Genomic DNA, 57,671 nt, shown 5'->3' with positions numbered 1-57,671 from the left:
CGGACGGTGCGCTGAAGTACTGCGTGAAGATGGACACGCCGACATTGTGCCCGAAGCGGGGCGCCGAACCTCGGTAGGCCGCGAGTACATTCGCGTCGGGCTTAGGTCGTCTCCCCTGGAATCAGTTCCACCAATTCGCTGAGGTCCAGCTCAGCCGACGTGGGCTCCGGCAGCGGGCGGCGCGACGACAGCGATGCGAGGTCCCGGACAAGGGCGTCCATGATCTTCGGCTGGTCGACGAAGACCGTAGTCAGTCGGGGAGTGATCAGCTGGCCGACAGCCGTTCTGTCGACTCCGACGAGGGCGAGGTCTTCTGCCACGCGAAGGCCGAGGCGCCGGGCGGCGGAGAGGACAGCGATCGCGACGTCGTCGTTGTAGCAGCAGACGCCGATCGGAGTGGAATCGGCCCCCGAGAGCACCGCCCTGAGCGCTGTCGTCGCCCCGTGCGCGTCGAGCGGAATGCGCGCAATGAGGGGTTTCGCGAGGCCTCGCTCGCGGGCCTCCCGCTCGATGCCGTCGAGTCGTGGAGGTCCGAAAGGATCGAGCCGCTTGTCATCGAGTGCGGCGTACACCAGCCGCCGGGGCCCTGCGCGCAGCAGCTCACGAACTTGCATCCGACCGATGTGAATATCGATCGGGTCAGGGTCGGCCCGGTCAGCGAGGGGGGTTCGGCGGGGAACGACGCGAGTTCCGAACGCTTCGATACGCTCGCGTTGCTCGTTGCTGAACACTCCAAAGTCGACGACCGCCGTCGGCCGCAGATCGAGCACGGACGTCAGCGTCGATTCGTCCTGCATACTGGCGAATCGCACCACCACGCTCATTCCCTCTCCCGAGGTGGCGTTGGTCAATCGGTCGACGGAGTCTTGCAGGTGGGGCCCGAAGGTCGCGTTGGGTACGACGACGACGATGATGTCGCTCAGGCCGGTGACCAGTGCCCGACCTGCGCGAGATGGTCGGTAGTGGAGGGCCTTCGCTGCCGCGAGGACGCGTGCGCGGGTCTCTTCGGGGAACCGATCATCGCCGTTGAGTATTTGGCTGACGGTCGAACGCGAGACGCCGGCGGTCGCCGCGACATCCTTGCTCGTCGCTCGCCGGGCGGGCCGCACATCCACCGTCATCCGACCAGTCTGCCACATCGGAGTTGACACGTGACACCGACTCGCTTTACGGTGGTGTCGCGTGTCACTGACACGTGACACCGATCGGTGATGTGACCGGTCCCAAATCTGACGAGGGAGTCAACAATGGCGAAGGATTCCACCCGGACTTCGGCAGAGCAGCAAAGAGCAGCGGTCGCCGTGAGCGCGGAGGAGTCGCTGACCGCCTCCCTGGCTGCCAACGCGGTCGGCGAGGCGGTTGAGGACACGACCGGTCAGAAGCTCAAGATCCGCGAGCGGCTCGCCTACGGCGTCGGCGACATCGGCGGGAACTTGATCTTCGCGCCGATCTCGGCCTTCCTGCTCTTCTACTTCACCGACACTGTGGGGATCGGCGCTGCGATCGCCGGCACACTGCTGCTGTTCGGCCGCGTGCTGGACGGCACGATGGACCTGGTCCTCGGCGCACTGATCGACCGCACGAACACCCGCTGGGGCAAGGCCCGGCCCTGGATCCTGTTCGCGACCCCGGTCGTGGTGATCTCGTTCATCCTGCTGTTCAACATTCCCGCAGGGCTCGGGACCGGGGCCAAAGAGGTCTACGCGTTCGTCATGTACTTCATCTGCCTCGGCGTCGGCTTCGTCGGGTCGAACCTGGCGTACCACACGCTGCTCTCTGTGATCACGAGCAATTCGAAGATGCGGGTCTCGCTCACCGTCATCCGCACCTTCTTCGCTCTGGTGACCACGCTGGTCGTGAACTTCGTCACGATCCCGGTGATCACCGCGAACGGGGGCGGGCAGAACGGATGGACGATCATCTCGATCGTCTACGGTGTGATCTCCGCCCTCACATTCTTGATCGTGTTCTTCGGCACCAAGGAGAGGATCAAGGGGACGATCAAGCAGGACGACGGCAGCAAGCTGCCGCTGGGCAAGTCGCTCGGAATCCTGTTCCGCAACCCGTACTTCTTCCTCGCCTTCGGCTTCTTCCTGCTGAACTACGTTCTCACCGGCACCGCCGGTGTCGGCGTGTACTACGCGAAGGATGTCCTCGGTGACCCGAACATCTACAGCTTCCTCGGACTGGTTCAGCTCCTCCCGCTGATCATCGGCCTCTGGTTCATGCCGGCCATCATCGCTCGGGTCGGCAAGCGCAAGCTCATCCTGGTGGGTGTCGTGATCACCGTCCTCGGCTGCGTCATCTCGCTCATCGACCCGAGCAGCATCACCCTCGTCATCGTGGGCGGCCTGGTCCGATCCGTCGGAGGCATCCCTGCCGCGGCAGGACTGTTCGCGCTCGTGGCAGACGTCGTGGACTACGGGGAGTGGAAGAGCGGCGTTCGCCTGGACGGCATGACGTACTCGGCCGCGACCGCCGGCCAGAACTTCGGTGCCGGCCTCGGCGTGGCCCTTGTCGGCTGGCTCCTCGCCGCCGGCAACTACAACGGCCAGGCCTCCAGCCAGCCCGCGTCGGCGGTCAACATGGAGATCCTCCTCTACCTCTGGCTTCCGCTGATCATCTCCGTGCTCATGGGTGTCATCATCTGGTTCTTGAACATCGACAAGAACCTCTCCCAGATCCAGCGGGACCTGGCTGCCCGGCGAGCTGCGAAGGCTGCAACGGTGCAGGGATGACGTCACCGTCGGCAGGAGGAGGACTGAGCTGGGCTGTCATCGGCACCGGTCTCATCTCCCAGCTCATTGCGAACGACCTCGCCGTGACCCCGGGGGCCGACTGCTACGCGGTTGTCTCCCGAGATCAGGCGAAGGCGAACGCGTTCGCGGACGAACATGGGTTCTCCGTCGCGTACTCAGACCTGCACCGGATGCTCGCAGACCCCGATGTGGACATCGCCTACGTCGGGACCCCGCACGCGACCCACGCGGGAATCGCAGTGGCGGCCTTGGAGGCAGGCAAGCATGTCCTGATCGAGAAGCCGATCGCCGTCGACGCGGGCGAGGCGCAGCGCATCGCCGACGCGGCGGCGGCAAGCGGCCGATTCGCGATGGAAGCAATGTGGATGCGGTTCCTTCCCGCATATCGCGGGGCGGTGGTCGCAGCACTCTCCGGCGCGATCGGCGACGTCCGCAGTGTGCGCGCATCCTTCGGCTTGCCTTTCGATGCGCCGGACTCGCCACGATGGAGCGCCGAACGGGCCAGCAGCACACTGTTGGACCAGGCGATCTACCCGGTCACCCTCGCGCTCGACGTCCTCGGCGCACCCGATCGCGTCTGTGGGTCCGGTTGCATCCGACCGGACGGGGTGGACCTCGCCGAGCACATGACCTTCGACTACGCGGATGGCCGATTCGCCCAGCTGGCGGCTTCGATGGTCGATTACGCGGAACCGACAGCGACCATTAGTGGAACCGAAGGCTGGATCACCATCCCGGCGCCCTTCTGGTCCGCATCCGAGTACCAGAAACGCAGCGGGCCGATCCCGGATGCACTCGCACGGGTCGACACGACCGCGTTCACGCGCGACGGGTACGGCTACGTGCCGATGCTCGCCGCGGTCACCGAGGTGATCGTGGCCGGCCTCACCGAGCATCCCCTCCACCCATTGGCCGACAGCGTCGCAACGCTGTCAATGCTGGACGCCATCCGACGAAGCATCACCGAGACATCGCACGACCAGAGGAGCACCCATGAAGCGCACATCGTTCAATGACGGCTGGCAGTACCGCGAGAAGGTGAATCCGTTCGCGGAGCTCGCCGGGATCAGCGCACTGTACAACGACATCACCCTCCCGCACGATGCCCAGATCGGCCGCGACCGCGACCCGGAGGGTGATCGAGCGGTCGCCTTCTTCCCAGCCGGTGCCTATCAGTACCGCAAGAGCTTCCTGGTGCCGAGCGAGTTCGAAGGGAAGCGGATCGTTGTGGAGTTCGAGGGGGTCTACCGCGACGCGACGGTGCACATCAACGGGAGCTTCGCCGGTCAGCGACCCTACGGCTACTCCGGGTTCACCATCGACGCCGACACATTCCTGCGCCCAGGCGAGGAAAACACCATCGAGGTCGAAGCGCGCAACGGGGAAGACTCTCGCTGGTATACAGGCGCCGGAATCTACCGCAACGTCTGGCTCCATGTCGGCCCCGAGGTGCACATCCCCGCTGACGGCCTGAGGGTGACGACGCCCGACGTCGAGGCGGACGCCGCCATCGTCGAGGTGGACGTGACCGTCTCGAACACCCGCAACCGCCGCGCAACCGTATCTGTAAGCGTCAACATCACCGATCCATCCGGTGCGACGGTGGCCACCGGAACGGTGCCAGTGACCGTGGAAGCCAACGGTTCGGCGTTGAGCCGGCAGCGGCTTCGAGTGGGAGCGCCGGCCCTGTGGAGCGCCGAGGCTCCCGCGTTGTACACCGCGCATGCCGAGCTGTCGGATGACGCGGTCATCGACCAAGCCAGTAGTTCGTTCGGGATCCGCAAGCTGCAGGTGGACCCGGTTCGAGGCCTGCGGGTCAACGGCCAGACGGTCAAACTGCGTGGAGCGTGCATCCATCACGACAACGGCATCCTCGGCGCGGCGACCTTCGATGCTGCGGAAGAGCGCCGCGTACGGTTGCTGAAAGAGGCCGGCTTCAACGCCATCCGATCCGCTCACAACCCGATCAGCGCAGGGCTGCTCGAAGCGTGCGACCGGCTCGGGATGTACGTCATGGACGAGACGTTCGACATGTGGACATCGGGAAAGATGTCGCACGACTACTCGCTCCGGTTCGCGGAGTGGTGGGAGCGCGACGTGGAGGCGATGGTCGCCAAGGACTTCAACCACCCGAGCGTCATCCTCTACTCGATCGGCAATGAGATCCCGGAGACCGGTTCGGCGGCCGGCGGGATCACCGGCCGCGCACTAGCGGAGAAGGTCCGAGCGCTCGATTCCACCCGATTCGTGACCAACGCCGTCAACGGCATGTTGGCAGTCATGGACGATCTGAAGGCGATGGGCGCCCAGCGCGGCAGCAGCGCGGACGAAGGCGCCGGCATCAATACGATGATGGCGAGCGGGCCGGGGGACTTCATGAACCAGATCGGATCCTCCCCGCTGGTCACGGAGAAGACCGCCGAGTCGTTCGGGCTGCTGGACATCGCCGGAATGAACTACCTGGATGCACGGTACGTGATGGACAAGGAACTCTTCCCCAATCGTGTGATCGTCGGGACGGAGACCTTCCCTACCCACATCGACCACAACTGGGGACTCGTCACCGACAACGCTCATGTCATCGGCGACTTCACCTGGACGGGCTTCGACTACCTCGGCGAGGTCGGCATCGGCGCGCCACAGTATCTGGCCGAGGGGGAGCAGCCGACTCTCAGTGCCGGCTTTCCGTGGATCGCCGCGTGGTGCGGTGACCTCGATTTGATCGGAGGCCGTCGCCCGGCGTCCTTCTACCGCGAGATCGTCTTCGGTCTCAGGCCGGAACCGTACATCGCGGTGAACCGCCCGGGTCGTGATGGCACGTTCTACGCGGGGCCGTGGACCTGGAGCGACAGCATCGCCAGCTGGACCTGGTCGGGCCATGAGGGCGCCACGCTGACGGTCGAGGTCTACAGCGACGCAGACGAGGTCGAGCTTGCGCTGAACGGTGCTGTGATCGGGAGGGCGGCCGCCGGTCGCGAGCACGCTTACCGAGCGGAGTTCCCTGTTGCGTACACACCCGGGACGCTGGTGGCCACTGCCATTCGAAACGGCATCCGGGCGGAGTCCTATACCCTCACGACGGCAGGGCCGGCGGTTCAGCTTCTGGCAGAAGTGGACGCCGAGACCGCCGACGGTATCCGATTCGTCCGCATCGGATTAGCGGACGGCGACGGGAGGATCGTCTCAGACGCCGACCGGCCGGTCACCGTCGAGCTGGAGGGTGAGGCGAAGCTCCTCGCGGTGGGGTCCGGGAACCCCGCACCGGCAGACTCGTACGTGAGCCGGCAGCACACCAGCTTCGATGGTCATGCGCTCGCGGTCGTGCAGCTGGCCGGTGACGAGCACGTCGATGTGACGATCACCGCGTACGGGCTTACGGCGGCGCGGTTGTCGTTGAGTGCTGATGGCGTCGAGTTCCTCGACCGCGAGAGGTCGCTCAGCGCAGCGGGATGACGATGGCGAGTGGATGGACGTGAAGCGTGAATCGGATCACCAGGTCTGCTCGGCCGCCCGCACCAGCAGCTCGTTCACCGCGACCCGCCGGGGGCGGGTGACCATGTAGGCGACGGCGTCCGCGACGTCGGCCGGCTGCAGCGCCTCGTCGAGACCTGACGTTCCGCCGCCTCGCGCACTGCTGAGGAGTTGTGACTGACGAGCTCTGTGTCCACCGTCCCCGGTTCGATCACACCGACCCGCACTTTCTGGGGCACGAGTTCTTGGCGGAGCGCTTCGGAGAACGCGTTCACGCCGAACTTGGTCAGGTTGTAGACGCTGCTGCCTGGCCGAGCGACTCGTCCGGCCGTCGAGCTGATCGTGACGATGTCGGCGATGCCTCGTGCGGAGTCCTGTCCGGCGTGGATCAGGTGGGGGAGGGCCGCATGGGTGATCGCGAGAACGCCGTTGACGTTGATGGCGAGCATCCGCTCCCAATCGTCGACACTGGCCTGCTGGGCCGGGCCCAAGAGCATGACGCCCGCGTTGTTGACAAGAATGTCGAGCCGGCCGGTCCGATCGACCGCGGCCTCCACAGCGGCCTCCGCCGATCCTCGATCAGCCACGTCGCCTTCGATCACGATCGCCCGTCTGCCGGCTTCCGTGATTCCCGCCGCGACGTCGTCGAGGCGGTCTCGTCGCCGCGCGACCAGCGCCACCGTCGCCCCCTCCGACGCAAGCCTTCGTGCCGTCTCGGCGCCGATCCCGCTACTCGCTCCGGTCACCAATGCCGTCGCGCCGTCCAATGCTCCCGCCATGATCTCTCTCCCGTGTATTCCCTCTACCCGCTCGACTCGAGCACATTCAGCAGCATCGATGCCGCATGGTGCAAGCCTTACCTCACAGGAGTGGAATCGGGAGGCCCTTCGGCCACAGCGCAGTCCATCGTCGGCAGCGTCGGATTGGTCGGGGCCAAGCACAAGAGAATCGTCCATGTTCTGCGTGGGAACGCATATGTTGTAGGGGTCAGGGCGGCCCGTAGGGTCGCATTTATGTCTGCTGTTCCCCCCTCGTTCCCCCTCCCTCCCGTGCCGGAGAGCCAGCGCGACGCCGCCGTCGCGGCGTGGGGGGAGCCCGTTGATGTTCGCACCTATGAGCCGGGGGAGCCGGGGCGTCTCCCTGCTTTCCTGGAGTCGCGGGTCTATCAAGGTTCGTCCGGTCGGGTGTACCCGTTGCCCTTCATCGAGTCGGTCAGTCATGAGGCGACGACCCGCACGTGGCAGGCGGTGCATCTCGAGAACGAATACCTTCGGCTGGTGATCCTTCCCGAGCTGGGTGGACGCGTTCACATCGCGATCGACAAGACCACCGGCCAGGACTTCTTCTACCGGAACGACGTGATCAAACCGGCCCTGGTCGGTCTCGCCGGGCCGTGGATCTCGGGAGGGATCGAGTTCAACTGGCCGCAGCACCACCGTCCCGCCACCTTCCTGCCGATGGACTGGACGATCGAACGCGAGCCCGACGGTTCGGTCACCGTGTGGTGCAGCGACCATGACCCGTTCGCCAGGATGAAGGGCATGCACGGTATCCGTGTGCGACCGGGCAGCGCTGTTCTGGAGGCCAGAGTGCGGCTGTTCAACCGCACGGAGACCACGCAGACCTTCCTCTGGTGGGCGAACGTCGCCGTCCGTGTGCATGACGAGTACCAGTCGTTCTTTCCAGGGGACGTCCACGTGGTCGCCGACCACGCCAAACGCGCCGCGACCGCGTTTCCCGCCGCCGACCAGCCGTATTACGGCATCGACTACGCGGCTCGCGCCGACCGGAACAGCCCCGCGTACGTCGCGGACGATGCCGACCGGATCGACTGGTACCGCAACATCCCCGTGCCCACGTCGTACATGTGCGTCGCCAGCGAAGACGACTTCTTCGGCGGCTACGACCACTCCACGGCGCTGGGCTTCGCGCACGTCGCCGACCACCACATCGCTCCGGGCAAGAAGCAATGGACGTGGGGCAACTCCCCGTTCGGCTGGGCGTGGGATGCGAACCTCAGTGACGACCGCAGCGCTTACGTCGAACTGATGGCCGGGGTCTACACGGACAACCAGCCGGACTTCTCCTACCTCGCCCCGGGCGAGACGAAGTCGTTCAGCCAGTTCTGGTTCCCCTATCACGGCATCGGCCCGCTCACGCAGGCGTCGACCGACCTGGCGATGAGCCTCGTGGTCAGCGGAGACGGCGCAGAGCGGATCGCGGACATCGGCCTGGCAGCCACCCGCGTGTTCGAGGGTGTCGAGCTGCGGCTGATCGACAGCTCGGGTGCACTCGTCTGGGAGGAGCGGGCGTCGGTCCGACCTGGTCGTCCGTTCGTCGTCAGGGTGCCTGCTGCGATCGCCGGTGATCTCGACCTGGTCGCCGAGGTCGACGACGTCGAAGTGCTCCGATCGACCACCCGCTACCGGGACGCGGCCGCCGACGGCTTCGAGACGGCGACCGAGCCTCCCGCCCCAGCCGAGATCGACTCGATCGACGAGCTCTACCTCACCGGCGTCCACCTCGCCCAGTACCGGCACGCCACCAGGTCGCCCGAGCCGTATTGGCAGGAGGCCTTGAGGCGCGATCCGGGCGACTCCCGCTCGCACGTCGCCATCGCCTCGGCCCGGCTCGGAGCCGGCCGCCTGACGGAGGCCGAAGAACACCTCCGCTCGGCTCTTCGCCGCCAGACGCGGCGCAACCCGAACCCGGCCGACGGCGAAGCCTCGTACCTCCTCGGCGTCGTGCTGTCGGAGACCGGTCGCGATCAGGAGGCCGACGGCGCGTTCGCGAAGGCGGCGTGGACGTACGCCTGGCGGGCGCCGTCAGCGCTGGCCCGCGCCCGCATCGCCGCCCGCGCCGGTCGCTGGAGCGACGCGCTCGAACAGGCCGAGCTCGCCGCCCGCCTCGACGCGGACCAGCTGCAGGCCGCGGCGGTCCGTGTGATCGCACTGCGCACGCTGGGTCGTGCAGCGGAGGCGGAGGAGGTCCTGGCCGCAGCGCGCGCGCTCGACCCGCTCGACGCCTGGTTGAGGGACCTCGCCGGCACGCCGGCGAACACCGACGCCGGAACGCTGCGCGACCTCGCGGGGGAGTACCGATCGCTCGGGATGTCCGCGGAGACGCTCCGCGTCCTGGAGGCAGCAGCGCTCGCCGCTGTCACCCTGCCGGTGCCCGGAGCGGGCGACCCGCTCGCCCTCATCCACTACGCCAGGGCGGAGCTGCTCGAAGAGCTCGGCCGCGTCGATGAGGCGACCGCTGCCCTCCGGGATGCGCGCACCGTCTCCGTCGACCGGTGCTTCGCCGGCGGCCGCGAGGATGCGCGCGTGCTCGAACGCCGGGTCCAGCGCACGGGCGACGCCCGCGCGCACGCACTGCTGGGCCACTGGCTCTACTTCCACCGCCGCTACGACGAAGCGATCGCGCACCTCGAACGCGCAGTCGAGCAGGCGCCCGACGACGCGGTGTCGCTCCGCGGCCTCGGCCTCGCCGCCTACAACGTCCAGGGCCGACCCGAGGAGGCTGTGCGCCGGTACCGGCAGGCGGTGGACGCCGCACCGCGCGACGCGAAGCTGCGATACGAGGCCGACCAGCTCGCCCGCCGCGTGGGCGCCGCTCCGCAGGAACGACTTGACGCCCTCGCCGATGCCGGCGAGCTGATCGTCGAGCGGGACGACCTCGCCCTCGCCTACGCGGAGCTGCTCGTCCTCGTCGGACGTCACGCCGAGGCGATCCGTCTGCTGTCCGGTCGCCGGTTCAGCCCCTGGGAGGGCGGCGAGGGCGAGACCATCCGGGTGTGGACGCTGGCCCAGCGCGCCGCGGCGAACGAGGCTCTTCTCCTCGGCGAGCCCGACCGCGCGGTGGCCGCGCTCGCGAGCGCGGTCGACGTTCCCGACACCCTCGGCGAAGCACCGCACCCCCTGGCCAACCGGTCCGACCTCCTGCTCGCATTCGGCGACGCCAATCAGGCTGCCGGGCTGACGGTGGCCGCCGAGGAGGCGTGGCGCGCGGCGGCGACGAGTGCGGGGGACTTCACCACGATGTCAGCGGTTCCGCACTCCCCGATGACGTACTATTCGGTGCTCGCGGCACGACGGCTCGGCGACCAGGACCGCGCGGACCGGCTGACCGCCGAGCTCGCGGACTACGTGGAGGTCGAGCGGCGAGAGCGTGCGAAGATCGACTACTTCGCCACGTCCCTGCCGACGATGCTGATCTTCCGGGCCGACATCGAGCAGGTCCACCGTGACCTGGTCGCGGTCATGGACGCCGAACTGGCGCTGCTGACGGGTGATCCGTCCCGCGCGGCGACGATCTTGGCCCCGGTCCTCGACCGCGACCCCGCCGCCACACTCGTGCGGGAGCTGCTGGGCGAAGCGGAGACCGCGTACGTCAACTGAGCCGCGCCGGCGACGACCGGGATCAGCCCTTGTGCTGGTCCCGGTACTCGCGCGCCGTCATGCCGTGCACCTTCTTGAACTGGCGGGCGAAGTAGAACGAGTCGGGGTAGCCGACCTCCGCCGCGATCGCCGCCACGGTCGCGGAGGTCGTGTCGAGAAGCTCGCGGGCTCGCGACATGCGCAGCATCGTCTGGTACTGCAGCACCGGATAGCCGACATGCCGTTTGAAGAGGGCGCTGAAGTGGGATGTGCTCAACGACGCCATCGATGCGAGTTCCGGAACCGTCACCCGGTCTGCGATGTGCGCCCGCAGGTACTCGGTGGCGTGGTCGATCACATCGCCCGCGTCATCGGCGCGGGAGCGTTCGGAGGCCAGCAGGGTCAAGGTGTGCCACGCCGCGCCGGCAGCCGCATTGAGGCTGGACGTCGTGCTGTCGCGTTCGGTCCACGCCAGCACCTCCGACATCAGCGACACGATCGGGTACAGGTCTCGAGGCCGGCGGACCGGGTTCTCCACCGTCATCCCGGACGCCGCGAGAAAGGGCTCCACGTCGGGCCCCGCAGCGTGGAACCACCACAGCGTCCACGGGTTGTCCACATCGGCGCCGTACGCGTGCGGCTGACGGGGTGGAAGGACGACGACCTGCCCCTGGTGCACGGGGAATCGTCCAGCTTCCGTTTCGCACCAGCCGGATCCGTCGACGCAGGCGATCACGATTGCTTGCGCGATCGGCGTGGTCCGGCGGCGTCCGTGGGAGTCGGCTTTCGGGAAATAGCCGCTATCCGTCACGACCAGACGCGTTGTTCCGGGCTGCTGGAGAAACTCGCGGACGCGTGGCCGGGGGAGAACCAGCATGCGCTGGCCCGGGAATCCATCAGGGATGAGCACCGGATGATTCTGCGTCATCGCCATCGAAATGTCCAGATACACCAACGGTTTCTGCTACGGCGACGCTCCGTGTCGACCTAGCGTGGATGTCAGCCGGACGTAGGATCTTCCTTCGGCCGACCCCTTGCAATCACCCCCACGGAATGGAGTCGATGATGACCCGAAAGACCACCCGATGGTTGACGGCGCTCGGCAGCGCCGTCGCCGCGACGGCGCTGCTCGCAGGCTGCGTCTCCACGTCGGGCGAAGCGCAGCAGGCCAAGAGCGGGCCGGACGCCTCCGGACCCCTCATCCTGCAGTCCCGCTTCACCGATGCGGAGAAGGGCGGCCTCGACAAGCTGGTGAAGGAGTTCAACGCCAAGGGCGAAGGCCAGGTCAAGGTCAACACCATCCCGACCAACACCTTCAACCAGCAGCTTCCGTCGTACCTCACCTCCAAGAACCCGCCGGACGTCTACACCTGGTACGCAGGCCAGGCCACGCGCGACTTCGCCGACCAGAACCTCCTGCTCGACCTGTCCAGCGTCTGGAAGGACCACGGCAGCGACTTCCCGGCCTCCCTCAAGTCGCTGAGCCAGGACTCGTCCGGCAAGGAGGTGTTCGTCCCGACCGGGTACTACTGGTGGGGCGTCTACTACTTCAAGAGCGACTTCGAGAAGCTCGGCATCACCCCGCCGAAGACCTGGGACGAGTTCCTCGCCGACTCCGCCAAGATCAAGGGCCAGGGCGTGACGCCGTTCACCGCCGGCCTCAGCGACAACGCCTGGCTGGCCTCCGCCTGGTTCGACTACCTGGACCTGCGCATCAACGGCGCCGACTTCCACCTGAAGCTGCTTTCGGGCAAGGAGAAGTACGACAGCCCTCAGGTGCGCAAGGTGTTCGCCGCCTTCAAGCAGGTGCTCCCGTACTTCGACCCGGCGGTGCTCGGCACCACGCAGAACCAGGCGATGAGCGACTTCTCGCAGGGCAAGGTCGCCATGTACCTCCTGGGCGCGTGGGCGCAGCCGTCGGTCCCGGCCGACAAGCAGAGCGACCTGGCGTTCTTCCAGTTCCCGACGATCGACCCCTCGGTGCCGGTCGCCGAGGAGGGGCCGACGGACGGTTTCATCGCCAGCGTGAAGACGGACAAGCCGAACCTCACGAAGAAGTTCCTCGACTACGTCGCCAGCCCGCAAGCGCAGACGGACCTGGCGGCGAGCCAGCAGGGCACCTACCTGCCGGCGAACTCGAAGGCGAAGCTGAACCTCGACGCGCTCTCCAAGCAGGGCAAGGACATGCTGGAGTCGGCCAAAGCGGTCACGCAGTTCTACAACCGGGATGCGGGTGACCCCCAGCAGACGCCGGCAGACACCGCGCTGACCAGCTTCATCGCCCACCCGGAGAACCTCGACCAGATCCTGAAGGACTGGGACGCGGCGTCGGCGAAGATCCGGGCGACTTCGTGACCTCTCTCACCTCTGTTCGCGGTCGGCGGCGGATCTCCATTCCGCCGCCGATCGTGTTCGCCCTCGTCCTCATCCCGTTCCTCGTGGAGGCGGTCGGCGTCTTCTGGCCTGCATTCCAAGGCGTCAGCCTCTCGTTCCTGCACTGGAACGGGATCGGGCCGGCGACCCCGGTCGGCGTGCAGAACTACGTCGACCTGTTCGCGGACCCGATCTTCCTCACCGCCCTCAAGAACACCGCGATCTGGATCGTGCTGTTCGGCGGCATCTCCTTCGCCGCCGGGCTCGGCGTCGCTCTGCTGTTCCAGTCGGAGCGCCGAGGCGTCGGCATCTACCGCACGGCGCTCTTCCTGCCGATCGTCTTCTCGCTCGTCGTCACCGCCCTGATCTGGGGCGCGTTCTTCCAGCCCAACGGCGTCCTGAACAACGTCCTCGACGCCGTCGGTCTGCACAGCTGGACCCACGTCTGGCTCGGCGACTCGAGCACCGCGCTCTACGCCGTGATCGTCGCCGCGCTGTGGCGCGAGATCGGCTACGTGATGGTGCTGTTCATCGCCGGGCTCAAGGCCCTCGACCCCGCTGTGCAGGAGGCCGCCCGCGTCGATGGCGCCACCGGCTGGCAGCGGTTCTGGCACGTGACGATGCCGCAGCTGCGCAGTGTCAACCTCGTGGTGCTGTCGGTGCTCATCATCGACTCGCTGCGCTCCTTCGACATCGTCTGGGCGATGACCCGAGGCGGCCCCTATCACTCCACCGAGCTGCTGAGCACGTACATGTTCTCCACCGCCTTCGGCTCGCACGCCCTGGGCTATGCCTCCGCGATCGCCGTCGTGATCTTCATCCTGGCGATCGCCGTCATCGTCTCGTACCTCGTCCGCGCGCTCTCCGAGGAGAAGGAGTCATGACCGCCACCGCCGCCCAGACCCGCACCGCCGGCGCGCGCCCCGCGACCACTGTCCGCCGGCGCAGCCGCCGCAGGACCGCCGTGACCGTCGGCTTCCACACCAGCGGCATCCTGATCTCGCTGGCGTGGTTCGCGCCGATCCTGGTCGTGCTGATCACCTCGTTCCGCACCTTCGACGACATCTCCGCGAACGGCATCGCCAGCCTCCCGCACACCTTCACGCTCAGCACGTACGTGCAGGCGTGGAACCAGGGCGGCCTCTTCCAGGCGCTCGTGAACAGCATGATCGTGACCATCCCGACCGTGATCCTGACCCTGCTGTTCTCGGCCGCGGCCGCGTTCGGACTCAGCAGGTACCGTGTGCCGTTCCGCCGCACCCTCCTGCTCGTGATGCTCGCGGGCAACCTCCTGCCGGTGCAGATGCTGCTCATCCCGGTGGCGCGCCTCACCCAGCAGCTCAACGTCTACGACACCCTCGGCGCCTTGATCGCCGTGCAGGTCGCGTTCGGAATCGGGTTCTACACCTTCGTGCTCTACGGCTTCATGCGCACCATCCCGCACGAGCTGCAGGAGGCCGCCACGCTCGACGGCGCGAGCACGGTCCGCATCTTCCTGCAGGTCATCCTCCCGCTGACCCGCCCGGCGCTCGCCGCGCTCGGTGCGCTGTCGTTCACGTGGGTGTTCAACGACCTGCTCTGGTCGATCACGCTGCTGCAGACGTCCGAGAAGCTCCCGATCACGGCGGCCGTGCTGTCGCTGCAGGGCGAGTACGTCTCCAGCTGGTCGGTCATCGCGGCGGCGACCGTCGTCGCGGCCATACCCTCCACCATCGTCTTCCTGCTCTTCCAGCGCAGCTTCATCGGGGGCCTCGCCCTCGGATCGGTGAAATAGAACACATGCACGTCGACACGGACCTGGTCCACCTGCGCGCGGGAGGCACGAGCGTCGTGGTCCTCCTCGATGACGCCCGCCTGCCGCGGATCCTGCACTGGGGCGACGACCTCGGCGACCTGAGCGCGGAGGAGCTCGACGCGATCGCGCGCACGGCCCGGCCGGCGATCGGCGACAGCGTCGTGACCTACCCGCAGCCGGTCCCGGTGCTCGCGCAGCTCCCGGAGGGCTGGCTCGGCCGGCCCGGGCTGGTCGGCGACTCGGCCGGGCGCCGCTGGGCGCCGGTGTTCCGGGTCGTGTCTGCGGAGGTCGACACGGCGGCCGAGGGGACGACCGTGACCGTGTCGGCCACGGACGACGCCTTCGGACTCTCGCTCACCCTCGAGCTCGCCGTCTTGGAGGCGAGCGGGCTCATCCGCCAGCGTGCGCGACTCCGGAACGATGCCACCGATGCGTTCCGCGTCGACGGTCTCGAGCTGGCCCTGCCCGTTCCCGCGGAGGCGGACGAGGTGCTCGACCTCACCGGCCGTTGGGCGCTGGAGCGCGTTCCTCAGCGCCGCGCCTTCGACGTCGGCGAGTGGGTCCGCACCTCCCGCGGTGGCAAGCCCGGTCTGGAGCACACCCTCCTGCTCGCGGCGGGCGAGCGCGGCTTCGGCTTCCGCTCCGGCAGGGTGTGGGCGACGCACCTCGGCTGGAGCGGCAACCAGACCCTCGCCGCCGAGCGCACCCCGGCGAACACGCGCCGGCTCTCGGCCGTGGAGGGCCTCGCGGCCGCCGAGGTCGAACTCGCGCAGGGCGACGAATACGTCACTCCCTGGCAGTACGGCTCTTGGGGCGACGGACTCGACGAGCTGGCCGCGCGGTTCCATCGGCACCTGCGCACCTCTGCCGCGTACCCGGCGGGTCCGCGACCCGTTCTGGTCAACACCTGGGAGGCGGTCTACTTCGACCACGACCCAGCGGCGCTGACCCGGTTCGCCGAGGAGGCTGCAGCCATCGGCGCCGAGCGCTTCGTGATCGACGACGGCTGGTTCACCGGTCGCCGCGACGACACGACGTCCCTCGGCGACTGGGAGGTCGACCCCGAGCGCTGGCCGGAGGGGCTCGGCCCGATCGCCTCCCGGGTCCGCGAACTCGGGATGGACTTCGGTCTCTGGTTCGAGCCGGAGATGATCAACCTCGACTCGCGGCTCGCCGCCGAGCATCCCGACTGGATCTTCGACGCCGGCCACGGTCCCGGCCTCCCGTCGCGGCAGCAGCACGTGCTCGACCTCGGGCATCCCGAGGCGTACGCCTCCGTACTCGAGCGCATGAGCTCCCTCATCGGCGAGCTCGGGATCGCCTACGTGAAGTGGGATCACAACCGCTACCTGCTCGACGCCGGCCACACCCCGACCGGGCGGCCGGGCCTTCGCGCGCAGACCCTCGCCGCCTACCGGCTCATGGACGAGCTGCACCGTCGCCACCCCGGGCTCGAGATCGAGTCGTGCGCGAGCGGCGGCGGCCGCATCGACCTCGGAGTGCTGGAGCGCACCCAGCGCGTCTGGCCGAGCGACTGCAACGACCCGCACGAGCGTCTGGAGATTCAGCGCTGGACCGCCCTGCTCGTGCCGCCGGAGCTGCAGGGCACCCACATCGGCGCGGAGGAGTCGCACACCACGCACCGCAGCCATCCGCTGTCGTACCGGGGCGAGAAGGCGATCTGGGGTCACCTCGGCGTCGAGACCGACCTGCTGACCGCCTCCGAGGAGACGAAGCAGGCGCTCGCGGCGTGGATCGCCTTCCACAAGGAGCACCGGACGCTGCTGCACGCGGGCGTCGCCGTGCACGCCGATCTGTCCGAGGCCGCCGCCCGCTTGGAGGGAGTGGTCGCCGCCGACTCGTCGGAGGCGCTCTACGCCTACTCGCTGACCGAGCGGCCGCGCACCTGGCCGGTCGGCCGCGCGGGCCTTCCCGGTCTGGACGATTCGCTGATCTACGAGGTGAGAGCCGTGTACCCCGCCGGCGAGCGCCCGGGAGGTGACCAGCCGCCGTGGCTGGCCGACGGAGTCGTCCTCAGCGGGCGCGTCCTGCGGCTGGTCGGGATCGAGCTGCCGTCGCTGGACCCGGACCGGTCCGTGCTGCTGCATGTACGCGCGGTCTGAACCGCTCGTCCTCTCGCGCACCGTCGCCGGCCGCTCGGTCGGCGCGACCGTCTCGCCGGTCGGAGCGAGCCTCCAGAGGCTCGGCGTGGACGGCATGGAGCTGGTCTACGGTGACGACGCCGGCCCGGTGGCGTCGTCGGGTGCCGTGCTCGTGCCGTGGCCGAACCGCGTCCGCGGAGGCCGGTGGCTGCTCGACGGGACGCCCCAGCAGCTGGAGGTCACCGAGCCGGGCGCGGGCAACGCCCTCCACGGACTGGTCGCGACGACGTCGTTCGCGGTGACCGCGCGCGACGAATCCTCGGTGAGCCTGGAGGCGGGGGTGCGTCATCCGCTCGGATACCCGTTCGATCTCGGTGTCGTCGTCTCGTATCGGTTGGAGGCGACCGGGGTCCGTTCGTCGATCACAGTCGTGAACCGCAGTGCGGTGGCGGCGCCGGTCGCGGTCGGCGTCCATCCGTATGTGCGCGTCGGCGAGGCTCCCGCAGCGCACCTGCTCCTGGAGGTGGACGCGGAGCGCACCCTGCTGCTCGGCGACGACGACCTGCCGCTCCGCCTGGCGCGGGTCGGCGGGACCCGGTTCGACCTCCGCGAGCCGACCGCCCTGGTGGAGGCGCCGTCGCACGCGGCCTACACCGGCCTGAGGCCAGTGGACGGCCGCGTCGGTCTGCGGTTGATCGACCGGCGTTCGTCGGACGCCGTCGAGGTGTGGGCGGACGATCGGTTCGGCTGGGCGCAGGTCTACGTGACGCGCGAGCTGCCCGGTCTGCCGGCCGGCGGTCTGGCGGTGGCGCTGGAGCCGATGACCGCGCCGCCCGACGCGTTCAACTCGGGGACCGACCTCCACTGGCTGCCGCCGTCGTCGCGCTGGGTGCGGAACTGGGGCATCGACCTCGGGAGGGCATGACTCGGGAGGGCATGAAGAAGGGGGCGTGCGACTCGCACGCCCCCTTCTCGATCTGCGTCAGCTGCAGCTGATCAGCGGCGCCGCCCAGTCGGCGCGGTCGTTGTACCCGCCGTCGCCGGCGTCGCCGACGTGGAGGACGAGTTCGCGCGCACCGGAGAGGTCCACGTCGAAGCTCACCGCGGTTCCCCGGGCGACGACTCCGCTGTCCCAGACCGTCTTGCCGTCGGCGACCAGCGAGAAGGTCGCCGTGCCGCCCTCCGGGCCGACGTTGTCGACGACGTCGTCGATGCCGACTGCTCCGGTCACGCGCGTGCACACGCCGCCGACGTAGTACCGGATGTCCGACGGGCTCGCCACCCCGAGTCCGGTCGGGTAGGTGACCCCGGCGACCCGGATCGGGTTGCCGCCGCCGACGCTCTGGTCGACAGCCGGCGTCATCCACCCGCTCGTCGCGGAGATCCAGGGCTGGTGCGACAGCGGCTGGTCGGCGCCCGACGGGGGTGCCGGTGCGACGGTGACCGTGGCGGCCGGAGACGCGACGGTGACTGCGCCGCGGATTCCGGAGAACGATACGGTCGCGCCGATCGTCGAAGCACCGACCGGTGCCCCGGTCGGCACGGTCACCGTGAAGCTCGCCGTCGCCGTCCCTCCCGGGACGATCAGCTGCGGCTGCGTGCCGGTCGCCGTGCTCGTCCATCCCGCCGGCGTCGTCAGCGAGACCTTCGGCCGCAGGGCCGGGGTGGTGCCGTCGTTGCGCAGGCCCACCGTCACAGCGAGCTTCGCGCCCGCCGAGGCGAGGAGGTCGCCCGTCGGGGTGATCGCGGTGCCGTTCACGGCGGTGAACGACGGTGCGCTCACCAGCACCCGTGGGCTCTGCGGCTGACCGGTGCCCTTGCGGACGATCAGCACGGAGACGCCGTGCGCCGGAACACTGGAGCGGATGCTGTCCTTCGCTTCGCTGAGGGCGTGCGTCCAGGCGTCCTTGACAGTCACCCGGGTCGCGTCGATCCCGACGGCGGACGGGGTGGTGGCGATGTCGGCCGCGGAGTCACCGCGATTGACGAGAGCGACCGCGACGGAGCCGTCAGAGAGCGGCTTCGTCCAGGTCTCCGTAGCGCCGGCGGGTCCGACCCGCACGGCCTGCTTGCCGAGCGCGTCCCGGTCGATGGCGAGCAGGTCGGGGTTGGTGAGCGTCGCGACCGTCGCCGGGCTGAACGTGCGGGGGTCGCTTCCGACGACCAGCGGAGCTGCCGACATCGACCAGAGCGCCATCTGCGAGCGGAACTCTTCATCCGTCATACCGAGCTGCGGCCCGAGGTAGTCCGGGTCGTTCCAGTGACCGGGACCCGCGGCCTCCGGGTGCCGGGCGTTCGCGTCGAAGTTGCGGAGCACGTCGGTGTATTTGATCGAGTTCACGAAGCCGACGTCGGTGTAGGTTCGCCACGACTGCGCGATCGCGGGAGCGTAGCTCCACGTGTTCGTGGACTGCTGCGACTCGGGATAGTTCCCCCAGTCGGGCGAGGTCACCGGGTTGCAGATGTTCAGGATCATCGGCCGCCCGCTGCTGTTGTGGCGCAGCGCATCGGCGAACTGGGTGTAGACGGTCTTCGGGTCGAGGTTCGCCGTGATTCCGCACAGGAAGTCGACCTTGACGGCGTCGAAGCCCCACTTCGCGAAAGTGTCGGCGTCGGTCTGGTAGTGCCCGTAGCTGCCGAGCCCGCACGAGCCGGGGATGTACGGTCCCGCGTCCGTGTAGATTCCCGCCTTGAGACCCTTGGCGTGGATCGCGGCCGCGAGGGAGGCCATCCCGTCGGGGAATCGCGCAGGATCGCCCTGCAGCTGTCCATCGGCTCCGCGCGGGGTCGACGCCTGCCAGCCTCCGTCAAGCCACACGATGTCGTATCCGGCCCGGGCGAGGCCGCTGGAGACGAGTTTGTCGGCGACATCCAGCACCTGGGTGGCCGTGTAGTCGCCGCCCAACCCGAAATAGGTGTTCCAGCCGGCGTACGGCGTGGCGGCCAGCACCGGTGCGGGGGTGTCTGCGCGCGGGGGAGCCGCGGCCGCCGGGACGGCGGTCGCGGTCAGCGCGCCCAGCCCGAGCAGTGCGGCAACGCCCAACCCGACCAAGCGTTTGGTCAACATGTAAGCTCCTGACTTCGTCGTCACTCCGGCAGACGCCGGGACGAAACCATGACAGCGCGAGTCGCGCTCGGCCAACAGTCACCGGATAACGGAATACCTGGACAAGTCGACGATCGCTCCCGTCACTCAGCCACCCCGCCCGGCGCCACCGTGATCGCCTCGCGCAGCGCCGCGACCGCCGCTCCGCGCGCCCAGTCGACGAACGTGTGGCGACGGACGATCAGGCGGCAGTTCGCCGCGGTGCCGAAGACGTGGGCCAGGAACTCCTCGCGGAAGCGGCGCTCGTAGAGGTCGTAGTCCATGACGCCTTCGCCGGCGATCACGACCACCTCCGGGCCGAAGAGGTTCACCGTGGTGGCGACCGCGGCGCCGATGGCCGTGCCTGCCCGCTCGAACGCTTCGACCGCGACGGGGTCGCCCTCGTGGGCGAGGCGGATCGCGTCGGCCAGGGTGAGGCTCGGGTCGTCGTGACCCTGCCGAACGGCGTCGGAGATGGCGTGGGAGGACGCCACCGCCTCCACGCAGCCGCGACGGCCGCAGACGCAGACCGCGTCCGACGGGCCCAGGGGGAGGTGGCCGATCTCGCCCGCGACGCCGTGGGCGCCGACGACGACGTCGTCGTTCACATAGATCCCGCAGCCGATCCCCGCGCCGATCGTGATGATGGCGAACGAGTCCGCGTCCGTTCCCACCCCGAACCACTGCTCGGACTTGGCGAGCGCGCGCACGTCGTTCTCGACGATGACGGGGAGGCCGAGGCGCTCCGAGAGGCGGGCGCCGAGCGGGACGTGGGTCCAGCCGAGCAGGGGCGAGTCCCGCACGACTCCGTCGGTGTTGTCGATGTCGCCCGAGACCGAGACTCCCACCCCGGTGAGGAACCGGGCGTCGTCGCCGAGCTGGTCGATGAGGGTCGTCACCGACTTCACGATGGCCGTGATCGTCGCGTCCGGGGCGTGGCTCGTGAGCCGGCGGCGGGTCGAGCCGATCACCTCGTTGCCCAGGCTGACCGTGACGGCGAAGATCTCGTCGGCGTTCACCTTGACGCCGACGGCGATCATGGAGCGCGGGACGACGCTCAGCGGGCGCACCGGCCGGCCGGGGAACGCGTGCTCGGCGTGCTCGCCGACCGTGACGAAGCCGTCTGCGATGAGCGGGCTGACCGTCTTGGTGACCTTGGCTTGCGACAGACCGGTGAGCCTCCCGATGTCGAGTCGGCTGACGGGGCCGTGCGTGATGATGCGCGTGAAGATCTCGGCGGACGCCGCCGTGCCCAGCACGGGACGCCGTGCTGTGCGTTCGGACATGCTCAAGGTCATCGTTGCACCTGATCTGTGTGGCGGTCGTTTCGATGATCTTATTTCCAACGTGTTGTAACTCTCAATCCCATTCATCGCTGTGTTTTCAACGATCGGGAACAATTTCGATGCGTTCGCCGAAGACGGATATGGGAGATTATTGACAGCGGCAAAGAAATAGGTTTTGCTATAGACCACCCGCTCGGGACCGCCGTTCCGGCTCGGGTGCGGAACCAGATCATCTCTTGTAGGGAGTCTTCGATGACGAAGGATGCGGCCTCATGACGAGCGCGCCGCCCGTGGCCCCGGCGCCGCCGGCCGCTCGAGCCGCCGCCCCGGCGACTCCGAGGGGGGTGCCGCGCAACCGGCTGACACTCGGCCAGCGCTGGAAGGTGGCCCTGCGGCGGCACTGGCAGCTCTACCTCCTCACGGTCCTTCCGCTGGCGTACTTCGTGATCTTCAAGTACGTGCCGATCTCCAACGCGATCATCGCCTTCAAGGACTACAGCCCGGTTCTCGGTGTCTGGGGGAGCCCGTGGTCCGGCTGGGCCAACTTCGCCAACATGATCCAGAACCCGGTGTTCCCGACGCTGGTGCAGAACACCCTGATCCTCTCCGGCTACGCGATCCTCGCGAGCTTCCCCATCCCCCTGATCCTGGCCCTCGCGCTCAACGAGGTGCGGCACCGGTGGTTCCAGAAGACCGTGCAGATGGTGACCTACGCGCCGTACTTCATCTCGACCGTGGTCGTGGTGTCGATGCTGATCCTGATCATGGCGCCGCGGCTCGGGATCCTGAGCCAGGTGTTCGGGTTCTTCGGCGTCCCCTCGCCCGACTTCCTCGGCGACCCGGACTACTTCCGTCACATCTACGTCTGGTCGGACGTCTGGCAGACCGCGGGGTACTCCGCCGTGATCTACATGGCGGCACTGTCGGGCATCGACCCCTCGCTGTACGAGGCGGCGAAGGTCGACGGGGCGTCCCGCCTCCGCAAGATCTGGCACGTCGACATCCCCGGCATCATGCCCACGGCGATGATCGTCCTGATCCTGAGCGTCGGCAACATCATGTCGATCGGGTTCGAGAAGGTCTTCCTGCTGCAGAACCCGCTGAACCTCGGCCAGTCCGAGATCATCGCGACGTACGTCTACAAGCTGGGCATCCTCAACGCGGACTTCGGCACGGCGACCGTCGTCGGCCTCTTCAACTCCGTGATCAATCTCGTGCTTCTGCTCATCGTGAACTGGGTGGCGAAGCGAATCAGTGGGAGTGGACTGTGGTAACCATCGAGAACTCGAGACTGCGCCGCCGGTCCCGTCCCGCGGCCTCGTCGAAGAAGACGCGCCGCATCCGGGAGTCCGCATCGGACCGCGCACTGCTGGTCGTCATCTACCTCGGACTGATCCTGGCCGTCCTCGTCGTCCTGCTGCCGCTGCTGTTCATCCTGGCGAGCTCCTTCTCGTCTCCCGAAGCGGTGACGGCGGGGCGCGTGCTCCTCTGGCCGGTCGACTTCACGCTCAAGGGGTACCAGACGGTGCTGGCCGACCCCCAGGTGCTCCTCGGCTACGCGAACTCGCTCTTCTACATGGTCGCGGGCACCCTCATCAGCACCACGCTGACGGTCTGCATCGCCTGGCCCCTCTCCCGTCGCACCTTCATGGGACGCAACGTGATCATGGCGCTGCTGCTCTTCACGATGCTCTTCAGCGGCGGTCTGATCCCCACGTACATGGTCGTGCAGAACCTCGGGATGCTCGACACCCGCTGGGCGCTGCTCCTGCCCCAGGCCATCGCGGTCTGGCAGGTCATCATCGCCCGCACCTTCTTCAAGTCGGCGATCCCCGAGGAACTGGTCGAGGCCGCGTCGCTCGACGGCTCGAGCGACCTGCGCTTCCTCTGGAGCATCGTCCTCCCGCTGTCGAAGCCGCTGATCGCCGTGATCGCGCTCATGTACGCGATCGGCCAGTGGAACGGCTTCTTCGACGCCCTGCTCTACCTGAAGAGCTCCGACCTCTTTCCCCTCCAGCTCGTGCTCCGCAACATCCTCGTGCTCAACGCCACCAATGGAGGCACGAACGATCTGGCCGCGCAGGCTCAGAACCAGGAACTGGTCAACCTGCTGAAGTACTCGCTCATCGTCATCACGAGCGTCCCGGTCCTGGTGATCTACCCCTTCGTCGCCCGCTACTTCAACAAAGGCGTGCTCATCGGATCCGTCAAGGGCTGACGGCGGCATCCGCCGCGGCCCGACCGACCCGACCCCACAGACCCACCACTTGCACCACTTGCACTGCATTTCCAAAGGAGGAAACACATGCTACCCATCACCGACAGCAACGCCCGCCGTCGGCGCCGGCTCGTGCGCACGCTCACCGCGGCGGCGAGCGGCCTCGCCCTGCTGGCGATAACGGCCTGCACCAGCACGCCGACGAACGCCGACGACAAGGTCGGCGGCACGGCGAACATCAGCGTCTTCGCTCAGCAGGGAACCGGGCAGGACCTCGCCACGAACGCGTTCACCAAGCAGCTCGAGAAGAAGTTCAACATCAAGTTCTCGTGGCAGACCACGACGCAGGACTCCTCCGTCGCGCCCGAGAAGCGCCAAATCCTGATGGCCAGCGGCGACTACCCCGACATGTTCCTCCTCATCCCGTGGGTGGACCAGTTCAACCCGGTGGATATCGAGAAGCTCGCCAAGCAGGGCGTCGCGCTTCCGCTGAACGATCTGATCAAGCAGTACGCGCCCGACATCCAGAAGGTCATCGACACCAACCCGGACTACAAGGCGATGGTGACGTCGCCTGACGGCAAGATCTACGGCCTCCCCCAGCTCGCCGAGACGCAGCACATCCAGTACCCGTCGAAGCTGTGGATCAACACCGACTGGCTCAAGAAGCTCAACCTCCAGATGCCCAAGACCACGGCCGACATGACCAAGGTCCTCCAGGCGTTCAAGACCGGCGACCCGAACGGCGACGGCACGGCCGACGAGATCCCGCTCAGCGGCGACTCGCACGACACGCTGATCCCGTTCTTCATGAACGCGTTCATCTACGACCCGCAGAACCCGGACAAGGGCATCCAGTCGACGACCGTGCTCAACAAGGGCAAGGTCGACATCCAGGCCAACAAGGACGGCTGGCGCAAGGGCCTCGAGTACATCAAGTCGCTGTGGGATGCGGGACTGATCGACAAGGGCGCCTTCACCCAGAACCCGGCGGCGCTGGCTCAGGAGGGCAACAACAACGGCTCGGTGCTGCTGGGGAGCGCGAGCGCCCTGCACCCGTACATCTTCGTCAGCCCCGGCGCCAAGGACGGCCGTGACAAGCAGTACGACGCGGTGCCTCCGCTCACCGGCCCGAACGGTGCGAACTTCGCGACCTACGCCTTCGGGAGCACGCCGGGCGCGACGTTCATGCTGACCAACAAGGCGTCGAAGAACGACCAGGTGGCCGCCATCAAGATGGTTAACTACCTGTTCACGAACGAGGGCCAGCTCGACGGCAACTTCGGTCCGGAGGGTCAGGGCTGGTCCAAGGCCGCCGCCGGCGACCAGGCGCTCGACCCGAACGACAAGCCGCTGTTCAAGAACCTCCAGCTCTCGCAGGACGCCGCCAACGCCGTCCAGTGGGGCGCGCTCTCGACCTACAACCAGAACGAGGCGTTCCGTGGCGCGCAAGTCGAGCCGACCGACATCTACGACCCCTCGGGATACGAGCGCAGGCTGTTCGAGGCCACCCAGCTGTACAAGGGCCACGAGGACAAGAGCGCGATCTACCCGACGTGGAAGGTCTGGCCCGACGCGGCGAAGGCGACGCAGGTCGCCACCGAGCAGACGAACATCGACAACTACGTGACGCAGAACGCGCTGGCCTTCATCACGGGTTCCAAGAATCTGGACACCGACTGGAACTCGTACGTGGCGGGCTTCAACGGGCTCGGGCTCAAGGACTACCTGAGCACGCTGCAGACGGCGTACGACAAGAGCAAGAAGTAGGTACCTGACGAACTGCGGCCCGGTCCCGACGATGTCGGGGCCGGGCCGGATTCGTTAAAAGAGGAGTCGGCGGCTCAGCCGATCGCGAAGCGCTGGCGGAGGGCTCGCAGTGCGGCCTCCATATCGCGGCTGCCGCCGGCCTCGTGCCCGGCGCCCGGCCATTCGCGGAACAGCACCGGCGCCGCGTACGCAGCGATCGCCGTGCGCGTGGTCTCGGGCGGGCAGATGTCGTCAGCGAGCCCGTCGGAGATCCAGCCGGGAGCGGTCGCGTGCCGCGCCGATGTGACCCCGTCGACGTAGGCGAGCGTGCGGGCGACGGCGTCGGCGCGCTCGGGATGCTCGGTCAGGTACGCCCGCAGTTCGGTCCACGGGCCTTGTACGGCCCGCTGAAGCGCGGTCGGCGCATCGGTCAGGAACGGCGACTGGGCGAGCACGGCGGCCAAGCCCTGAGCGAATGCTCCGACGCCGAGTGCGATGCCGCCGCCCTGACTGTTGCCGATCATCGCGACGCGCGACGCGTCGACTCCGTCGAGCTCGCGCACCGCGTCCACGGCGCGCACCACGTCGACGAACACATCGCGGTAGTAGAAGTTCCAGGGGTCCTCGATGCCGTCGAGGAGGTGGCCGGTACTGCCTCCGCCCTGGCCGTGGGTGTTGACCACGAGATGCGCGTAACCGGCGCTGGACCAGGTCAGATCGTCGAACGGGGAGAGCCGACCGGCACCGTAGCCGTTGGCATGGACGACCGCGGGAAGTGCCCCTTCGCGCTGACGGGGGAGTCGCAGCCAGCCGGTGACGGTGCGCCCGCCGGAGCCGGCGAAGGAGAAGTCGTATACGTCGATCGTCGTCAGGAGGGTCTCGACGGGAACCGCTCGGGGCGCGACGCTGCGCCGTCGAGCGCGGTCGAGAGCGTCCGCCCAGAATTCGTCGTAGTCGTCGGGCGTCGGCAGCGGTTCGGTGCCGAGCACGGCGGGGAACAGGGCGCCGGTCATCGCGGCATCCCTCCGGTGCACCCGGCGAGGGCGTCCGCACCGAGGCGGACGTGGCCCTCGCCGGGCGACACGGTGTCGCTCCGATCGCGGCTGCTGTCGGTGATCGAGTCGCCGACGAAGACGTATCGGGCGGGGTGGGGCATGGGACTCCTCAGGTCGTCACTTGGTCGTGTACTGCAGCACGTCGTTGCGGAGGACGTCCCCCGACACCTTCTTCACCAGGATGGTGTGCTGGCCGGCGCGCAGCCCCGTCACGCTGAACAGCTTCTGCCCGGTGCGTCGGCTGTCGGAGTGCGTGTCGACCGTCTTGGCAAGCTTGCCGTCGACGTAGACCTCGGCCTTGCCCTGGTCGGGAGCGGTCGGTCCGATCCACGAGACGCCGGTGCCGGCGAAGGTCAGGCCGACCGTATCCCCGTTCGTGGTCGTCGCGTGGACGTCGTCGTGGGCGTCACCGCGGAACTGGAACCCGAGCGAGACGGTGCCGTTCGCCAGGCTCGCGAGATACGCCGAGGCGATCGTCACGGTCGTCCCGGAGACGGTGTAGTCGGTCCCGCGCTTCAGCGCCGTGCCGTCGCGCACGATGCCGGCGAGCTCGCTGCCGTCGCGCTGCAAGGTCACCGTGACGTCGGCGGGCTTCGCCTTGTCGAACACCGCGGTGTCGGGGTCGATCAGGCTGGCCAGCGTGACGTCGAGCTTGTCGAGCAGCATGAACTGGCCCGACTTCTTGACCACGCGCAGGGTGTGCGAACCGTTCGGGAGGCCGCTGGCGCTCCACGCCACCTGCTGGGTGAGCCTCGGCTGCCCGGCCGGCCGGCTCGTGTCCACGGTCTGCTGGAACTGGCCGTCGAGGTAGACGTCCACGCTGCCCTGGGACTGGTCGAGCTCGGTCACATAGTCGATGCCTGTGCCGGTGAACGTGTACTGGAAGGACGAGCCGTCGCCCTCGGTGTAGTGCACGTCGTCCTGGTAGTCGCCGAGACCACGGCCTCCGCTCTGCCCCCAGCTGCCGGTGTAGGTGATGCCGGAGTCGCTGTCGTTGACCGCGACGACCCGGCCGGACGCGGGAGGCGTCGGCACGGTGCCCGTCGACGAGTCGCCGACCGCGACCTGCAGCGGCTGCGCCGTCGCCACGACTTCGTTGCCGCCGTTGCGCGTCCATTGGCCCGCGTAGGTCACGCGCAGGGCGTCGTCGTTCAGCGCGACCGTCGTGCCGCTCTGCGGAGTCACCCGGAGCAGGCGGACACCGTGGATCGGCACGGTCTTGCCCGTGAAGCCCGCGGCGAACGTGCCGAGGTCCTTTCCGGCCCACAGGTCGCGGACCTTCGCCGGCCCGCTGAGGCCGAGGTCGGACCAGTTCGCGGTGATGTCGGACTCGGTCGGGCTGAGGTTGAACAGCGCGACGGTGTAGCTGCCGTCCGCGTTCGGCGCGTACCAGACCTGCTTGTTGGTGGAGGTCGACACCGGCTGGGCGGGCGTGCCCGCCTGGTCGACGGCCACGACCTCCTTGTTGGTGAGCAGGTCGATGCCGAACTGGTCGAGCTTGGTCAGGTCGTTGCCGACGTACATCGGCGCCGCCGAGATCGCCCACAGGGTGGTGGCGGTGCGGCGCTCGTCCTGGGTGAGGCCGTCCATCGTGCCGTTCCCGACGTCGAGCGAGTCGAAGTCGTTCCAGCCGCCGTTGCCGGCGTAACGCCACCAGTCGGCCGCGCGCGGGAACAGTCGGGCGATGTTGCTCCACTGCGTGAGCTGGACGCCCGGGGCGTACGCCTCGACGTCCCATTCCACGCGCCAGCCGTTCGCGTACTGCTTCCAGGTGTCGGCGTAGTTGATGTCGAGCGCCCACGACAGCTCGAACCAGATGCCCTTGGCCTTCAGCGCCTTCGACCAGGCGGCGACGTCGTCACGGGCGTCCAGCGACAGATCGCTGATGCCGGATCCCGGGGTCACGCTGTCGAACTTGACGAAGTTCACGCCCCAGGCGGCGAGCTGATCGACGATGGAGTCGATGTACTTCTGCGCGCACGGGTTCGAGAAGTCGAGGCGGTAGCCGATCTTCCAGTAGTCGGCCTGCTGCAACGGCTGCTTGACGATGTCGTGCGTGGTGCATCCCGGCGCGTTCGCGATCGGGTACGCCGCGTCGTACACGGCGGGAGAGATGCCCGGGATGAAGTACAGTCCGAACTTCTGGCCGTTCGCGTGGACGTGGTCGATCACCGCCTTCAGCCCCTTCGGGTACAGCGTCGCGCTGGGAACAGGCCGGCCGTTGGCGTCGACGCCGTCGTTCCAGCCGGAGTCGACGTTGATGTAGTCGTAACCGGCTTTGCCCAGCTTCGCCTTCATGGCGTCGGACTGCGCGATGATCTGGTCGGCGGTGATCCACTTACCGTTGCCGCTGTAGACCTGCATGGAGTAGCTGCTCCAGCCCATGTAGGGCTTGACGGCCCACGGGTCAGGGGCAGGAGCGGGCTTCGGTGTCGCACTCGCGGTGGGCGTCGGCGTCGAGGTCGGATTCGGTGTGGAGGTCGGCTTCGGGGCGGAGGTCGGCGTCGCCGACGGTGTCCCGGTCGCCGTCGGCGCCGGAGTGCTGGTCGCCGCGGTCGTCGGAGGAGCGGTGGGGGTGGGCGTTCCGGTCGGGGTCGCCCCGGCGGGAGCCGCCGCAGCAGCCACGAGCCCCACCGCCGCGATCGTCGCGAGCAGGGTGGTCAGCCCCCGTCGCGAGCGTGTCTGGCCTGTCATACGTTCTTCCTCTCTGAAGCGCTCGAGCGCAACGGTGCGCGCGAGCGATATGTGGTGGGCCGTCTGTGACTGGAGCGATCGCGCGCCGGGTCAGGGCACCCGCACGAGATCGAACAGCATCGCTTGTTGGGGGTTGAGGGTGGGCATCGGGACGCCGGCGACGGCGAGGACGGAACCGGGGAGGACGACGCCCTCGGCGCTCGCCGCGGCGGCGACCCACGCGGGGTCGGCACTCTGGTGGCGGCTCGCCGGGCCGAAGTCGTCGCGCACGCGCACGGCATACCGAGCTTCGGCGTCGAGGCCGGGCAGGCGCACCCGGCCGGACTGGCCGGGCGCCGAGGTGCCGAGCCGCGCCCAGGTGAAGACGGCGCGGCTGCCGTCGTCGGCGACGATGCCGGTCAGCAGCGTGGTGTCATCCGCGAGGTCGGCGTTCACGACCCGGCCGGAGTGGATGAGGCCGCGCAGCTCCCGGTACGCCGCGCCCCAGCGCGCGATCTGCGCGAGCTGCTCGTCGTCGGCCTCCTGGAGGTCCCACTCGATTCCGGCGTGCGCGGTCAGCGCGACGATCAGCCGGAACGCCAGGTCCGTGCGCCGCGACGTCGTGTGCGAGCGCTCGGCGCCGAGGTGCGAGCCGATCAGCTCGGGAGGCAGCAGCATCCGGGTCCAGCGCTCGATCTGGAGGCGCTCCACCGGGTCGTTGCAGTCGGAGGCCCAGACGCGGTCGGTGCGGTCGAGGATCCCGAGGTCGACCCGGCCGCCGCCTCCCGAGCAGGTCTCGATCTCCAGCCCGGGATGCCGCGCCCGCAGCGTGTCCAGCATCCGGTAGAGCGCGAGGGTCTGCTCGTGCACAGCGGGCCGGTCGATGCCGGCGTAGCCGCTCACGGCCTCCGACAGGTCGCGGTTGTGGTCCCACTTGATGTAGTCGACGCCGTACTCGGCCACGATCGCGCTGATCCGCTCCAGCACGTAGGCGTAGGCGTCCGGACGCGTGAGGTCGAGCACGTACTGGTCGCGCGCGGTGGCGCCGAGCGCCTGCCGCGGGCCGAGCACCCAGTCGGGATGCGCGCGCGCCAGGTCGGAGTCGAGGTTGATCATCTCCGGCTCGAACCACAGCCCGAACTCCATGCCGTGCGAACGCACGAGGTCGACCAGCGGTCCGAGGCCGTCCGGCCAGACGGAACGGTCGACGATCCAGTCGCCGAGCCCGGCGTCGGCGCCGCGGCGGCCGTGGAACCAGCCGTCGTCGAGCACGACGCGCTCCACGCCGACCCGAGCCGCGCGCTCGACGAGGGCGGTGAGCCGGTCGAGGTCGTGGTCGAAGTACACGGCCTCCCACGAGTTCAGCGTGAGCGGGCGCGGCTTGACCGGGTGCGAGGGCCGCGCGCGCAGCCGGCGGTGGAGGCGGTCGGCCAGCCCGTCGAGCCCGCTCGCCGACCAGAGGAACAGCGCGGTCGGGGCGACGTAGCTGTCGCCGTCCTCCAGTGCGATCTCTCCGGTGCGGAGGCCCTCGCCCGCGCCGAGGACGGACGAGAACGGGCCGGCGCCCTCGGTGAGGCGCTCCACGACGTATTCGGCGTCGCCGCTCCAGGCGAGGTGCGTGGCCCAGGCCTCCCCGCGGCGGAAGCCGAGGTCCTCCGTGCCGGCGACGACCAGGAACGGGGCGTCGTGACCGGGCTTGCCGCGCCGTGCACGACGGACGTGGCTGCCGAAGAACAGCGGGCCGCGCTGCGGGGCGCGCTCGCGGCACCACTTGCCCGTGAAGTCGAGGATGTCGGTGGCGCGCTCCGGCACCGGCAGCAGGACGCGGAGGGCGTCGAGCGTGTACGGGCCGGCCGTCGCGTCGGCGGAGAGCGCGGCATCCCGGGTGACGGTGATGTCCACCGCGAGCACCCCGAACCGGTCGAGGGCGATCGACATGGTCGAGCGCAGCGCGGTGATCTCGTCGACGAGGTCGAGGTCGATGCGGCCGCCGAGGTCGCCATCCGGGCCGTCGGTCTCGTACCGCACGGCCACCGTGTGCGGCCGGGGAGTCGTCGCAGCTCCCGCAGCGTGACCCTCCTGCGCGGGCGTTCCGGCCCAGCCTTCGAACTCGCTGGGCCACAGGCTGAACGACCGGGGCACATCCGGCGAGTTGTTGAGCACGGCGGGTCCGCCGCTGTCGCGCAGGGCCTCCGCCGTGGCCTGGTCGAGCGTGCCGAGGTCGGCGCCCCAGTGCAGCACGCGGGGCACTCGTCCCTCCGTGTCGAGGACGAAGGAGATGCCTGCAGCGCGCAGGGCGAGTACGGCGCCGTAGCCGTCGAGCATGGATGGCTCCTCGGAGAATGGATTGCTTGACACTGTCAATAAACCATGCCTACTGTGTGATCTGCAACCCCGCCCGGCGATTTCCGCTCCTGCTCACGGACGTGGAACCGCCTTCCTTCATCGGTGAACGGACTGTCAGACTCCCATGACGAAGAACACGCTGCAGCTGGCCTGGTCGGCGCCCGCCGCCCACTGGGAGGAGGCCGCGCCGCTCGGCGACGGCCGCCTCGGCGCGATGGCGTTCGGAGGCGCGACCGGCCACTACCAGGTGAACGACGCCACGATCTGGTCGGGCACCCCGGAGACGGCGGGGGAGGAGCTGCGCCGCGTTCTCGCGGCCGGCGCCGGCCCCGACCGGCTGCGGGAGGTGCGCGCCGCGCTCGCGAACGGCGACACGGCGGAGGCCGAGCGACTCCTCCTGACCTTCGAGGGCCGGTACTCGCAGGAGTTCCTGCCGCTGGCCGACCTGTTCGTCGAGCTGCCCGGGGCGATCCCGGCGCCCGGCGAGCCCGCGCGTGTGCTCGACCTCGACGAGGCGTACCTGGAGGAGCGGCTGGAGGTCGGCGGCATCGCCGTCCGCCGCACCTCCCGGGTCGCCGGACATGCGCTCGTCATCGACATCGACGCGGACGAGCCGCTGCCCGAGGTGCGGGTGAGCCTGACCTCCCCGCTGCGGGAGCTCGCCCGTCGCAGCAGCGAGGGCCAGAGCGGACACGGCAACAGCGGCGTCGCCGAACTCGGCCTCGACCTGGCCGTCCCGGTCGACGGGGCGCCCCTCCACGAACAATCCGTCGTCCCCGCCCTGCGCTACGCGGAGCCGGGCGACGGATCGTATGACGGCTTCGCATCCACGGCCCTTGGTGTGCGAAGCGACGGCACGGCCGAATCCGACGACTCCGGTCTGACGATCCGTCATGCCAGTCGGCTGTCGATCGCCCTCTCGTCGTCGTCCCGCGCTGAGTCGTGGTGGGCCGGCGCAGACGACGAGTGGCGGAGCGTCTCCCATGAGACGATCCGCAACCGCGCGCGGGAGCGCGTTCTCGGCGCGCTTGGCGAGAACACGCCCCCGTCTGTCGCCGGCGCTCAGCGCCGTGCGGCGGCGCGGTTCGCGATCGGCGGCCGGCGTGCCGGCCGGTGGGATGTGCAGCGGGATGTGCTCGACGGCGACGACGACGGCCTCCGGGCGACGGTCGCGGCCGAGTACGGGCGCTACCTCCTCGAGTCCTGCTCTGGCCCGGGCGGACCCGCCGCCAACCTGCAGGGCATCTGGAACGGCGAGCTGCGGCCCGCCTGGTCCTCCAACTACACGATCAACATCAACACCGAGATGAACTACTGGGCGGCCGGCCCACTCGGGCTCACCGCCGAGGCGGAGCCCCTGATCTCGCTGGTCGAGCGCATCGCCCGGACGGGGCGCGATGTCGCCCGCGATCTCTACGGCGCCCGCGGCTGGGTCGCGCACCACAACAGCGACCTCTGGGGGTGGAGCCTCCCGGTCGGCATGGGGCACGGCGCGCCGAGCTGGGCCATCTGGATGATGGGCGGCGTCTGGCTCTGCCACTCCCTCTGGGACCAGTACGAGTTCACCGGCGACGACGTGCTCCTGCGCGACCGGATCTGGCCGCTGCTGCGCGGCGCGACCGAGTTCTGCCTCGACTGGCTGCAGGTCGACGCCGACGGTGTCGCCTACCTCGCGCCGTCCACCTCCCCGGAGAACCAGTACGTCGGGGCGGACGGCGGCATCCGTGCGCTCGGCCTCACCGCGACGATGGACCTCGAACTGATCCACGCCCTCTTCGAGCGCGCCCTGGTCGCGATCGACACCGTTGCGATCGACACGGTCGCGATCGACACGGTCGACGACGGCGACGCCGCTCTGCGCCGGGAGATCGTGGAGGCGCTCCGCACGATCCCCGAGCCCCCGATCGGCTCCGACGGCCGGCTGCTGGAGTGGTCGGAGGAGGTCGCCGAGCACGAGCCCGCCCACCGGCACCTCTCCGCCCTCGTCGGCGTCTACCCCTTGGAGCTCATCACCCCGGAGTCGACCCCCGCGCTCGCCGACGCCGCCCGGCGCTTCCTCGACGCGCGCGGCCCCGGAGCGATGGGCTGGTCGTGGGCGTGGAAGATCGCCCTGCGCGCCCGGCTGGGCGACGGCGAGACCGCGCACGAGCTGCTGCGTGAGGCGCTCACCCCCTACCGCGGCGACGCCCGCCGGCACGGCCCGGTCGACGGCTCCGAGTGGGGCGGACTCCTCCCGAACCTGTTCAGCACCCACCCGCCGTTCCAGCTCGACGGCAACCTCGGATTCCCTGCGGCGATCGCGGAGCTGTTGCTGCAGAGCCACGGCGGTCGCGTCCACCTGCTGCCCGCGCTCCCCGCGGCCTGGCGGGAGGGCAGCGCCGACGGCCTCCACGCCCGCGGCGGCATCGTCGTCGACCTGAGCTGGTCCGATGGCGTGCTGCAGGAGGCCGTACTGCACAACCCCGCTGCGACGGAGCGCCGCGTGCCGGTCCGCTACGGGACCTCCGACTTCGACGTGCTCGTCCCCGCCGGGGGAACCGCCGCCGTCACCATCCCGGAACCCGTATTCTGATCGGGCGATGGACATGAACGACGAGGTGCGGACACGGACGGCGCTGCTCGGCTCGTCATCCGACGCTGCCACCCGCGTCTTCACCACGATCCTCACCAGGAGCCCGATCAGCCGGATCGATGTGGCCAAGCTCACCGGACTGTCGCAGGCGGCGGTGACCAAGGCCGTCGCTCCGCTGGTCGCCGTGGGGCTCCTCAACGACTCCCTCGGGCCGACGTTGACCGGCTTGCCCGGCCGGCCGGTGAGCCCGGTCGCGCTCGTCCCCGACGCGGTCGTGACGCTCGGCATCAAGGTGAACGCGGACGAGCTCGTCGGCGTCGCCACCGACCTCACGACGCGCATCCTCGCGTCCGAGCGGTTGCCGCTCACCTCGCACGCGCCGGCGGAGGTCGTCGACGCTATCGTCGAGCTCTGCGCGCTCCTCGAGACGAGCCTCGACGGTCTTGGGCCCCGGCTCGCGTCCGTCGGAGTCGCCGTGTCGGGTGATGTCGACACCGAGAAGGGCGTCGTCCGCGACTCCGCGCTGATGGGCTGGAAAGGCGTCGAACTGGGAACGGTGCTCGAGGAGCGCCTCGGCCGTCGGGTCGTCGTCGAGAACGACGTGCGCGCGCTCACCATCGGCGAGCACTGGTTCGGCGTCGGGCTCGGAACCAGCTCCTTCGCGATCGTGACAATCGGTCGCGGCATCGGCTCCGGCCTCCACCTGAACGGGGAGGTCGTCGAAGGCGCCTACGGAGTGGCCGGAGAGATCGGCCACCTCCCGCTGACCTCGCTCGACAAGGTGTGCGCGTGCGGCCGCCGCGGCTGCGTGGAGGCGGTCGCGTCCACGACGGCGATCGTTGCCGCCGTCTCGGCCGCACACGGGCGCCCGGTCACGATGAGCGAAGCGGTGGAGCTCCGGAGGGCCGGGGACAGCGCTGCGGTCGAGGTGTTCGACGAGGCGGGCCGGGTGATCGGCGCGGCTATCGCGAGCCTGGTCAACCTGGTCGGCCCGGAACTCGTCGTGATCGGCGGCGAGGGCGTGGCCGACTTCGATCTCATCGAGGAGCCGCTCCGCCGCTCGTACGCCGAGCATGTGTTCGCATCCGCCGATCAGTGCGAGATCGCCGTGCGCCCGCACACCTTCGAGGATTGGGCACGGGGAGCAGCGGCGACGGCGATCCGAGCGCTCGTGGTCTGAGTCGACGTCCCGCCTAGCGAGGAGCGGGGAGGTCGAGGTTCCAGTGGCGTGACACGAGCATGATCCATTCCTGGTCGTGGTCGCCGGGCCCCGGCGGTCCGTGCGAGATGAAGAACCGGGAGACCACGCGCTGCGACCCTTCGGCATCCCCGTAGAGCACATCGACGGAGAATCCCTCGCCCATGGCGGCGGAGCGCGCCAGCTGGAATTCGGCCGACTCGGGTTCGCGGATGGCCACCTGGCAGAAGCCGGGATCGTTCGTGGGCACGTAGATGTCACGGGTGAGCCGGTGGAACTCGTCGACAGGGGCAAGGGGTTCCCGTGCGTCCAAGCAGAGGTGCCAGCCGTGCAGGATCGCGACGCCGGCGCCGGCATTGCGCACGGACATCACGAGGTAGAAGGCCTCATCGGTGATCTCGAGGGCCGCCCGGGCGCCCAGGGCCGTCAACCATCTGCCGTCCGCGAACCGCACCTTCTGGGGCGGGTCGGACCAGTTGGAGGGGAGCAGGATCGGGCGGATCCCCTCGAGCAGCGCGCGTTCGGCTACCCGGGCGGACCGGTTGGCGGAGCGCGTCGACGCGAAGGTCGCGACCGCCAGCGCGGTGGTTCCCACGGCAGTGCCGAGATCGGCGATCAGAACCCAATCGAACACAGGCGATATTCAACGCCTACGGATGTCGTCTTCGGAAGAGGCACGTACGACGAACCGGACGCCGTCCGGGTCACGAAGCGACGCGACCCCCGGCCGTTCGCTGCTCGGGTCCGTCGCGCCGAGCTCTCGCAGCCGCTCGAGTTCGTCGTCGAACCGGCCCCACGACGCGACCAGGGTGAAGTACTGGCGATCCGTCGGCTTGCCCGTCTCGATGGGCTCGCCGCTCCAGGCCAGCTTCGTCCCTCCTGCCGGGGCCTGGATGGCCACCTCCTCGCCGCGATCCCAGACCACCGGCCAGTCGAGGGCCTTGCTCCAGAACTCTCCGGTCGCCCGCGTGCCCTCGCAGGTGACCTCGCCCAGCGGGCCGCATCCGGCGAGATAGCCGTCGTCGTCTTCGATGACGCAGAATTCGTCGTCGACCACGTCCGCCATTGCTGCGTAGCTGCCCTCCGGAACGTGTCCATTGCCGCGCAACCGACCCCCGTGCTCGACGCAGGCCGCGATCGTCTCCGACTGGTTGCGGTCGACACGACTGAGATGGAGGTGGAGTCGATTCCGCTTCCCTCCGTGACCTGGGCCGGCGGCGAAGCGGATTCCGACCTGCCGGGCATCACCGGCGAGCAGGATGCCACCGGCGTCGTCACGAGCGGAACGTCCGAGGACGGTGCTCCAGAAGGACGCGTCCCGCGCCGGAGCCTCCGAGAGGAAGGTCACGGACTGGAACTCGAGGCTCATGAGGCGAGGGTAGCGATCCTCACGCTCAGCGCCAACCGCGGTGCCGGCTCGATCGCGCTGCGGGAATTGTCGACCCGTTCACCGTAACGTTTGGACTGTGATGAACGATTTGGCCGAAACACTGCCTCAGATCGCAGCGTCGTTACAGCGCCTTGGTCGTAGAACGCTTCTCCAGTCGCTCAAGCCGGGGCTCGAACGCGGCGAGATCGTGCAGCAATTGTCTACGGCCGGATTCGATTCGCCCATCGAACTTCACGAGCTGTATTCGTGGCATGACGGTACGTCGACAATCGACGTAGCCCTCGACGACATCCATCTCTTCCCGGGCTTCTACCTCCTGTCGCTCGAGGATGCGATTGTGAACTGTCTCGCTTTTGCGGCTGATCCGAGGTGGGGCCGAGGATGGCTCCCCGTGTTCGCGAATGGAGGCGGCGACTTCTACGTCATCGACCTGGCGCCGGCATCGGGGGCAGTGATCAGGCACTTCCGAATAGACGAAGACGAGCATCCTGTCGAGTTCTCGTCGCTATCGGACATGGCCGCCACCCTTGTCGCCGCATTCGACGAGAACGTGTTCTTCCTCGACCCGGAGGGCTACCTGGAGATGGATGATCTGCGTTTCGCCTCACTGGCGGGCCAGCTCAACCCGACCGTGGCTTGGTGGTCGGAAGACTAATGTGCGGCGAGCCTTCGGTTTTTCGCCTTCACTTCGGAGGGCTCTGATGTTGGACGCGCTCGACGAGCACTTCAGGAAGCATCTCGGGCGGCTCGCGGGAGCTCGTCGTTTCTCGGGAGGCGCCGAAGGCGTCGAAGTTGATTTCGATCTGCTCTCTTTCGAACCGGGGGACGCGGGCTTCGCCCCTGTCGTCACTCGCGGCTTGAGTGCGCACCTGCTCGCGATGGGATCAGCCCGGACGGCACGCGTCGAGTTGTTGATGCTCGTACCGGAGGCGCTCTCCGAGCTCGCAGAATCGCGCATCTGCGATATCGCCCTGGACGTGGTCCGTTCCCATCGTGCACCTGGGCGATCCCACGTGCTGGATCAGCGAGGCCAAGTCTTCCCGGATTCTGCGATGAATGCTCTGATGTCGGTCGCGCCCGTCTATCAGGGGTCGGACTTCTTCATACTCGACACAGCAGACGAGCGCATCCTGTTTCCCTGGCTGATGCCGATCACAGGCGCAGAGGCCGAGTACGTGCAGCGGAACGGAAGCGACGCTTTCGAGACGATTCTCGAGGCGTCGACCATTGACATGCGAGACCCGTTCCGAGAGTCGCTCTGTTGAGCGTCGGCCGGGACGTGTCGACGGAGTCGGAGATGTGGGACGACGTCGATCCGGATGCGGTGGCCAGACTCGAGGCCGAAATCGAACGCGAGTTCCTGGAGTCGCTTGGTCCCTTGTTGCAGCAGCCGCGAAGGGAGACCTGAACTCGGTGACGCGGTTCTTGGATGCCGGGGTCTCTGCGGGGAAACGCGACTGTCTTGGCGATGCTGCTCGAGGCTGGAGCTGATCCGAATGAGACGAGCACCGATGGTGTCACGGCTCTGATGGACGCCGCGGAATCCGGCGATCCGGAGTGCGTCAAGCTGCTTCTGGAAGCGGGAGCCGACCCGCGCCCCATCCTCTCTGAATCCAGGGGAGAGTTTGCGGGCTACGGGGCCGCGGACCTGGCTCGGCGCCTCGGGCACTCGGAATCCGCCGATCTCTTGGACCGGGCCTCACGGGAGTGGAGAGATGTGCGACGATCAATCATGCGTCGAGGGGAGACGCCGACCAATGAGATCGGCGGCTGAGGGTTGAATCGAGAGAAGAGCACCGCGCTCCATGACGCCGTCGCTCGCGGCGTCGCATCCGAAGTTGCCGAAGCGATTCGGGCATCCGATGACATCGATGCGCAGGACGAGAACGGGAACACCGCCCTGTTCATGGCCGCATCGACAGGCGACAAGGACACGCTGACGGCCCTGCTCGACGCAGGCGCCGATCTCGAAGTGGAGAACAACTGGGGCAACACCGCACTCTGGGGAGCGACGGTCCGGTCGCGAGGCGATGGCGCGATCATCGAAGCCTCGCTGGCCCGCGGCGCCGATCCCGATCACACGAACGCGGCGGGCAACTCGCCAAGAATGCTGGCCGCTCGGGTTGCGAACTACGACCTCGAACAGTTCTTCTCGTCGCACTGACGCTACGGCCGCACCACCCACCACACCTCATGCGCCGCGAGCGTCACACCGCCCTGCAGCTCGACCGGCCGCCGCGAGATCAGTTCCGTCCACTCGCCTCCGAGCTCGGCCAACGCCTCCGGCTCCACATGTTCGAGATCGTCGCCAACGTTCGCCAGCACGACCACTGGGCCGTCCGGCCCCGGCCGTTCGTACCCCAGCACCCGCCGGTTGCCCGTCTCGAGTGCGCGTAGCTCGCCGCCCGCGAACTGCGCGTACTGCTTGCGCAACGCGATCAGCCTCCGCATCCGCGAGTAGACCCTCCCGGCGTCGGTGGAGGGGTCCGACCGCTCCGCATACTTCCGCGCCGGATACCGCGGTCGCCCCACCCAGCGCGAGTCGCCCGCGCGCTCGGGGAGTTCGAGCTGGGAGTAGTCGTTGAGCTGGCCGACCTCGTCGCCGAGGAAGATCAGCGGGATACCTCCCGTCGACAGTGCGAGCGAGTACGCCAGGAGGATGCGGTCGAGGGCGCCCGCGTCGCCGGACTCGAGGCCGAGCAGTGACGCCGTCGCGCCGGAGACGCGGCTGTCGCCGGTCTTCGGGTTGAACTGGAAGGCGACGCCGCGGGCGAAGCTGCCCTCGAAGCGGCCGGTGTAATAGTCGTTGAGGAACCTCCGGTGCCCGTACGCGTCGATGCCGAGCCGGGCGGCGTCCTCGTCGGCGAAGGTCCAGCCGATGTCGTCGTGACTGCGGACGTAGTTCACCCACGCGGTGCCCGCAGGCAGCGCGTGCCGCTCGGCGAGGGCGCTCTGAAGGAGGCGCACATCGCGCGTGGCCAGGGCCTCCCAGGTCAGCGCCATCTGCAGCGGGTTGTAGCTGAGCTGGCACTCGTCGGGGCGCACATAGCCGAGCACGTCGTCGGGGTGCACGATCGCCTCCGACAGGAACAGCATCGCGGGGGCCGCGATCCGGCAGATCGCGTTGAAGGCCTGGAGGAGCAGATGCGCCTGCGGGAGGTTCTCGCTGGAGGTGCCGAGCTGCTTCCAGATGAACGGCACCGCATCCATTCGCAGCACCTCCACGCCCTGGTTCGCGAGGAACAGCATCTCGCCGGCCATCGCGACGAACACTGCGGGATTGGAGTAGTTGAGGTCCCACTGGAACGAGTGGAAGGACGCCCACACCCAGGTGCCGTCGTCGAGCTGCACGAACGAGCCGGGATGGTCGTCGGGGAAGATCTCGCGGGTGGTGGCCTCGAAGGCGTCCGGCTGGTCGCGCGAGTCGAACATCCAGTAGAAGTCGCGGAACACCGGGTCGCCCGCAGCGGCGCGACGCGCCCACTCGTGGTCACTCGCCGTGTGGTTGAACACGAAGTCGACTGCCAGCGAGATGCCCTCGCCCCGCAGCGCCTCCCCGAGCCTCCGCAGGTCGGCCATGGTGCCGAGCCGCGGGTCGAGCTCGCGGTAGCTCGAGACCGCGTAGCCGCCGTCGGAGTTGCCCTCCGGCACCGCGAACGGCGGCATGACGTGGAGGTAGGTGAGGCCCAACTCGCGGAAGTACGGGATGCGCTCCCGCAGGCCCGCGATGCCTCCCGCGTACAGGTCGGCGTAGCAGAAGCCGCCGAGCATGTCGTTCGACTGGAACCAGCCCGGATCCGCGAGGCGGCGTCGGTCGAGATCGCGCAGGTCGGCCGATCGCTCGCGCCAGGAGGTCCGGGCCAGACCGAGCGCGGCCTCCTCCGCCTCCGCGAGCGCGGGATGGTCGCCGTAGATCTCGCCGAGCAGCCGCGTCAGCCTCCGACCCTCGACCCGGAACCGCGACTCGAAGTCGGTGCCGTCGCCCAGGCCATCGAACCGTTCGTCCGTCATGGCGACGACGATAGCCCTCCACTCCGCGCTGCCGCGCGGCCTCCCCGAACAGCCAGGGAGGCCGCGGCCGGCCCTACTCGGCGGTCACCCGCCGCACGAACGTGTCCACGTGCTCGCGCAGCGCGTCGATCCGGTGCTGACGCGCGGCCTCCACGTCGAAGCCGACGTAGGCGAGCGGCGCGCGCTTGCGCACGTTGGCCGAGCACTGGAACTCGGCGCAGACGAGCGTCCCGAGGGTGTCGCCCTTGCGACCGGCGGCGCCGGCGCGCTTGGCGATGAAGAAGACGACGTCGTTGGGCAGGTGCACGTCTTCGCACCACGAGCACTGCGGCCGGCTGCGGACGCCGCCCTCCGCCTTGCGGAGGAGGACGCCGACGGGCTCGCCGTCGACCTCCGCGACCACGTAGCCCTGGTTCGGGTTCTTGCGGTCGCGCCAGCCGAGGTAGTCGAGGTCGTCCCAGCGGAGGGCGTCTAGGTCGGGGAGGGTGAGCTCCTTGCGCTCGCGCTGGGAGGCGTTCACGAAGGAGGAGCGGAGCTGTCGATCGGTGAGCGGAAGCATGGATGGATGTCCTGTCTGTCTGAAGGGTGCGCACGGCGCGCGGGCACGACGAACGGCCCGGAAGGACGCGCGGAGCGCGGGATCACGAAGGGAGAGACAGGACTATCTCGCGCCGGCGATGACGACGCCGACGACCTCCAGACGCCCCGAGACAGGGGCTGAGACGAACTGATCCACGGAGGGCAGTCTACGCTCCGGGTGCGCGAACTTCATTCGGTCAGGGCGGCCTTCGGCATCAACGCGACCACCGGCGCGCTCAGCGCCAGCAGCCCCAGCACCACGATCAAGGTCACTTCCATCCCACCGACGAACCCCGTGGCAGAGGCCCCGAAGAAGATAGAGACGACGACGGCCGACCCGATGGCCGACGCCAGCTGCTGGAGGGAGCCGAGCGATCCGCTGGCGCTGCCGGCCTCCTCGGGCGTCGCGTCGCCGAGCGCGACGGTGGGGATCGTCGTGAAGCAGAGGCCGATTCCCAGGCCGATGACCACGAACGTCGGGATCAGCGCCCAGACGCTCACCGCAGCGCCCAGCGTCACCACCAGCGCCAGGAGTGCGCCGCAACCGAGCGCGCAGGTCGCCAGGCCGACGAGCACCAGGCGGCGTCCGAGACGGGTGACCAGGCCGCCCATCGCGGCGAACGTCGCGACCAGCAGACCGGCTGTGAGGGGCACCAGAGCAAGGGAGGCGTTGCGCGCCCCGAGGCTCAGGCCCTCCTGCAGGAACAGCGACAGTACGAAGATCAGTCCGGTGCCGGCGGCGAACGTGGTCAGGCCGATGAGCATGCCGGAGGTGAAGCCACGCTTCTTCAGCAGCGACGGCACGATGAGCGGGTGGGCCGCCGTGCGCTGGCGGTAGGCGAAGGCGCAGAAGAAGAGCACGCCGACGACGATCGCGGCGATCGGGAGGGCGCTCCAGCCGTCCGTCGAGCCCTGGATCAGCCCGAACAGCACTCCGAGCATCCCGACCCCCAGCAGGCCGGACGCCCAGCCGTCGACGACGATCGACCGGTCACCGCGGTCGCGGGGCAGGATGCGGACGGCCACGACGATCCCGACCGCTCCCAGCACCAGATTGAGCAGGAAGATCGGCCGCCACGACAGGCCGAACAGGTCGGCGCTGATGATCAGCCCGGCGAGCACCGGCCCCACGACGCTGGAGACCGCGAGGACCGGACCGAACAGGCTGAAGGCCTTCGCCAGCATGTCGCGGCTGAAGGCCTTCGTCATGATGGCCACGCCCTGGGGGAGGAGCAGCGCCCCGAACGCCCCCTGAGCGACGCGGGCGACGATGAGCAGCTCCGGATCGGGGGCGAACCCGGCGACCGCCGAGGCGGCGGTGAACCCCACCAGGCCGACGAGGAAGAGCCTGCGCTGGCCGTACTTGTCGCCGAGCCGGCCTCCCACGATCAGCAGCGCGCCCATCGCGAGCAGGTAGGCCGGTCCGAGCCATTTGATCAGGCCCGCACCCCCGCCGAGGTCGCGGGCGATGGTCGGCGCGGCGATGTTGGTCACCGTGCCGTCGATCACGTCGAGGGCGTCGGCGAGCAGCACCAGCCCGAGAATCGCCCACATCAGGCGACCCGCGGGCCGGGTGGTCGCGCTCGGCTGCGTGGCAGTGGTCATGGGACAGTCCTTCCGTCGCGGTCGCCTCTCGCCGGCGGCCTCCACCACTGCCACGAACGGGGGAGGCCGGATCCGACAGGCGGGCGAGGATCGGTCGAGGGCCGGGACTATGCCAGCCGGTCCCGTCGCCGCACGAGCGCCGCGGTCTCCGCGCTGTTCGCGGCCGAGTCGATGGCCCGGTCGTAGGCTGCGCGGGCCTCCTCCGTTCGGCCGAGCCGCCTCAGGAGGTCGGCGCGGGTGGCGTGGTACGCGTGATAGCCCTCGAGCGGCTCGCCGAGCCGGTCGACCAGCGCGAGGCCGACCTCCGGGCCGTCGAGCTCGGCCACCGCCACAGCGCGGTTGAGCGCGACGATCGGCGACGGGTCGAGGCGCGCGAGCTGGTCGTAGAGCGCGACGACCTGCGACCAGTCGGTGTCCTGGGTGCTGCGCGCGGAGGTGTGGACGGCGTTGATGGCGGCGAGGAGCTGGTAGCGGCCGGGCGCATCGCCGCCTTCGGCGACGACGGCGAGGCGTTCGCGGACGAGTGAGTGACCCTCCGCGATGAGCGCCGCGTCCCAGCCGGCGCGGTCCTGCTCGTCGAGGGTGACCAGCTCGCCGTCGGACGAGAGTCGGGCGCCGCGCCGCGCCTCCGTGAGCAGCATGAGCGCGAGCAGCCCGGTCGCCTCGCCGTCCTCCGGCAGGAGGGCGTGCACCAGCCGGGCCAGCCGGACGGCCTCCCCCGTCAGGTCGTGACGCACCGGCGCGGAGCCGGGACTCGACGCCAGATACCCCTCGTTGAAGAGCAGGAACAAGACGACGAGCACGCCGGACACCCGCGCCGGGAGGTCGTCGGCGCTCGGCACCCGGAACGGGATGCGCGCGGCGGCGATCTTCGCCTTCGCCCGCGTGATGCGCTGCCCGACGGTGTTCTCGGTCAGCAGGAACGCGTGCGCGATCTCGGGCACGGTCAGCCCTGCGACCAGGCGCAGCGTGAGCGCCAGCCGCGCCTCCATCGACAGCGCGGGATGGCAGCAGACGAACATCAGCCGCAGCCGGTCGTCCGTGACCGCCCCGAGGGGTTCGGGTGGTGTCTCGTCGTGCAGCATCAGCGCCTCCCGGTGCTTGTCGTCGCGCTTGCTCTCGCGGCGGAGGCGGTCGATGGCCTTGCGGCCGGCGGTGGTCGTGATCCAGGCGCCGGGGTTGGGAGGGACGCCGTCGACCGGCCACCGCTCCACCGCCGTCGCGAACGCCTCGGCCGCCGCCTCCTCGGCGATGTCCAGGCTGCCGAACCGCCGGGCGAGGCCGGCGACCACCCGGGCCCACTCGTCGCGGTGCACCCGGGTGATCGCCGCCTCCACGTCGCTCATGCGAACGGGCGCACCTCGATCTTGCGGTCGCACGCTTCGGAGGCCTCGGTCGCCAGGGCCAGCGCGACGTCCAGGTCGGGCACGTCCCAGACCCAGAGTCCGGCGAGGTACTCCTTCGACTCGATGAACGGGCCGTCGCTGACCACCGGCTTCTCGCCGCGGTTGTCGATCACCGTCGCGGCGTCGGTGTCGGCGAGGCCGCCGGCGAACACCCAGTAGCCCTCGGCGATCAGCTTGTCGTTGAACGCGTCGATCTGGGGCATCCGGTCGGTGCTGCCCGGGTCGACCTTGTCGTCGATGACGGAAACCAGGTACTGCATGGCAAGATCCTCTCTTCGGCGCCGGGCCGGCGCGGTTCGCGGGCCGCGTCGTCTGCGCGGCCTCATCAGTACTACGAACGGCGTCGGGGCAATCCGACCACGTGCGGAGGCGGATTCGGAAGAACCTCCGGCCAGGAGGGTCGACGCACCCCGTGGTATAACGTTGTAAACTTTCGCGCCGACAGAGGGGATCCGGATGGCGGCGACGCTGCACGACGTGGCCCGGCGAGCCGGCGTGTCGATCAAGACGGTGTCCAACGTCATCAACGACTACCCGCACATCCGCCCGGCCACGCGGTCCCGGGTCGAGGAGGCCATCGCCGAGCTCGGCTACACGCCGAACCTGACGGCGCGCAATCTGCGCTCGGGCCGCACGGGCACGATCGCGCTGGCCGTTCCCGACCTGGCGCTGAACTACTTCGCCGAGCTGGCCGCCGCGGTGATCGCGGAGGCCGAGAGCGCGGGGTTCGCGGTGCTCGTCGAGCAGACCGGCGGCGAGCGCGAGCGGGAGCTGGAGGTGCTGCAGAGCCCGCGGCGCAAGCTCACCGACGGCCTGATCTTCAGCGCCCGCGGCATGGGGCAGGAGGACGCCGCCCGACTCGACGTGCCGTATCCGCTGGTGCTGCTGGGCGAGCGGATCTTCGACGAGAACGTCGACCACGTCACCATGCGGAACGTCGAGGCGGCCACAGCGGCGACAAAGTACCTGCTCGCCTCCGGCCGGCGCCGCATCGCGATCGTCGGCGCCCACCGCGACGAGGTCGTCGGCTCGGCGGGCCTCCGCCTGCGCGGCTATCGGGAGGCGCTCGAGGAATCGGGAGTGCCCTTCGACCCGAGCCTCATCACGTACACGGACCCGTGGCATCGGCTCAACGGCGCGACCAGTATGCGAGCGCTGATCGAGACGGGCGTGCCGTTCGACGCGGTGTTCGCCTTCAACGACGCGCTCGCATTCGGGGCGATGCGCGCGCTCGACGAAGCGGGCCTCCGGGTGCCGGAGGACGTCGGCGTGATCGGCTTCGACGACGTCGACGAGTCCGAGTACTCGATCCCGTCGCTGACGAGCGTCGACCCCGGTCGCGCCTGGATCGCGCACGCGGCCGTCGGTCGCCTCCTGGAGCGGATCACCGCGCCGGACACGGCCGGGCCGGCGCGCCTGATGCTCGCCGACTACCGCATCGTCGAGCGCGAGTCCGCGGTCGCGCGCCCGTAGCCCGATCCTCCCGCTTGACACCGACGCGTACTTTGCTACGCTCTACAACGTTTACCTATAACGTTGTAGACGAGAGGCCTCCATGAGAAGCGCACACCTCACCATCGACCCGGGCTTCGCGATCGGCGCCGTGCGCCGTCGCCTTTTCGGCGGCTTCGTCGAGCACCTCGGCCGCCACGTCTACGACGGCATCTACGAGCCGGGTCACCCGGAGGCCGACGGGGAGGGCTTCCGCCGTGACGTGATCGAGCTCGTCAAGGAGTTGGGGGTGTCCACCATCCGCTACCCGGGAGGCAACTTCGTCTCCGGCTTCCGCTGGGAGGACAGCGTCGGCCCGCGCGAGGCCCGCCCGCGCCGCCTCGACCTGGCCTGGCACTCCACCGAGACCAACGAGGTCGGCCTCCACGAGTTCGCCTCCTGGCTCGACAAGGTCGGCAGCGACCTGATGATGGCCGTGAATCTCGGCACGCGGGGGACGCTCGAGGCGATCGACCTGCTCGAGTACTCGAACGTGCCCGGCGGCAGCACCCTCAGCGACCGCCGGATCGCGAACGGGCGCACGGAGCCGTTCGACGTTCGCATGTGGTGCCTCGGCAACGAGATGGACGGCCCGTGGCAGCTGGGCCACCGCTCGGCGGACGACTACGGCAAGCTCGCCTCCCAGGCGGCGAAGGGGATGCGGCAGCTCGACCCGTCGATCGAGCTGGTGGTCTGCGGCTCGTCCGGCGCCTCGATGCCGACGTTCGGCGAGTGGGAGCGCGTCGTGCTCGGCCACACCTACGACGACGTGGACTACATCTCGCTGCACGCCTACTACCAGGAGCGCAACGGAGACCTCGACAGCTTCCTGGCCTCCTCCACCGACATGGACCACTTCATCGAGTCGGTGGTCACCACGGCCGACCATGTCAAGGCGGTGCGCGGCAGCGACAAGACGATCTACCTCTCGTTCGACGAGTGGAACGTCTGGTACATCGACCGCTGGGAGGGCGTCGACAAGATCGAGGGGATCGGCAACTGGCCGGTCGCGCCGCGCCTTCTGGAGGACGTCTACTCGGTCGCCGACGCCGTGGTGTTCGGCAGCCTGATGATCTCACTCCTCAAGCACGCCGACCGGGTGACCAGCGCCTCCCTCGCGCAGCTCGTCAACGTGATCGCCCCGATCATGACCGAGCCGGGAGGCCCGGCCTGGCGCCAGACGACGTTCTTCCCGTTCTCGATCACCTCCCGCCTGGCGCGCGGCAACGCCCTCCGCCTCCCGATCCAGAGCCCGACGCACACCACCGCGCTCTACGGCGAGGTGCCGCTCGTGGATGCGGTCGCGACCCACGATTCGGAGGCCGGCCGGACGGCCGTGTTCCTGCTGAACCGGAGCCTGACCGAGACGGTCACCGTCACCGCCGAGATCCGCGCGCTCGGCGACGTCGGCATCCTCGAGTCGCACCTGTTGACCGATGAGGACGTGAACGCGAAGAACACCCTGGAGGATCGCGAGCGCGTCGCGCCGACCGAGGCGCGGGTCTCGATCACCGACGCGGTGCTGAGCGTGGAGCTGCCGCCGGTGTCGTGGACGGCGGTGGCGCTGGGCTGAGTTCGAGCGGCGCCGTCGCCGGTCGGCTCTAGAGTCGAGGCGTGAACCGCACCGACCGTCTCTACGCCCTGGTGGAGGAGCTGCGCGCGATCGCGCCGCGGCCACGCAGCGCCCGGTGGCTCGCCGAGCGGTTCGAGGTCAGCTCGCGCACGATCGAGCGCGACCTGTCGGCCCTGCAGCAGTCGGGCGTGCCGATCTGGGCGGAGCCCGGCAGGACCGGCGGGTATGCGATCGACCGGGCGCACACGCTCGCCCCGCTCGGGTTCACCGTCGACGAGGCGCTCGCCGTCACCGCGGGGCTCGGGATGCTGGAGTCGAGCCCGTTCGCGGGGTCGGCGGCCTCCGCTCTTCGCAAAGTGGTGGCCGTGATGGATGAGCGGAACCTGCGGGAGGCTGCTGAGCTGGCGGGCCGCATCCACCTGCTCGACGACGGGTCGGCGGCGGACGCCGCGCCCGTGCCCGACGCCCTCGCGGGCCTCGACGGCGCCCTGCGTTCCGGCCGGGTGCTGCGGATCGCCTACCGCGATCGGGCCGGCGAGGAGACCGTCCGCGAGGTCGAGCCCCTCGGCTACGTGCGCAAGGGTCGCGACTGGTACCTGATCGCCTGGTGCCGGTTGCGCGAGGGAGTCCGCGCCTTCCGCGGCGACCGCATCGCGGCGGTGGAGGCCACCGCGGAACGCCCGCCGCGACGCCCGCTCGAGGTGGAGGATCTCGGCATCGTGTACGGCGACCTCCGCACCCTCAGCCTCGCGGAGGATTCGGACTAAACACCGACAGGACGGTGTCGCGCGCCCGACGGAACCTGGATGCACCGGGCCGACCGGCCCCGACCGAGAGGATCCTCATGGAGTTCGCATCCGTCCGCATCATCACCGACGACCTCGACCGGCTCGTCGCCTTCTACGAGCGCGTCTTGGAGGTGTCCGCTGCTCGGCCGGCGCCGGTGTTCGCCGAGTTCCGTACAGCGACCGCGGCGCTCGCGATCGGAAGCGCGGCCACCGTCGCGATGCTAGGGGAGCGCGCGCCGCGACCGGGCTCGAACTCGTCGGCGATCCTGGAGTTCCTCGTTTCGGACGTCGACGCCGAGTTCGCCCGGCTCGAGGCCAAATTGGAGGATGTCGTGCTGCCTCCCACGAGGATGCCGTGGGGGAACCGCTCTGTGCTATTCCGCGATCCGGACGGGAACCTGGTGAACCTGTTCAGCCGGCCGGCGTTGTAGGGATATATATTCGGGCTGGCTGTCTATATACTGAGACCTTATGACGCAGACAGTGCCCGCCCCCCGCAGCAAGAAGCTCATCGCTTTCCGGGACGATCAGGTGGCCGCGCTGGCCGCCATCGCCGAGGACATGCACTCGAACTTCACCGCCACCGTGCTCGACGCGGTGGACGCCTACATCGCCGCGCACGACAAGACCGCCCAGCAGATGATCGATCGGATCGTGACCGAGAACGCCGGCCTGCTCGAGCGACTGCGCGACGCTTGAGCGTCCGATACGTGACTCTCGAGGAGTCGTTCCTCGTCATCACGGCGGTCCACGGCGGGAACCCGCTCGATTATGTCCGCGACACGGTGCTCCTGCAGTCGGCGCTCGACCGACCGACCGCCACGCTGTTCGGCCGGGACGCCTATCCCGACGTCTACGCCAAGGGTGCAGCCCTGTTGCACTCGCTGCTGCGCAATCATGCGCTGCTCGACGGCAACAAGCGCACCGGCTGGATCATCTGCGCGCTCTTCTTCCGACTCAACGGCTACGAGGAGCACTACGACGAGGACGCCATGTTCGACACGATCCTGGCGATCGCTGAGGGCGAGCTGCAGGAAGTCGGCGATATCGCACAGCGGCTCTCGGTGTGGTTCACGCCCGTCGTGAGGGGCTGAGGGGCGGGGGCGACCTTGGTGCCTTTCCGGCACCTGCCCCGAGCTTGAGCGTCTTCATGTCTCGGACGGTCAAAGTGAACCGAGCGGCCTGGATAAAGGGACAGTCGCGAGTTCGATGTGCGGCTGGATGGACGCCCCAATTGTGGGGGTGCAGCTCGTAGCTGAGGCATGACGTCCTCCGTCGAAAATAGGCGCTTCGCGTTGAAACGACGCGGGATGTCGTAACGGCAGGGGGTGAGTGGCCTCCCCAGGCGCCGACCTCCGTCGCAGCTTGTGTGAAAGCTTTCGCAGGGTTCCTAACTGGCGTTCAGTTTCGCCGGATCGGTAGCTTCGGGATCACGCTCGCCGCTCGGGGGGAGTGCTGGGTCGGGGCTCGAAGGGCATGGCGTGCGGTCGTTGTTTGTGGGTCGTTTGCGGTCTTCGTCGCGGGTGACCGCGGTTGGTGCGGCGGTTGCGTTGGCGGTGTCGTTGTTGGTGCCGGTGTCGTTCGCGACGCCCGCGGCTGCTGATACGGCTCAGCCGGCCTCGTCGCTGCCGCCGTTGGGTACCCCCGTAACCGCGACGTTGCATCCCGGGTCGGCGATCACCGCGTCCGGTGGAGTGCAGGCGGATCCGGCCACGACGAGCACGTCTCCTGCACCCCCTGCGCCGTCGGTCGCGGCGCCGGGTTCGGATACAGCGAACTATGATCCGTCGACGTCGACGGTGATCTCGCGGTCGGAGTTCGAGACGAACTATCAGAACGCGGATCACACCAAGACGGCCCGATTTTCTACCCAACCGTTGAATGTGCAGCGGTCGGATGGGTCCTGGGTTCCGGTGAAGACGACGGTCGACACGACGGGTACCGGTGATCTGACTGTTCCGGACAATCCGTTGAATCCGCAGTTCGCGCGCACTTCTGGGAGCGGCGATGGCGAGTATTCGGTGTCGTCGGCGGGATACACGATCTCGTTCAAGCTTCAGGGCGCTGATGAGGTGAAGGCGACCCAGACGACTGCGGAACAGCGCACGGTTTCCGGTGGCAATGCGGCATCGTCCGTGGCGTATGACGGTGTCGCTCCGGGTCAGGATCTGGCGTATGAGGTGATGCCGGGAGCGGTGAAGGAGACGGTGGTGTTGAAGTCTCCTCCGTCGGATGGTCAGACGGATTGGATGTGGACCGTCCACGCCCCGGGCCTCACTCTGGGTAAGGACCAGTTCGGCGATATCACGTACCTGGATGCGCTGGGGAACGCCGTCTTCGTCATGCCCATCCCGGCGATGCAGGACTCCGCGGGCGTGCCTGGGCAGTCGGGTTCGGCGGTGGTCAACGTCCCGGCCACGGTCGCCTCTGCCGGTGACGATGACTGGACGCTCACGCTCACCCCGGACCAGGCTTGGTTGAATGATCCGTCGCGGGTGTATCCGGTCTTTCTGGACCCCTCGACCGCGTCGTCGCTGGCGAACGATGCGCACTCGTATGAGAACACCGGCACGTCGTTGACGGGTGTCGCTTATGTCGGCAACTCCCGTGCCGGTGGGGACACGTATTGGCGCACGGTCACCCACTTCAACTACGAGCAGCTCTTCGGCTACCACGTCGTCGGCGCCTCGCTCGATGAATGGTACGGCGGCGATGGCACGCTGAATCAAACGACCGGTTCGGTGTTCTCCGCGACCGCGTTCGGCTACACCGGTGCCGGCAACTACCTGTCGGGGATCACGATCTCTTCCGGGTCGTCCGGGTATGGGTACGCGCAGGATGCGGCACTGGCCAACCAGCTCGGTGCATGGGTCGATGCTCGCGCCTCCGGCAACTACCTCATGCTCGGCGGGCAGGAGACGGCGGGCGCTTACACGTACAAATCGTTGGGTCTGGAGATCTACATCTCCTACGAGTCGAAGCCGACGATCGCCGCGAATCAGATCTCCGTTCAGGACCCGAACGGGTTCGCCTCGATGATGTCGTCGCCACAAGGTGGGGCGACGTCGTTGGGTTCGTCCACGCCGACGCTGGCTTCGACCTTCACCGAGGATTCCGGGAATGGTGGCGCCGCGGTGAATCGGTGGTACTCGGTATCGGCGAACGCGAACTTGTCCTCCCCGCTCTGGCAGACGGGATGGACGTCGTCGGCGTCCGTCCAGGTACCGCCAGGAGTTCTCGCGGCTGGGACCGTTTACTACTGGATGGTGGGCGTGCAGGACGAGTGGGGCGCCACGGCATTGTCGCCGGTGTACACCTGGAAGACCTCGCCGAACCCGACGATCGCGGCAGGGTCGACCATCTCGCCGGCGGATTCCTCGATCATCGCATCGACGACGCCGACCTTGACGGCCGCGACAGCAACTTCGAACAACGGGCATGCGCTGGCGTACCAGTTCCGGGTCGCCACCAGCAGCGACGGCGTGTCCGGCCAGGTGGTGCTCTCCGGGCCGGTGACGCCTGCCGGCGCGACGGTGTCGTGGCAGGTGCCGGCGGGAATCCTGCAGGACAACAACTCCTACACCTGGGCACTGGTCGTCAACGACGGGTATGACGACTGGATCAACTCCGCGCAGCGCATCACCGTCAACCAGCGCGTCACGACTCCGGGGCCGGCGCCAACGGACACGGCGGGCCCGGTGACAGTGAATCTGGCCAATGGGAATGTCGCGACCCAGGTCGCGACGCCGACAGTGAACACGGTCGGCGGGGCGATGGGTTACGCGCTTTCCTACGACTCCAAGCTCAACTCCAACGCAGGGCTGACCGGCACCTACTGGAACATCACCAGTAGCCCGGCCACCTTCTCCTACACCTCCCTGCCGTCCAACCCGGTACTGGTGCGCACCGACGCTGCGGTTCAGTTCAACTGGACGACCGAGCTGCCGTCGCCGGCGGTGACGGCAACGAACTTCCAGGTGCAATGGAGCGGGTTCATCACCCCGCCGGCCGGCACCTACACGTTCGGGTTCCTCTCCGATGAAGGCGCCGAGCTGTCCCTGAACAACACTCAAGTCATCACGGACCACTGGAGCGACCGGCACGACACAGCTGTGAGCTACGAGACCGCCGGCTCCCAAACCCTCATTGTCAGCGGAACCAACGGCAATCTCACCGCCACCCTCGGCGGCACGAAGGTGCCGTTGCCGTTGCCGATCACGGTGAACTACTACCAGCGCAGCGGCGCCGCGATGATGAACTTGTACGTGCAGCAGGCTTCGATCCCGGGCTCCGGCCAGGTGGTCCCGGCGAACTGGTTCACCAAGACCGCCGACGCATTGCCGGCCGGCTGGTCGGCGTCCACGCCCATAGCCGGCGACGCCGGCACGTATGTCGCCGCGAAGAACAACGGTGGCTCCGTCACCATCACCGACGCCGAAGGAGGCTCGCATGTCTTCGCCAAGACCTCCGCCGGTGGTTACACGCCGCCGCCGGGGGAGACGGCTACGCTCACCACCGATCAAACCGGCGCGCTGACATTGACCGGCACCGACGGCACGGTCTACCGCTTCACCTCCGCCGGACACCTGTCATCCGCGACACCCGCGGTGGACGTCGGGTCCAAACCCGCCACCCCCGTCCCGACATACGTGGACTCCACGACGCTGACGAACGCGCTGCGGTCCCTGTCCGATCCGCTCTCCAACACGGTGAGCTCGGGAACACCCTCCTACGCCCGAGCCATCTATTTCGCGTACGCCGGTGACACCTACGCCAACCTGAACATCCCCGCGTCGGCGGGGATCACCGCGTCCGGGAACGTCTGCAACACCCCGGATACCGGGTGGGGGAGCCCACCAGCGGGAATGATGTGCGCCATGGTCTACCCGGACGGGAGCACCACCCAGCTCGAGTACGGCAGCGACGGCTACTTGCGTGGAGTCCTCAACCCAGGAGGGGCGTTCACCCTCCTCGGCTACGACTCGACGACCGGCCTGCTGAACTCCGTGCAGACACCGACCGGTTCTGACTGGTCCGCCGTCCACAACGGCGACACGGCGCAAACGCTGATCGGCTACGACACCCAAGGGCGCGCCACCAGCGTGACCCTGCCGCACCTGGACGGTGTCGCCGCGCCCGCGAAGACCTACACCTACGCGTCGGCTCCGGTAACGAACCCAGACGGCAGCACCGTGGATGGGACCTCTTACGTCGATGTCGCCGGCCTCACACCGCCCGCCGGCGGGATGGGGCACCAGGGCGCAGTCACCTTCGACACCTCCCTCCGGAAGACCTCCGCGACCTCGGCATCCGGGCTCACCTCCAAGACGTTGTGGAACAACCACGACAACGCGCTTGCGACCCTCGACCCGCAAGGACACGAGAGCTCCACCGTGTATGACTCGCAGGACCGTCCGATCGCGAATTACGGGCCGGCCCCGGCCAGTTGCTTTGGCGCTACCGCCGTCGCCCCGTTCGGGCCGACTACCACCGACGAGAACGGCGGCATCACCGGACCCATCCCGGCGGCGAACTGCACGGCCATGAACGGGACTGCCATCGCCCAGAGCACCACCGGATACGACACCACCTGGAACGGGCTCGCGGCGACCTGGTACGACAACGTCAACCTCACTGGTGCCCCCAAGGCCTACTCGCTGTCCATCCCGGGCGCCTCTCTGACCTCGCCGGAGAACGGCGGCCAGATCGGTCACAGCTGGGGCAACCCCGGGGTCTCGCCGATCACTCAGGTCAGCAACGGCAGCCCGCTGCCCGCCACCAACTGGTCCGCCCAGTTCACCGGGCTGATCACGTTCCCCGCCGCGGGCACCTACCATCTCGCCACCTACTCGGACGATGGCACGATGGTGTACCTGAACGACAAGCTCGTCATCAACGACTGGGGCGGCCACGCAGCAGCGTTCTCCTCCAGCTACCCCGTGACCGTCACCGCCGGGCAGACGATGCGCATCCGCCTGGCCTACAAGCAGGTCACCGGGCCCGCCACCCTCGCCCTCGACTGGGAGACGCCCTCCATCCCCACCTCCTGGGCATACATCCCAGGAGCCAACCTCCACCCTGCCTACAACCTCGCCACCACTAGCACCGCCGCTGACTCCGCACCAACCGGGGCCAGCGGAGTCAGCAACGCGAACGTGCCGGCGGCGACCAGCACCACCAGTTACGCCTACCCCTGGTACGGCACCAACCCCACCTCAACGGTCGACCCGGGAGGGTTGAACCTCACCGGAAGCGCCACCTCCGAGGCGCCCGGGACCGGGTATTTGCGGCAGCTCACCACGGTCAAACCTGCCGGGGCGTCGACGACCACGACGACCGCGTATTACGGCGGTACCACGACCCCGAACACCTCGTACGGCACCGCCCTGGGCATCAGCAGCCCGGTGTGCGGGGTGCCGGTGAACACCCCGCAGGACGGACTCACCCTCTCGACCACCGGGCCGACCCCGGCCACCGGGGCGGCTTTGGTGACGAAGTACATCTACGACATCATGGGCCGGGTCGCCGCCACACTGGCACCAGGGGACACCACGTGGGCGTGCACCAGCTACGACAACCGCGGGCGGGTGCAAACGCAGACCTATCCAGCGTTCGGCGGCCAACCGGCCCGCACCCTCACTTACACCTACTCCGCCGGCGGTTACGACAGCAACGGCAACCAGGTCGGTGACCCGCTCACCGCCACGGTGACGGACTCCACCCAGTCCTCGACCCCGACAGGCGGGACGATCACCACGGTGGTCAACCTGGATGGGGAGCAGACCTCCTATACGGACAGTTGGGGGACGGTCACCACGACCTCCTACAACCAGGCGATGNACGGGCGGACGCCGTCTTCTTGCCCTCGGTCAGCGCAGCGCGGTTGATCTCGTTGTACCGGACCCCGACAGGCGGGACGATCACCACGGTGGTCAACCTGGATGGGGAGCAGACCTCCTATACGGACAGTTGGGGGACGGTCACCACGACCTCCTACAACCAGGCGATGCAGACGCTCTCGGCGACGGTGAAGCTGCCGGACGGGTCGACGCGCACTGAGGCGTATGCGTACAACGACGACGGGCAGACCGTGGCGGTGGCCGAGGACGGCAAGACCATCGCCACCTCCACCTACACGACCGGTGTCCTCACCTCGGTCGCCTACTCGGGCGGGGCCAGCAACGCCGGCAACGGCACCTCCGGAACGTTCGGGTACTCACCCACCGGGGCGCAGAGCTCTGTGGCGTGGGCGTTCGCGGCCGGGCAGACCCCGGTCAGTGACACGGTGGCACGGTCRCAGGCCGGGCGGATCGTGCAGGACACGATCGCCGACGGGCCCACCARCTAYGTCTCCACCTACGGGTATGACACCGCCGGCCGGCTGGTCACCGCGAGCGTGCCCTCCAACCAGATCACCTACGGGTACGCCGCAAGCGGCGGCTGTGGGGCCAACACGGCCGCCGGCAAGGACGGCAACCGCACCTCCATGACCGACATCACCACCGCCCCCGGCGCCTCGAGATCACCTACGGGTACGCCGCAAGCGGCGGCTGTGGGGCCAACACGGCCGCCGGCAAGGACGGCAACCGCACCTCCATGACCGACATCACCACCGCCCCCGGCGCCTCGTCCCCGAATCCGACCGTCACCGTCGGCTACTGCTATGACAACGCCGACCGGCTCACCTCCGACACCATCACCGGGGCGCCCGCCAACCCGGACATCGTGATGGGCACCAACCTCACCTCGGCCGGGTCGGGCGCGAACCTGGTGTACGACACCCACGGCAACATCACCACCCTCGGCACCGAAACCCTCGGCTACGACGACACCAACCGGCACCTGAGCACCACGCTGGTCGACGGGACCACGGTCACCTACCAGCGCGACGCGACCGACCGCGTCATAGCGATGACCCAAACCCCTGCAGGCGGGACCGCCACCACAGTCCACTACACGTACGCCAGCGGCGGCAGCTCGGCGGCGTTCACGCTGACGGCGAGCAACACGATGCAGGAGGAAACGCTCAGCCTGGCCGGGGGAGCGAGTGTCAGCATCCGCTCCACCGGGCAGGTGTGGTCCTACCCGGGCCTGACCGGGCACGTCCTCGTCACCACCGACGGGGCAGGTGTCCGGACCGGGGCCGTGGCGTTGTACGACCCCTTCGGCGACCCCATCAACCCCACCACCGGCTGCATCGGCACGACCACCGCCGACACTTCAGGCCCCAACAACACGACCTCACTGAACGTGTCCAGCGGGTTCGAAGGAGCTCACGGCAAAGGGCTGCTGACCCTCGATGGACTCGCCACCATCGAAATGGGCGCTAGGCAGTACGTGCCCCTGCTTGGGCGGTTCCTCAGTGTCGACCCCGTCCCGGGAGGCAACGCTAACGACTACAACTACCCCGACGACCCCATCAACGCCAACGACCTCACCGGCGACTGGGGCCTTATGCTCAGTGATGCCGGGCCGGGGGGACGAGCCATAAGTACCGTCACATTGTCTGCGCTGAACAGCGGGCGCCTTGTTGTGCAGACCGGCGTCATTGTCACTAGGCGAGAAGCCCATGCCCGGACCCACGCTCGAGCTCAGGCAGATCAAAAGGAGGCTGCCGAGGAACGTGGCAAGTCCGCGCTTCGAGCGCTGAGCGGGATCCTCGCAGCTATAAGCGCGGTCGCAGGATTCGTTTCGCTCGCGTGCGCTGTGTGCGCAGCAATCGCAGAACCGATATCGCTAGCAGCCGGAGGGGCGGCAGCCGGGATCGATTGCCTTGCTCTACATGACACGTTGGGTTGCACAGCCGACCTAGTTGGACTGATTCCAGGGGCAGGACTGTTCATGGCGGTCAAGGCGGTGGACAAGGTTGGAGAAGGGCTGGAAGCAGCGCATTCGGCAGCTGGTGCGGTCGGCGTGATGGGAAGCGGAATGGGTGCTGTGACAAACTTCGGAGAAAATTGGATCGATCGGTAGCGGCCGAACGGAGGAGGACCGGATGAATCTGCGTAGGCCAGATGGATGGCGCCACCTTGGATTGAGCGTGCTTATCATCGCAGCGCCAGTTGGCTTGGGACTATTCGGGTTCGCCATTTTCAATGTCCAGGGATTCATGAACTCCACTTGGGCCTTCTGGGCGCTGATGGCGTGCATTTTCGTCCCATACTCGATCCTTTACACGGCGGACATGCTTCGTCGGCGTGAGGCGCGCAGGGGCGGAGGGTCCGCGGGCGACGCGTCCCCGCTGGTCTTCGCCGGTGGCCTGAGCCCCGATGAGTCTGAGGGAGCGAGCTCCGCTACGCACTCCGGGGTGCGTTCCAGCACCGCATGGATCTGGGGCGGCCTGGTCCTCGTGATTGCCTATGCCGGTTTTCGAATCGCTTGGGCGCTCGTGAACGGTGCCCAGTTTGATTGGACGGCCGTGGTCGCCCTGGTGGTCGCCGCGGGGCTTGCGATCATCCATCCGAGCGCGCTCGGATGGCAACGGTTCCGCAGATCTGTTCGCAGCATCGGGAGCCAAGCCGTAGCCTGGCCGACGTTCCGCACCGACCAATTCGCTGGCGAATTGCACGTCAGCCGGCCGGGTGCCACCATCCCGCAGGACCTCATCCTTTTGGCGAGCGAATCGACAGTGTCGGTTTGGACGACCGAGCGTGAGCCAAAGCTTCTCCTATCACTTCCGCGCGACGTCAATACGAAGATCCGCGCTATGAGTGTCTCCGACCGGCTCGGCTCCACGGGAGTTCGTATGGAACGTCAGGATGGCCCCG

At 68.5% G+C, this 57,671-nt stretch carries 45 protein-coding genes and 1 pseudogene (2 of these 46 running past the window's edge); 29 read left to right on the top strand and 17 right to left on the bottom strand.

The annotated features are described in order from the left end of the window. Both ASF88_RS16330 and ASF88_RS16325 read right to left on the bottom strand, forming a co-directional pair. Positions 1–37, bottom strand: partial view of a hypothetical protein gene (locus ASF88_RS16330; protein ID WP_055921174.1) — the 5' end (the start) only. The gene continues 398 nt to the left of window position 1, outside the view; 37 of the gene's 435 nt are visible here — the first part of the coding sequence; the start codon lies at positions 35–37; its stop codon lies off the left edge, out of view. 64 nt (positions 38–101) lie between these two features. Next, positions 102–1,202, bottom strand: coding sequence for a LacI family DNA-binding transcriptional regulator (locus tag ASF88_RS16325; RefSeq protein ID WP_157498409.1), 1,101 nt, complete (start codon positions 1,200–1,202; stop codon positions 102–104). A gap of 45 nt (positions 1,203–1,247) precedes the next feature. On the opposite strand from ASF88_RS16325, the gene ASF88_RS16320 reads away from it, so the two are divergent. Genes ASF88_RS16320 through ASF88_RS16310 form a run of 3 tightly spaced genes read left to right on the top strand, consistent with a single transcriptional unit; the run spans position 1,248 to position 6,212 of the window. Then, positions 1,248–2,738, top strand: a complete 1,491-nt coding sequence (locus ASF88_RS16320; RefSeq protein ID WP_082519033.1) for an MFS transporter — start codon at positions 1,248–1,250, stop codon at positions 2,736–2,738. Next, positions 2,735–3,775, top strand: a complete 1,041-nt coding sequence (locus ASF88_RS16315) for a Gfo/Idh/MocA family protein (RefSeq protein WP_055921165.1) — start codon at positions 2,735–2,737, stop codon at positions 3,773–3,775. The genes ASF88_RS16320 and ASF88_RS16315 overlap by 4 nt, the downstream gene beginning before the upstream one ends. After that, entirely contained in the window at positions 3,753–6,212 is a 2,460-nt protein-coding gene (locus ASF88_RS16310) for a glycoside hydrolase family 2 TIM barrel-domain containing protein (protein ID WP_055921162.1), read from the top strand. Before ASF88_RS16315 ends, ASF88_RS16310 begins: the two co-directional genes overlap by 23 nt. Before the next feature lie 74 nt (positions 6,213–6,286). On the opposite strand, the gene ASF88_RS16305 is transcribed toward ASF88_RS16310, so the two are convergent. Next, the gene (locus ASF88_RS16305) at positions 6,287–7,009 is read right to left on the bottom strand and encodes an SDR family oxidoreductase (RefSeq protein WP_235493521.1); all 723 of its coding nucleotides are present in this window, start codon (positions 7,007–7,009) and stop codon (positions 6,287–6,289) included. Positions 7,010–7,243: 234 nt separating this feature from the next. Here ASF88_RS16305 and ASF88_RS16300 point away from each other — a divergent pair, with 234 nt between their 5' ends. After that, positions 7,244–10,630, top strand: coding sequence for a DUF5107 domain-containing protein (locus ASF88_RS16300; protein ID WP_082519032.1), 3,387 nt, complete (start codon positions 7,244–7,246; stop codon positions 10,628–10,630). Positions 10,631–10,652: 22 nt separating this feature from the next. Here ASF88_RS16300 and ASF88_RS16295 read toward each other — a convergent pair whose 3' ends face one another. Continuing rightward, positions 10,653–11,486, bottom strand: coding sequence for an AraC family transcriptional regulator (locus ASF88_RS16295; protein WP_235493581.1), 834 nt, complete (start codon positions 11,484–11,486; stop codon positions 10,653–10,655). A gap of 188 nt (positions 11,487–11,674) precedes the next feature. On the opposite strand from ASF88_RS16295, the gene ASF88_RS16290 reads away from it, so the two are divergent. From ASF88_RS16290 to ASF88_RS16270, 5 genes are read left to right on the top strand one after another with little or no spacing between them, the layout of a single operon-like run. Continuing rightward, positions 11,675–12,964 carry an ABC transporter substrate-binding protein gene (locus tag ASF88_RS16290; RefSeq protein WP_055921153.1) on the top strand — a complete coding sequence of 430 codons (1,290 nt, stop codon included), beginning with the start codon at positions 11,675–11,677 and terminating at the stop codon, positions 12,962–12,964. Further along, positions 12,961–13,866, top strand: a complete 906-nt coding sequence (locus ASF88_RS16285) for a carbohydrate ABC transporter permease (protein WP_055921150.1) — start codon at positions 12,961–12,963, stop codon at positions 13,864–13,866. The genes ASF88_RS16290 and ASF88_RS16285 overlap by 4 nt, the downstream gene beginning before the upstream one ends. Continuing rightward, positions 13,863–14,756 carry a carbohydrate ABC transporter permease gene (locus ASF88_RS16280; RefSeq protein ID WP_082519030.1) on the top strand — a complete coding sequence of 298 codons (894 nt, stop codon included), beginning with the start codon at positions 13,863–13,865 and terminating at the stop codon, positions 14,754–14,756. The genes ASF88_RS16285 and ASF88_RS16280 overlap by 4 nt, the downstream gene beginning before the upstream one ends. Before the next feature lie 5 nt (positions 14,757–14,761). Then, a complete protein-coding gene (locus ASF88_RS16275) occupies positions 14,762–16,900 on the top strand; it encodes an alpha-galactosidase (protein WP_055921147.1) in 2,139 nt (712 codons plus the stop codon). Continuing rightward, on the top strand, positions 16,884–17,804 hold the full coding sequence (locus ASF88_RS16270; RefSeq protein ID WP_055921144.1) for an aldose epimerase family protein: 921 nt from the start codon (positions 16,884–16,886) through the stop codon (positions 17,802–17,804). The genes ASF88_RS16275 and ASF88_RS16270 overlap by 17 nt, the downstream gene beginning before the upstream one ends. Positions 17,805–17,861: 57 nt before the next feature. Here the strand turns inward: ASF88_RS16270 and ASF88_RS16265 are convergent, their stop codons facing one another. Together ASF88_RS16265 and ASF88_RS16260 are read right to left on the bottom strand one after the other, a co-directional pair. Next, a complete protein-coding gene (locus tag ASF88_RS16265; protein ID WP_055921141.1) occupies positions 17,862–19,946 on the bottom strand; it encodes an NPCBM/NEW2 domain-containing protein in 2,085 nt (694 codons plus the stop codon). 122 nt (positions 19,947–20,068) lie between these two features. Further along, on the bottom strand, positions 20,069–21,250 hold the full coding sequence (locus ASF88_RS16260) for an ROK family protein (RefSeq protein WP_055921139.1): 1,182 nt from the start codon (positions 21,248–21,250) through the stop codon (positions 20,069–20,071). A gap of 272 nt (positions 21,251–21,522) precedes the next feature. On the opposite strand from ASF88_RS16260, the gene ASF88_RS16255 reads away from it, so the two are divergent. From ASF88_RS16255 to ASF88_RS16245, 3 genes are all read left to right on the top strand, one after another. Next, positions 21,523–22,524 (top strand): ABC transporter permease, encoded by a 1,002-nt coding sequence (locus tag ASF88_RS16255; protein ID WP_235493520.1) that lies wholly within the window; start codon positions 21,523–21,525, stop codon positions 22,522–22,524. Next, positions 22,518–23,468: a carbohydrate ABC transporter permease gene (locus ASF88_RS16250; protein ID WP_055921135.1), complete on the top strand. Its 951-nt coding sequence runs from the start codon at positions 22,518–22,520 to the stop codon at positions 23,466–23,468. The genes ASF88_RS16255 and ASF88_RS16250 overlap by 7 nt, the downstream gene beginning before the upstream one ends. 87 nt (positions 23,469–23,555) lie before the next feature. Continuing rightward, the gene (locus tag ASF88_RS16245) at positions 23,556–25,238 is read left to right on the top strand and encodes a hypothetical protein (RefSeq protein ID WP_055921132.1); all 1,683 of its coding nucleotides are present in this window, start codon (positions 23,556–23,558) and stop codon (positions 25,236–25,238) included. 74 nt (positions 25,239–25,312) lie between these two features. On the opposite strand, the gene ASF88_RS16240 is transcribed toward ASF88_RS16245, so the two are convergent. From ASF88_RS16240 to ASF88_RS16230, 4 genes are all read right to left on the bottom strand, one after another. Continuing rightward, on the bottom strand, positions 25,313–26,230 hold the full coding sequence (locus ASF88_RS16240; protein ID WP_055921129.1) for an acetylxylan esterase: 918 nt from the start codon (positions 26,228–26,230) through the stop codon (positions 25,313–25,315). Next, the gene (locus tag ASF88_RS20510; protein ID WP_157498408.1) at positions 26,227–26,373 is read right to left on the bottom strand and encodes a hypothetical protein; all 147 of its coding nucleotides are present in this window, start codon (positions 26,371–26,373) and stop codon (positions 26,227–26,229) included. The genes ASF88_RS16240 and ASF88_RS20510 overlap by 4 nt, the downstream gene beginning before the upstream one ends. Positions 26,374–26,389: 16 nt before the next feature. Continuing rightward, positions 26,390–28,966, bottom strand: a complete 2,577-nt coding sequence (locus ASF88_RS16235; protein WP_055921126.1) for a X2-like carbohydrate binding domain-containing protein — start codon at positions 28,964–28,966, stop codon at positions 26,390–26,392. A 90-nt stretch (positions 28,967–29,056) separates the two neighbouring features. Further along, a complete protein-coding gene (locus tag ASF88_RS16230; RefSeq protein WP_055921124.1) occupies positions 29,057–31,270 on the bottom strand; it encodes an alpha-galactosidase in 2,214 nt (737 codons plus the stop codon). Between the two features lie 145 nt (positions 31,271–31,415). Here ASF88_RS16230 and ASF88_RS16225 point away from each other — a divergent pair, with 145 nt between their 5' ends. Together ASF88_RS16225 and ASF88_RS16220 are read left to right on the top strand one after the other, a co-directional pair. Then, entirely contained in the window at positions 31,416–33,863 is a 2,448-nt protein-coding gene (locus ASF88_RS16225) for a glycosyl hydrolase family 95 catalytic domain-containing protein (RefSeq protein ID WP_055921121.1), read from the top strand. 7 nt (positions 33,864–33,870) lie between these two features. Continuing rightward, the gene (locus tag ASF88_RS16220) at positions 33,871–35,043 is read left to right on the top strand and encodes an ROK family protein (RefSeq protein WP_235493519.1); all 1,173 of its coding nucleotides are present in this window, start codon (positions 33,871–33,873) and stop codon (positions 35,041–35,043) included. A gap of 13 nt (positions 35,044–35,056) precedes the next feature. Here ASF88_RS16220 and ASF88_RS16215 read toward each other — a convergent pair whose 3' ends face one another. Continuing rightward, positions 35,057–35,695 (bottom strand): hypothetical protein, encoded by a 639-nt coding sequence (locus ASF88_RS16215; RefSeq protein WP_055921118.1) that lies wholly within the window; start codon positions 35,693–35,695, stop codon positions 35,057–35,059. 9 nt (positions 35,696–35,704) lie between these two features. Further along, on the bottom strand, positions 35,705–36,430 hold the full coding sequence (locus tag ASF88_RS16210; RefSeq protein WP_055921114.1) for a VOC family protein: 726 nt from the start codon (positions 36,428–36,430) through the stop codon (positions 35,705–35,707). Positions 36,431–36,530: 100 nt separating this feature from the next. Between ASF88_RS16210 and ASF88_RS16205 the strand changes: the two genes are divergently transcribed. The 5 genes from ASF88_RS16205 to ASF88_RS16195 are packed head-to-tail and all read left to right on the top strand — an operon-like array spanning position 36,531 to position 38,615. Continuing rightward, positions 36,531–37,106, top strand: coding sequence for an SMI1/KNR4 family protein (locus ASF88_RS16205; protein WP_157498407.1), 576 nt, complete (start codon positions 36,531–36,533; stop codon positions 37,104–37,106). Positions 37,107–37,152: 46 nt separating this feature from the next. Next, positions 37,153–37,716, top strand: a complete 564-nt coding sequence (locus tag ASF88_RS16200) for a suppressor of fused domain protein (protein WP_055921108.1) — start codon at positions 37,153–37,155, stop codon at positions 37,714–37,716. Further along, entirely contained in the window at positions 37,713–37,859 is a 147-nt protein-coding gene (locus tag ASF88_RS20725) for a hypothetical protein (protein ID WP_162242588.1), read from the top strand. Before ASF88_RS16200 ends, ASF88_RS20725 begins: the two co-directional genes overlap by 4 nt. 21 nt (positions 37,860–37,880) lie before the next feature. After that, positions 37,881–38,225 (top strand): ankyrin repeat domain-containing protein, encoded by a 345-nt coding sequence (locus ASF88_RS20185; protein ID WP_082519028.1) that lies wholly within the window; start codon positions 37,881–37,883, stop codon positions 38,223–38,225. Positions 38,226–38,228: 3 nt separating this feature from the next. Continuing rightward, a complete protein-coding gene (locus ASF88_RS16195; RefSeq protein WP_055921105.1) occupies positions 38,229–38,615 on the top strand; it encodes an ankyrin repeat domain-containing protein in 387 nt (128 codons plus the stop codon). A 2-nt stretch (positions 38,616–38,617) separates the two neighbouring features. Here the strand turns inward: ASF88_RS16195 and ASF88_RS16190 are convergent, their stop codons facing one another. From ASF88_RS16190 to ASF88_RS16170, 5 genes are all read right to left on the bottom strand, one after another. Then, positions 38,618–40,462 carry an amylosucrase gene (locus ASF88_RS16190; protein ID WP_055921102.1) on the bottom strand — a complete coding sequence of 615 codons (1,845 nt, stop codon included), beginning with the start codon at positions 40,460–40,462 and terminating at the stop codon, positions 38,618–38,620. 73 nt (positions 40,463–40,535) lie between these two features. Next, positions 40,536–41,021, bottom strand: coding sequence for an FBP domain-containing protein (locus ASF88_RS16185; RefSeq protein WP_055921099.1), 486 nt, complete (start codon positions 41,019–41,021; stop codon positions 40,536–40,538). 209 nt (positions 41,022–41,230) lie between these two features. Beyond that, on the bottom strand, positions 41,231–42,646 hold the full coding sequence (locus ASF88_RS16180; protein ID WP_055921096.1) for an MFS transporter: 1,416 nt from the start codon (positions 42,644–42,646) through the stop codon (positions 41,231–41,233). 107 nt (positions 42,647–42,753) lie between these two features. Next, the gene (locus ASF88_RS16175) at positions 42,754–43,992 is read right to left on the bottom strand and encodes an RNA polymerase sigma factor (protein ID WP_055921094.1); all 1,239 of its coding nucleotides are present in this window, start codon (positions 43,990–43,992) and stop codon (positions 42,754–42,756) included. Beyond that, the gene (locus ASF88_RS16170; protein WP_055921091.1) at positions 43,989–44,312 is read right to left on the bottom strand and encodes a YciI family protein; all 324 of its coding nucleotides are present in this window, start codon (positions 44,310–44,312) and stop codon (positions 43,989–43,991) included. Before ASF88_RS16170 ends, ASF88_RS16175 begins: the two co-directional genes overlap by 4 nt. A gap of 196 nt (positions 44,313–44,508) precedes the next feature. On the opposite strand from ASF88_RS16170, the gene ASF88_RS16165 reads away from it, so the two are divergent. The 10 genes and pseudogenes from ASF88_RS16165 to ASF88_RS16120 form a co-directional block, all read left to right on the top strand. Beyond that, positions 44,509–45,525: a LacI family DNA-binding transcriptional regulator gene (locus ASF88_RS16165; protein ID WP_055921088.1), complete on the top strand. Its 1,017-nt coding sequence runs from the start codon at positions 44,509–44,511 to the stop codon at positions 45,523–45,525. A gap of 82 nt (positions 45,526–45,607) precedes the next feature. Beyond that, entirely contained in the window at positions 45,608–47,116 is a 1,509-nt protein-coding gene (gene arfA / locus ASF88_RS16160) for an arabinosylfuranosidase ArfA (protein ID WP_055921085.1), read from the top strand. Positions 47,117–47,157: 41 nt separating this feature from the next. After that, a complete protein-coding gene (locus tag ASF88_RS16155; RefSeq protein ID WP_055921082.1) occupies positions 47,158–47,883 on the top strand; it encodes a helix-turn-helix transcriptional regulator in 726 nt (241 codons plus the stop codon). Positions 47,884–47,960: 77 nt separating this feature from the next. Next, entirely contained in the window at positions 47,961–48,335 is a 375-nt protein-coding gene (locus ASF88_RS16150; RefSeq protein ID WP_055921080.1) for a VOC family protein, read from the top strand. Between the two features lie 40 nt (positions 48,336–48,375). After that, positions 48,376–48,603, top strand: a complete 228-nt coding sequence (locus ASF88_RS20720) for a hypothetical protein (protein ID WP_055921077.1) — start codon at positions 48,376–48,378, stop codon at positions 48,601–48,603. 11 nt (positions 48,604–48,614) lie between these two features. Further along, positions 48,615–48,998 (top strand): type II toxin-antitoxin system death-on-curing family toxin, encoded by a 384-nt coding sequence (locus tag ASF88_RS20715; protein WP_055921074.1) that lies wholly within the window; start codon positions 48,615–48,617, stop codon positions 48,996–48,998. A 1,089-nt stretch (positions 48,999–50,087) separates the two neighbouring features. After that, a pseudogene (locus tag ASF88_RS21175) lies at positions 50,088–54,743 on the top strand (PA14 domain-containing protein); the annotation flags it as partial. A gap of 89 nt (positions 54,744–54,832) precedes the next feature. Continuing rightward, on the top strand, positions 54,833–55,504 hold the full coding sequence (locus tag ASF88_RS16130) for a hypothetical protein (protein ID WP_055921068.1): 672 nt from the start codon (positions 54,833–54,835) through the stop codon (positions 55,502–55,504). Then, complete coding sequence (locus ASF88_RS21065) at positions 55,501–56,877, top strand: RHS repeat-associated core domain-containing protein (protein ID WP_055921065.1); 1,377 nt, start codon at positions 55,501–55,503, stop codon at positions 56,875–56,877. Before ASF88_RS16130 ends, ASF88_RS21065 begins: the two co-directional genes overlap by 4 nt. A gap of 334 nt (positions 56,878–57,211) precedes the next feature. Further along, positions 57,212–57,671 carry the 5' portion of a hypothetical protein gene (locus ASF88_RS16120; protein WP_157498404.1) on the top strand. It continues 128 nt past the right edge of the window, so 460 of the gene's 588 nt are visible here — the first part of the coding sequence; the start codon lies at positions 57,212–57,214; its stop codon lies beyond the right edge, outside the window.

Origin of the sequence: Leifsonia sp. Leaf336, from assembly GCF_001423695.1 — a bacterium.
Lineage (GTDB): Bacteria > Actinomycetota > Actinomycetes > Actinomycetales > Microbacteriaceae > Leifsonia.
The sequence above is the reverse complement of the archived record's forward strand: the minus strand, read 5'-3'. Positions and strand labels throughout refer to the sequence as shown.

What these genes read in the sequence shown, in the direction of transcription:
- ASF88_RS16320 (WP_082519033.1), top strand. Translation starts at nt 1,248, where the DNA reads ATGGCGAAGGATTCCACCCGGACTTCGGCAGAGCAGCAAAGAGCAGCG.
- ASF88_RS16315 (WP_055921165.1), top strand. Translation starts at nt 2,735, where the DNA reads ATGACGTCACCGTCGGCAGGAGGAGGACTGAGCTGGGCTGTCATCGGC.
- ASF88_RS16310 (WP_055921162.1), top strand. Translation starts at nt 3,753, where the DNA reads ATGAAGCGCACATCGTTCAATGACGGCTGGCAGTACCGCGAGAAGGTG.
- ASF88_RS16305 (WP_235493521.1), bottom strand. Translation starts at nt 7,009, where the DNA reads ATGGCGGGAGCATTGGACGGCGCGACGGCATTGGTGACCGGAGCGAGT.
- ASF88_RS16300 (WP_082519032.1), top strand. Translation starts at nt 7,244, where the DNA reads ATGTCTGCTGTTCCCCCCTCGTTCCCCCTCCCTCCCGTGCCGGAGAGC.
- ASF88_RS16295 (WP_235493581.1), bottom strand. Translation starts at nt 11,486, where the DNA reads ATGCTGGTTCTCCCCCGGCCACGCGTCCGCGAGTTTCTCCAGCAGCCC.
- ASF88_RS16290 (WP_055921153.1), top strand. Translation starts at nt 11,675, where the DNA reads ATGACCCGAAAGACCACCCGATGGTTGACGGCGCTCGGCAGCGCCGTC.
- ASF88_RS16280 (WP_082519030.1), top strand. Translation starts at nt 13,863, where the DNA reads ATGACCGCCACCGCCGCCCAGACCCGCACCGCCGGCGCGCGCCCCGCG.
- ASF88_RS16275 (WP_055921147.1), top strand. Translation starts at nt 14,762, where the DNA reads ATGCACGTCGACACGGACCTGGTCCACCTGCGCGCGGGAGGCACGAGC.
- ASF88_RS16270 (WP_055921144.1), top strand. Translation starts at nt 16,884, where the DNA reads ATGTACGCGCGGTCTGAACCGCTCGTCCTCTCGCGCACCGTCGCCGGC.
- ASF88_RS16265 (WP_055921141.1), bottom strand. Translation starts at nt 19,946, where the DNA reads ATGTTGACCAAACGCTTGGTCGGGTTGGGCGTTGCCGCACTGCTCGGG.
- ASF88_RS16260 (WP_055921139.1), bottom strand. Translation starts at nt 21,250, where the DNA reads ATGTCCGAACGCACAGCACGGCGTCCCGTGCTGGGCACGGCGGCGTCC.
- ASF88_RS16255 (WP_235493520.1), top strand. Translation starts at nt 21,523, where the DNA reads ATGACGAGCGCGCCGCCCGTGGCCCCGGCGCCGCCGGCCGCTCGAGCC.
- ASF88_RS16245 (WP_055921132.1), top strand. Translation starts at nt 23,556, where the DNA reads ATGCTACCCATCACCGACAGCAACGCCCGCCGTCGGCGCCGGCTCGTG.
- ASF88_RS16240 (WP_055921129.1), bottom strand. Translation starts at nt 26,230, where the DNA reads ATGACCGGCGCCCTGTTCCCCGCCGTGCTCGGCACCGAACCGCTGCCG.
- ASF88_RS20510 (WP_157498408.1), bottom strand. Translation starts at nt 26,373, where the DNA reads ATGCCCCACCCCGCCCGATACGTCTTCGTCGGCGACTCGATCACCGAC.
- ASF88_RS16235 (WP_055921126.1), bottom strand. Translation starts at nt 28,966, where the DNA reads ATGACAGGCCAGACACGCTCGCGACGGGGGCTGACCACCCTGCTCGCG.
- ASF88_RS16230 (WP_055921124.1), bottom strand. Translation starts at nt 31,270, where the DNA reads ATGCTCGACGGCTACGGCGCCGTACTCGCCCTGCGCGCTGCAGGCATC.
- ASF88_RS16225 (WP_055921121.1), top strand. Translation starts at nt 31,416, where the DNA reads ATGACGAAGAACACGCTGCAGCTGGCCTGGTCGGCGCCCGCCGCCCAC.
- ASF88_RS16220 (WP_235493519.1), top strand. Translation starts at nt 33,871, where the DNA reads ATGGACATGAACGACGAGGTGCGGACACGGACGGCGCTGCTCGGCTCG.
- ASF88_RS16210 (WP_055921114.1), bottom strand. Translation starts at nt 36,430, where the DNA reads ATGAGCCTCGAGTTCCAGTCCGTGACCTTCCTCTCGGAGGCTCCGGCG.
- ASF88_RS16205 (WP_157498407.1), top strand. Translation starts at nt 36,531, where the DNA reads ATGAACGATTTGGCCGAAACACTGCCTCAGATCGCAGCGTCGTTACAG.
- ASF88_RS16200 (WP_055921108.1), top strand. Translation starts at nt 37,153, where the DNA reads ATGTTGGACGCGCTCGACGAGCACTTCAGGAAGCATCTCGGGCGGCTC.
- ASF88_RS20185 (WP_082519028.1), top strand. Translation starts at nt 37,881, where the DNA reads ATGCCGGGGTCTCTGCGGGGAAACGCGACTGTCTTGGCGATGCTGCTC.
- ASF88_RS16190 (WP_055921102.1), bottom strand. Translation starts at nt 40,462, where the DNA reads ATGACGGACGAACGGTTCGATGGCCTGGGCGACGGCACCGACTTCGAG.
- ASF88_RS16185 (WP_055921099.1), bottom strand. Translation starts at nt 41,021, where the DNA reads ATGCTTCCGCTCACCGATCGACAGCTCCGCTCCTCCTTCGTGAACGCC.
- ASF88_RS16180 (WP_055921096.1), bottom strand. Translation starts at nt 42,646, where the DNA reads ATGACCACTGCCACGCAGCCGAGCGCGACCACCCGGCCCGCGGGTCGC.
- ASF88_RS16175 (WP_055921094.1), bottom strand. Translation starts at nt 43,992, where the DNA reads ATGAGCGACGTGGAGGCGGCGATCACCCGGGTGCACCGCGACGAGTGG.
- ASF88_RS16170 (WP_055921091.1), bottom strand. Translation starts at nt 44,312, where the DNA reads ATGCAGTACCTGGTTTCCGTCATCGACGACAAGGTCGACCCGGGCAGC.
- ASF88_RS16165 (WP_055921088.1), top strand. Translation starts at nt 44,509, where the DNA reads ATGGCGGCGACGCTGCACGACGTGGCCCGGCGAGCCGGCGTGTCGATC.
- arfA (WP_055921085.1), top strand. Translation starts at nt 45,608, where the DNA reads ATGAGAAGCGCACACCTCACCATCGACCCGGGCTTCGCGATCGGCGCC.
- ASF88_RS16150 (WP_055921080.1), top strand. Translation starts at nt 47,961, where the DNA reads ATGGAGTTCGCATCCGTCCGCATCATCACCGACGACCTCGACCGGCTC.
- ASF88_RS20720 (WP_055921077.1), top strand. Translation starts at nt 48,376, where the DNA reads ATGACGCAGACAGTGCCCGCCCCCCGCAGCAAGAAGCTCATCGCTTTC.
- ASF88_RS21065 (WP_055921065.1), top strand. Translation starts at nt 55,501, where the DNA reads ATGACCGACATCACCACCGCCCCCGGCGCCTCGTCCCCGAATCCGACC.